This window comes from Singulisphaera sp. GP187 (assembly GCF_900129635.1).
In the GTDB taxonomy this organism is placed as follows: Bacteria; Planctomycetota; Planctomycetia; order Isosphaerales; family Isosphaeraceae; genus Singulisphaera.
In genome coordinates this window covers 4,748,746-4,806,416 of sequence record NZ_FSRB01000001.1, presented here as the reverse complement: position 1 = coordinate 4,806,416, position 57,671 = coordinate 4,748,746, and the positions used below count along the sequence as shown (strand labels likewise).

General features: G+C 65.7%; 43 protein-coding genes (2 of these 43 only partly in view). 15 read left to right on the top strand and 28 right to left on the bottom strand.

Annotation, left to right across the window (positions count from 1 at the left end):
• The 3 genes from BUS42_RS46535 to BUS42_RS18510 form a co-directional block, all read left to right on the top strand.
• Positions 1 to 1,297: the 3' portion of a sigma-70 family RNA polymerase sigma factor gene (locus BUS42_RS46535; RefSeq protein ID WP_143206366.1), read on the top strand. The gene continues 152 nt to the left of window position 1, outside the view; 1,297 of the gene's 1,449 nt are visible here — the last part of the coding sequence; its start codon lies beyond the left edge, outside the window; the stop codon is at positions 1,295 to 1,297.
• A complete protein-coding gene (locus BUS42_RS18515; RefSeq protein ID WP_410001688.1) occupies positions 1,221 to 2,399 on the top strand; it encodes an IS4 family transposase in 1,179 nt (392 codons plus the stop codon). The genes BUS42_RS46535 and BUS42_RS18515 overlap by 77 nt, the downstream gene beginning before the upstream one ends.
• A gap of 458 nt (positions 2,400 to 2,857) precedes the next feature.
• Positions 2,858 to 4,777, top strand: a complete 1,920-nt coding sequence (locus tag BUS42_RS18510) for a carboxypeptidase-like regulatory domain-containing protein (RefSeq protein ID WP_143206365.1) — start codon at positions 2,858 to 2,860, stop codon at positions 4,775 to 4,777.
• A 228-nt stretch (positions 4,778 to 5,005) separates the two neighbouring features.
• Here the strand turns inward: BUS42_RS18510 and BUS42_RS42815 are convergent, their stop codons facing one another.
• Both BUS42_RS42815 and BUS42_RS44400 read right to left on the bottom strand, forming a co-directional pair.
• Positions 5,006 to 5,251: a hypothetical protein gene (locus BUS42_RS42815; protein ID WP_074308619.1), complete on the bottom strand. Its 246-nt coding sequence runs from the start codon at positions 5,249 to 5,251 to the stop codon at positions 5,006 to 5,008.
• On the bottom strand, positions 5,214 to 5,408 hold the full coding sequence (locus BUS42_RS44400; protein ID WP_216821049.1) for a hypothetical protein: 195 nt from the start codon (positions 5,406 to 5,408) through the stop codon (positions 5,214 to 5,216). Before BUS42_RS44400 ends, BUS42_RS42815 begins: the two co-directional genes overlap by 38 nt.
• Before the next feature lie 148 nt (positions 5,409 to 5,556).
• Between BUS42_RS44400 and BUS42_RS44395 the strand changes: the two genes are divergently transcribed.
• On the top strand, positions 5,557 to 5,799 hold the full coding sequence (locus BUS42_RS44395; RefSeq protein ID WP_216821080.1) for a hypothetical protein: 243 nt from the start codon (positions 5,557 to 5,559) through the stop codon (positions 5,797 to 5,799).
• Positions 5,800 to 5,836: 37 nt separating this feature from the next.
• Here BUS42_RS44395 and BUS42_RS18495 read toward each other — a convergent pair whose 3' ends face one another.
• Together BUS42_RS18495 and BUS42_RS18490 are read right to left on the bottom strand one after the other, a co-directional pair.
• Complete coding sequence (locus BUS42_RS18495) at positions 5,837 to 6,403, bottom strand: hypothetical protein (protein ID WP_254053601.1); 567 nt, start codon at positions 6,401 to 6,403, stop codon at positions 5,837 to 5,839.
• A gap of 194 nt (positions 6,404 to 6,597) precedes the next feature.
• Entirely contained in the window at positions 6,598 to 7,032 is a 435-nt protein-coding gene (locus BUS42_RS18490) for a hypothetical protein (RefSeq protein WP_074308618.1), read from the bottom strand.
• A 296-nt stretch (positions 7,033 to 7,328) separates the two neighbouring features.
• On the opposite strand from BUS42_RS18490, the gene BUS42_RS43695 reads away from it, so the two are divergent.
• On the top strand, positions 7,329 to 7,499 hold the full coding sequence (locus BUS42_RS43695; RefSeq protein WP_159452251.1) for a hypothetical protein: 171 nt from the start codon (positions 7,329 to 7,331) through the stop codon (positions 7,497 to 7,499).
• Positions 7,492 to 8,580 (top strand): AI-2E family transporter, encoded by a 1,089-nt coding sequence (locus tag BUS42_RS18485; protein WP_074308616.1) that lies wholly within the window; start codon positions 7,492 to 7,494, stop codon positions 8,578 to 8,580. The genes BUS42_RS43695 and BUS42_RS18485 overlap by 8 nt, the downstream gene beginning before the upstream one ends.
• Positions 8,581 to 8,620: 40 nt before the next feature.
• Here the strand turns inward: BUS42_RS18485 and BUS42_RS18480 are convergent, their stop codons facing one another.
• Entirely contained in the window at positions 8,621 to 9,454 is an 834-nt protein-coding gene (locus tag BUS42_RS18480) for a sigma-70 family RNA polymerase sigma factor (RefSeq protein ID WP_074308614.1), read from the bottom strand.
• Positions 9,455 to 10,156: 702 nt separating this feature from the next.
• On the opposite strand from BUS42_RS18480, the gene BUS42_RS18475 reads away from it, so the two are divergent.
• Both BUS42_RS18475 and BUS42_RS18470 read left to right on the top strand, forming a co-directional pair.
• Positions 10,157 to 14,761 (top strand): PAS domain S-box protein, encoded by a 4,605-nt coding sequence (locus BUS42_RS18475; protein WP_254053760.1) that lies wholly within the window; start codon positions 10,157 to 10,159, stop codon positions 14,759 to 14,761.
• Positions 14,762 to 14,840: 79 nt separating this feature from the next.
• Positions 14,841 to 16,070, top strand: a complete 1,230-nt coding sequence (locus BUS42_RS18470) for a sensor histidine kinase (protein ID WP_074308610.1) — start codon at positions 14,841 to 14,843, stop codon at positions 16,068 to 16,070.
• Between the two features lie 221 nt (positions 16,071 to 16,291).
• Here the strand turns inward: BUS42_RS18470 and BUS42_RS18465 are convergent, their stop codons facing one another.
• From BUS42_RS18465 to BUS42_RS18450, 5 genes are all read right to left on the bottom strand, one after another.
• Positions 16,292 to 19,171, bottom strand: a complete 2,880-nt coding sequence (locus tag BUS42_RS18465) for a thioredoxin family protein (RefSeq protein ID WP_143206364.1) — start codon at positions 19,169 to 19,171, stop codon at positions 16,292 to 16,294.
• 195 nt (positions 19,172 to 19,366) lie between these two features.
• Positions 19,367 to 19,957: an RNA polymerase sigma factor gene (locus BUS42_RS18460; protein WP_074308606.1), complete on the bottom strand. Its 591-nt coding sequence runs from the start codon at positions 19,955 to 19,957 to the stop codon at positions 19,367 to 19,369.
• Positions 19,958 to 20,617: 660 nt separating this feature from the next.
• Positions 20,618 to 21,436 (bottom strand): threonine ammonia-lyase, encoded by an 819-nt coding sequence (locus tag BUS42_RS18455; RefSeq protein ID WP_254053600.1) that lies wholly within the window; start codon positions 21,434 to 21,436, stop codon positions 20,618 to 20,620.
• Positions 21,433 to 21,624, bottom strand: coding sequence for a hypothetical protein (locus BUS42_RS45190; protein ID WP_254053599.1), 192 nt, complete (start codon positions 21,622 to 21,624; stop codon positions 21,433 to 21,435). Before BUS42_RS45190 ends, BUS42_RS18455 begins: the two co-directional genes overlap by 4 nt.
• 214 nt (positions 21,625 to 21,838) lie before the next feature.
• Positions 21,839 to 23,440 (bottom strand): lipopolysaccharide biosynthesis protein, encoded by a 1,602-nt coding sequence (locus tag BUS42_RS18450; RefSeq protein ID WP_074308604.1) that lies wholly within the window; start codon positions 23,438 to 23,440, stop codon positions 21,839 to 21,841.
• Between the two features lie 260 nt (positions 23,441 to 23,700).
• Here BUS42_RS18450 and guaB point away from each other — a divergent pair, with 260 nt between their 5' ends.
• The 7 genes from guaB (at position 23,701) to BUS42_RS42810 (ending at position 36,494) form a co-directional block, all read left to right on the top strand.
• Positions 23,701 to 25,209, top strand: a complete 1,509-nt coding sequence (gene guaB / locus BUS42_RS18445) for an IMP dehydrogenase (RefSeq protein ID WP_074308602.1) — start codon at positions 23,701 to 23,703, stop codon at positions 25,207 to 25,209.
• Between the two features lie 328 nt (positions 25,210 to 25,537).
• Positions 25,538 to 27,337 (top strand): hypothetical protein, encoded by a 1,800-nt coding sequence (locus BUS42_RS18440; RefSeq protein ID WP_074308600.1) that lies wholly within the window; start codon positions 25,538 to 25,540, stop codon positions 27,335 to 27,337.
• A 196-nt stretch (positions 27,338 to 27,533) separates the two neighbouring features.
• A complete protein-coding gene (locus BUS42_RS18435; RefSeq protein WP_074308598.1) occupies positions 27,534 to 32,192 on the top strand; it encodes a DUF4175 family protein in 4,659 nt (1,552 codons plus the stop codon).
• On the top strand, positions 32,189 to 33,274 hold the full coding sequence (locus tag BUS42_RS18430) for a prenyltransferase/squalene oxidase repeat-containing protein (RefSeq protein ID WP_074308596.1): 1,086 nt from the start codon (positions 32,189 to 32,191) through the stop codon (positions 33,272 to 33,274). Before BUS42_RS18435 ends, BUS42_RS18430 begins: the two co-directional genes overlap by 4 nt.
• Positions 33,275 to 33,583: 309 nt before the next feature.
• On the top strand, positions 33,584 to 33,943 hold the full coding sequence (locus BUS42_RS18425; RefSeq protein ID WP_074308594.1) for a hypothetical protein: 360 nt from the start codon (positions 33,584 to 33,586) through the stop codon (positions 33,941 to 33,943).
• A gap of 1,161 nt (positions 33,944 to 35,104) precedes the next feature.
• Positions 35,105 to 36,085 (top strand): DUF1559 domain-containing protein, encoded by a 981-nt coding sequence (locus tag BUS42_RS18420; RefSeq protein ID WP_074308592.1) that lies wholly within the window; start codon positions 35,105 to 35,107, stop codon positions 36,083 to 36,085.
• Positions 36,086 to 36,305: 220 nt separating this feature from the next.
• On the top strand, positions 36,306 to 36,494 hold the full coding sequence (locus BUS42_RS42810) for a hypothetical protein (protein ID WP_143206363.1): 189 nt from the start codon (positions 36,306 to 36,308) through the stop codon (positions 36,492 to 36,494).
• A 113-nt stretch (positions 36,495 to 36,607) separates the two neighbouring features.
• Here BUS42_RS42810 and BUS42_RS18415 read toward each other — a convergent pair whose 3' ends face one another.
• From BUS42_RS18415 to BUS42_RS18330, 18 genes are all read right to left on the bottom strand, one after another.
• Positions 36,608 to 38,020 (bottom strand): inorganic phosphate transporter, encoded by a 1,413-nt coding sequence (locus BUS42_RS18415; RefSeq protein ID WP_074308589.1) that lies wholly within the window; start codon positions 38,018 to 38,020, stop codon positions 36,608 to 36,610.
• Between the two features lie 341 nt (positions 38,021 to 38,361).
• The gene (locus BUS42_RS18410) at positions 38,362 to 39,873 is read right to left on the bottom strand and encodes a S1C family serine protease (protein WP_074308587.1); all 1,512 of its coding nucleotides are present in this window, start codon (positions 39,871 to 39,873) and stop codon (positions 38,362 to 38,364) included.
• A gap of 274 nt (positions 39,874 to 40,147) precedes the next feature.
• Positions 40,148 to 40,459 carry a hypothetical protein gene (locus BUS42_RS18405; protein ID WP_074308585.1) on the bottom strand — a complete coding sequence of 104 codons (312 nt, stop codon included), beginning with the start codon at positions 40,457 to 40,459 and terminating at the stop codon, positions 40,148 to 40,150.
• A 571-nt stretch (positions 40,460 to 41,030) separates the two neighbouring features.
• Positions 41,031 to 41,528, bottom strand: coding sequence for a carboxypeptidase-like regulatory domain-containing protein (locus BUS42_RS18400; protein WP_074308583.1), 498 nt, complete (start codon positions 41,526 to 41,528; stop codon positions 41,031 to 41,033).
• 8 nt (positions 41,529 to 41,536) lie between these two features.
• The gene (locus tag BUS42_RS18395; RefSeq protein ID WP_074308581.1) at positions 41,537 to 42,529 is read right to left on the bottom strand and encodes a DUF1559 domain-containing protein; all 993 of its coding nucleotides are present in this window, start codon (positions 42,527 to 42,529) and stop codon (positions 41,537 to 41,539) included.
• A gap of 377 nt (positions 42,530 to 42,906) precedes the next feature.
• The gene (locus BUS42_RS18390; protein ID WP_074308579.1) at positions 42,907 to 43,677 is read right to left on the bottom strand and encodes a vWA domain-containing protein; all 771 of its coding nucleotides are present in this window, start codon (positions 43,675 to 43,677) and stop codon (positions 42,907 to 42,909) included.
• Between the two features lie 162 nt (positions 43,678 to 43,839).
• Entirely contained in the window at positions 43,840 to 44,364 is a 525-nt protein-coding gene (locus tag BUS42_RS18385; RefSeq protein ID WP_074308577.1) for a carboxypeptidase-like regulatory domain-containing protein, read from the bottom strand.
• 8 nt (positions 44,365 to 44,372) lie between these two features.
• Positions 44,373 to 45,365 carry a DUF1559 domain-containing protein gene (locus tag BUS42_RS18380; protein ID WP_074308575.1) on the bottom strand — a complete coding sequence of 331 codons (993 nt, stop codon included), beginning with the start codon at positions 45,363 to 45,365 and terminating at the stop codon, positions 44,373 to 44,375.
• A gap of 531 nt (positions 45,366 to 45,896) precedes the next feature.
• Entirely contained in the window at positions 45,897 to 48,335 is a 2,439-nt protein-coding gene (locus tag BUS42_RS18375) for a vWA domain-containing protein (protein WP_074308574.1), read from the bottom strand.
• Positions 48,325 to 50,514: a VWA domain-containing protein gene (locus BUS42_RS18370; RefSeq protein ID WP_074308572.1), complete on the bottom strand. Its 2,190-nt coding sequence runs from the start codon at positions 50,512 to 50,514 to the stop codon at positions 48,325 to 48,327. The genes BUS42_RS18375 and BUS42_RS18370 overlap by 11 nt, the downstream gene beginning before the upstream one ends.
• Positions 50,511 to 51,440 (bottom strand): DUF58 domain-containing protein, encoded by a 930-nt coding sequence (locus BUS42_RS18365; RefSeq protein WP_074308570.1) that lies wholly within the window; start codon positions 51,438 to 51,440, stop codon positions 50,511 to 50,513. Before BUS42_RS18365 ends, BUS42_RS18370 begins: the two co-directional genes overlap by 4 nt.
• 164 nt (positions 51,441 to 51,604) lie before the next feature.
• Positions 51,605 to 52,657: an AAA family ATPase gene (locus BUS42_RS18360; protein WP_074308569.1), complete on the bottom strand. Its 1,053-nt coding sequence runs from the start codon at positions 52,655 to 52,657 to the stop codon at positions 51,605 to 51,607.
• Positions 52,654 to 53,253, bottom strand: coding sequence for a Uma2 family endonuclease (locus tag BUS42_RS18355; protein WP_074308567.1), 600 nt, complete (start codon positions 53,251 to 53,253; stop codon positions 52,654 to 52,656). Before BUS42_RS18355 ends, BUS42_RS18360 begins: the two co-directional genes overlap by 4 nt.
• A 58-nt stretch (positions 53,254 to 53,311) precedes the next feature.
• Entirely contained in the window at positions 53,312 to 53,878 is a 567-nt protein-coding gene (locus BUS42_RS18350) for a Uma2 family endonuclease (protein WP_074308565.1), read from the bottom strand.
• 224 nt (positions 53,879 to 54,102) lie between these two features.
• Positions 54,103 to 55,593, bottom strand: a complete 1,491-nt coding sequence (locus tag BUS42_RS18345) for a metallophosphoesterase (protein WP_074308562.1) — start codon at positions 55,591 to 55,593, stop codon at positions 54,103 to 54,105.
• Between the two features lie 237 nt (positions 55,594 to 55,830).
• Positions 55,831 to 57,027, bottom strand: a complete 1,197-nt coding sequence (locus BUS42_RS18340; protein WP_074308560.1) for an ExbD/TolR family protein — start codon at positions 57,025 to 57,027, stop codon at positions 55,831 to 55,833.
• A gap of 96 nt (positions 57,028 to 57,123) precedes the next feature.
• Positions 57,124 to 57,555: an ExbD/TolR family protein gene (locus tag BUS42_RS18335; protein ID WP_074308558.1), complete on the bottom strand. Its 432-nt coding sequence runs from the start codon at positions 57,553 to 57,555 to the stop codon at positions 57,124 to 57,126.
• A gap of 101 nt (positions 57,556 to 57,656) precedes the next feature.
• Positions 57,657 to 57,671: the final stretch of a MotA/TolQ/ExbB proton channel family protein gene (locus tag BUS42_RS18330; RefSeq protein ID WP_074308556.1), read on the bottom strand. The gene runs 678 nt beyond the window's last position; only the last 15 of its 693 coding nucleotides appear in the window; its start codon lies off the right edge, out of view — the gene reads right to left on this strand; its stop codon occupies positions 57,657 to 57,659.

The following is a 57,671-nucleotide window of genomic DNA, read 5'->3' as shown; positions in this document are numbered from 1 at the left end:
GCGTCACGGCCCCATGGTCCTTCGCGTTTGCCGCAACATCCTGAAGGATCCACACGACGTCGAGGACGCATTCCAGGCGACCTTCATGATCCTGATCCGAAAAGCCGGATCGATCCGGAAACGCGGATCTTGCGCGAGCTGGCTCCACGGCGTGGCGCGGCGAGCGGCGGCCGGGATCCGGACCGCGGTAGCCCGGCGGAGAGAACACGAGCGGAAGTGCGCCCTGAACGCGGCGGCTCTCCTGATCTCCCAGACCCCCGAATTTCCGGACGAATTACCGGGGCTGATCGACGAGGAGCTCGGTCGGTTGCAAGATCATCACCGCTCGCCGCTCGTAATCTGCTACCTCGAGGGCCACACCTGCGAAGAGGCGGCGTGCCAACTCGGATGGCCGGTCGGGACTGTGAAGAGTCGACTCGCTCGAGGCCGCGAGCGACTGCGACGGCAACTGATCCGGCGGGGAGTCGCGCCAGGTCTGGTCCTGCAGGCCGGGACCGACGTTCTCTCCTCGGCCAGGACGATCGTTCCCGTATCGCTCGAGGCCAGGGTCCTCGAAGAGAGCGTTCGGATCGCGGCACCTGGAGCGGTCACCGCCGCGCTCCCAGCGACGATCGCAGCCCTGGTCCAGGCCGAGATGAGGCGCGGGGCCATAACGCGAGCGATCCGAGCCGCCATGCTCCTCGTTGGGGTCGGCATGGCGTTGACCGCGGCGGCTTCGCGGACGGCAACGACGGACGACGTCCCGGCTCCCCAGGCGAAGGACGTCCCGGCTCCCCAGGCCCAGCCCGAGCGGCCCAGGGCCACGCTGTCGCCGATTCATGCCCGCGTCGTTGACGTTCAGGGGAAACCCGTCGAGGGGGTGGAGGTCCTGGTTTTCCAATTGAACCAGCCGGTCGTCAGGGTGAAGACCGACCATGACGGCCGGATTGTGCTCGCCCAGCCACGAGCCAACGAGTGGTTCTCCTTGATGGCACGCGGGAGAGATGCCGTCGCCGGGGTGACCCACTATGCACCCATTCCAATAGTGTTCGGCACGAAATTTGCGACATCTCCACCCAGGCCAATCTTGCCCTCAAGGGCCGAAAACGGGGATTTCGCAAGGACTTTCGGCACAGAATTTGCGCCTTCTCCACTCAAGTGCATCTTGCCGTCATTTTGGCAGGGCCTTGGGAATGGCAAAACGCTCAGCAAAACCTCTGAAACCCCGAGATATCCAGGGGTTGAAGTACGTCGAGCGGTTACTGCCGCTGCTCGACCAACTCCACGATGTCGGCTGCCAACGCGACAGGTCCGGTAATCGCAGCCTGCATTACGATCAGTATTGCATGCTCGTCTTACTCTTCCTCTTCAACCCAGTCCTCCGTTCCTTGCGCTCCTTGCAACAGGCGAGCACACTCAACAACGTGCAGCGCAAGCTCGGCTGCGCCCGGGCCTCGTTGGGGTCGCTCTCCGAGGCCGTCGAGGTCTTCGAACCCGAGCGGCTGCGCGGCATCATCGAGTCCCTCGCCGCCGAAGTGAAGCCCGTCCGCGACGTGCGCGGCGGCCACCTCGCCCATGCCCTGACGGCCGTCGATGGCAGCGTGGTCAAGACGCTCAAGACCATCGCCGAGGCCGCCTTCATGAACGACAAGAACGGCGGCTCTCACAGCGGCTGGCGACTCCACACCCACTTCGCCATCGACCGCCACGTCCCCACCCGGATCGAGGTCAGCGCCGCTGCCAACAGTGGCCATAACGACGAGAAGAACCGACTCCGCGCCGCCTTGCAGTCCGACCACTGCTACGTCCTGGACCGTTGGTATGCCCAGTTCACCCTCTGGAACGACATCGTGGCCGCGGGGAGCAGCTATGTTTGCCGCATCCGCGACAACAGCAACCTCAATGCGGTCATCGAAGAGCGCCCGGTCTCGGCGACAGCCGCGGCTGCCGACGTCCTCCGCGACTTCATCGTGGACCTCGGCGCCGCCAAGAAGCCCGACGAGCGGCCGGCCCATCGGGTGCGGGTGATTCTGGTGAAAACGACGCCCCACACCAAGCGTGGGGGCCGCAAAGGGGGCACGGCCGGTCCTCCCAGCGACGGCGTGCTGCGGATCGCCACGAACCTCCTGGATGTTCCCGCCGAGGTGATCGCTGACATCTACCGACACAGGTGGACAATTGAACTCTTCTTTAGATTTTTCAAGCACGTGCTCGGCTGTCGCCACCTGCTGAGTACGCATCCCAAGGGGATCGAGATCCAGGCGTACTGCGCGATCATCGCGTGTCTGCTGATCAGCCTGTGGACGGGCCGCAAGCCGACGCTCCGGTCTTACGAGATGATCTGTCTGTACTTCGCAGGCTGGGCGAGCCTTGAGGAACTCTTGGACCATATTAGTAAATTAAAATCTGAAGAGACGTAGTGCCCGCGGCTCGACTCCCAAGTCCGCGGTGTTCGCTGCTGCGCGGTGGTTTGTAGTTCACCCGAGTCGTCGGCTCGCCCCAGGTCACCGAGAACGTCCCGCACGCCTCTGCGGGGCGGCCGTGTCGGCCAGGCTTCCTCGCTTCAGGAAGACAGGGAGCTCACGCTCCCCGCTCGCCTGGGAGGCGAGCATGCGCTGGCCTGGTGGCTGGTTTCGCTTGTGCGAAAGGCAAGTGGGGAGCGTGAGCTCCCTGTCCCTCCCCCAGCAAAGCCGAAAGCTCGTGCCCACTGGGGCCGCAGGTCCCCCGCCCGCCCCACAGGGTCGTGTGAAACGCTCTGAGGGGGAGTTCCCCGGGTTGCCGGCTTGCCGTTGCTCGGATCGCCCCCCCCACAGCAAACGGAGTGCCGAACACTATTGCACCCATTCCTCTCAAGGAAGGATCCGCCCGGGATCCGGTGGTGCTCACCCTCACGCCCCTGGCCCACAAGGTCGCGGGCTCGGTCGTCGACCCGCAGGGAAGGCCCATCGCCGGAGTTCGCGTGATGGGTCGCGGGCTGAATTACGAGGAGTCCAACTTTTTCCTCCGGAGCCGGCACCTCGAAGAGGAAGGCGATCCGCTCGGATCGGGCGTGTCCGACTCGGAGGGCCGGTTCACACTCACCCTGCCTGCCGGGACGAACGTCACCCTGGCCTTCCGCCACCCCCGATGGGTGAGCCCTCGGATCGACGTCGCCGAGGACGAGAAAACGATCGACCCCGTCACGCTGCAGCCGGCTGGAAGCATCAGCGGCCGGGTCCGCGACCTGGCCACGGGAGCACCGGTGGCCGGGGCACGAGTCGGCGCCCAGTTTCTTGACTCGCCTTCCCTGACGAACGGAGTAGTCGGAGACGCCGTCAGCGACGCTCAGGGCAAGTTCACCCTCGACAGCCTCGAAGCGGGCGTCTACAACGTGTGCCTCGACGACATCTCGGGGCGGCCCCGAGCGACGGCCAATGCCGTGGCCGCGATCCGCGTTCGAAGCGGCGAGGAGTCTCCGGCCGAACTCAAGGTGTTCGACGGGATCCCCCTCCAGGGCGTGGTAGTCGACGCCACGACCACCCAACCTCTTCCCGACGTCCTGGTCTGCGGTCAAGGGCCGGCCCGTCCCCTCTCGGGAAACGCCATTCACGCGAGCTACAGCGACGAACGCGGCCAGTTCACGTTCTTCGTTCCTCCGGGGGAGAACTCCGTATACCTGCTCAGTCCGGACGTAGCCATGAGGGGCAGCCGGCTCGGGAGCACCACCGTGACTGTCCCCGAAAACGGGAAGGTGCCGCCGATCCGCCTCGTCGGCCCCGTCCCGAAACGTCCTCCCGTCGTCAGGCCTGGAAGGGGCGACATAAGCACCAAAACAAGCGAAGGCCGTTCCAGACGGATCCTCTCCTCTTCCTCGTCGCGTCGCATGGTTCCCGAGGGGAGGACGGTCATCGGGAAGGTGCTCGACGCGGAGGGCGGACCACTAGTCGGCGCCACCATTGCCGCCCGCGTCATCACGGAACACAGCTCCAGCACTGTCAGTACCGTGGTCAGCGACCGCGAGGGAACCTTCATCGCGAAGGGTCTCCCTCACGGCGAGGTCACCATGATCGCGACCCGACCCGGACGAGTGCGGCGCAACGACTCGCTTAGGCAGCTCGTCCCGGGCGACCGCAGCACCGTCGAGTTCACCTTCGGCCCCGTACCCGCCGACGCCGCTCCCCTCACGGGACGTCCGACGCCCGCGACCAACGAGCCCGTTCCTCCCTCCCGCAAGGACCGGCTGGTTTTTGTCAACCTTGACCCCAAAGCGAACGAGTTCCTGGCCGACGGGCCCGGAGGTCAGGGCGACGACCTGAATCGACTGACGCAGGGAATCCATGCATTCGACGGAGTCTTCTATCGCATCGGCGAGAGACTGATCCATCTCCGTGCTCAGGCCGCGCCGGGTCTGCCCGACTCGGTCTCTGCCATCGCGGTAGGCACGAGGGCCGACAGAGTCCAGATCCTCCACTCGGCGCGAGGGGACGTACCACTCGGCACCGAGGTCGGCCGTTACACCGTGCACTATGCCGATGGCACGTCCGAACGCATCCCGGCCGTCTACGGTCGGAATCTGGGCGGCTGGTATAGCTCCACGCTCCAACCGCCTGTCAATCCGACTCACGCGCGGGTCGCCTGGGCCGGTTCCAACGACCTGACCGACCGCCCCGGAAGCCTAATCAAGATTCACCTGTTCACATTCACCTGGAAGAATCCGCACCCGCAGCGCGTGATCACGGCGATCGACGTGACCTCGACGACAACCAAAAGCGAGCTTGTCCTCGCGGGGATCACCCTGGAGCGAGACACGTCCAGGTAAGCCTTCGTCCCGCCGCTGTTCGAGCCGAAAGAAATCACCCATCGTCGGTGGGTACTGAGCCGGCGACAGGATGGGGTTGTCCGAACGGCCAGCCATTTTGACGATAGGGCCAAGCGGACGCGTACTGGCGGGGGTGAAGGACGTGTACCGTGAGCGACCCCGCCCTAGGCGGCTGGTCGTCATACGCGACTCACCGTAGCGGCTCTTCCGACCGCCCCGGTTCGGGGCTCACTCGATTCGCACCCGCCCGTCGGCCAGACGGAATAGGGTCAGGATCTTGGCCGTGCCGTCGCGGAGGTATTCGTGCGGCTTCCGCACCGGCTCACCCTCGGGATACCAGGACTGCCCGGGATAGGGGATCGACTGGAACGGACCGGCCTGGTCGGCGCACCAGACCGACAGACCATCGCCTCGCCCAGCCGATAGGCGTTCTCGATCAACTTCTTTTGGGCGTCGGATCCGGATCGGTGACAACCGCCGCTCCGGCCTTGCGGCGACGCAACGCCGTCCCGGTCGGGCACCAGGATCGCGTGTGTTGATCGCTGTCGCCGGCCTCGTGGAGCACCCGCCAGAGGGTATAGGTCGAGATGGTGGGCAGGCCATCGGGGGCGGCGTGCAACGCCGTTCGCAAGGTGCTCAGCGACCAGGTGGGCGTGCCGTCGGCTGCGGAGGTCGGGATCCGCTTGAGCTCGTCGAGGATCCGCCCCGCCGTCGCCTGTTCATAGACGGGCGACCGGCCGCCGCCGTGCCGGGACGTCAGCGCCGCCAGGCCCTCGGCCTTGAAGCGGGCGACGAGCGGAGCGACGACCGACGGAGTGGGCTGCGGTCTGGTAGTCGTCGCCGCGTGCGACGGCCAGGAGGAGCTTGGCGCGGGTGACCTCGACGGCTGGGGCGGCCTGGGACCGACTCAGTTGGGCGAGGAGTTACTGCTCCTCGGGGGGCATCTCGCGGAGCGGGTCGCTCTTGCGGCGGGACAGGGCGGCGTCCCCGGGGCGTTTGAGACTGCTGATTGCAGTGATTGAAGGGGGTATTGTGGCCATAGGCAAGCCAAATGACCCACTAAAGATGAGTGGGGTTGGTGCCAACGGGGAGCGGTGGCGAGGCAGGGGGGGGCGGGAGGAGCTTGGGGCGTGTGTGGCGGGCGTTGAGGATCGGCCCGGTCTGATTCGCAAGGTCGTTCCAGAGGCCGGCGAGCTCGTCACGGGCGGTCTCGGGGTGAGTGCGAGCGCGGGCGACTCGGGCGGCGATATCGTCGCGGAGCACTTCCATTTGTAGCCGATCGAGGAGGTTGGCGGCGGTCAAGGTGACGAGAGCGTCGTGGGTCTCGGCCACGGCCTCGCGCCAGACCTTGGGGGCGACTCCGGGCGGAACGACGCGGGCCAGGGGATCGATTGCGGTGGCGACTTGCGTTGCGCCAAACGCCGCGCGGTCGCGATAGCCGGCCCGCCAGACCCGAAAGACGACCTGGAGCGTGACCCAGAAGACGATCAGGATCACGACCGCCACGATCACGAACCGACGCCCCGAGTGGGTCGGGGCTTCTTCAGGGCCCAGGCCCGGGGCGAATTCGTCGATCCTGAGCCGGGGAGCCGGCCCGCCGCCCACGTGGTTGTCGCGCTCTGTCACGAACGGTGCCTCTCCGCTGAGTGTCCAATCGTCGGCGTGCCCGCCAGGCCTACCACCCCTTTCTCAGTGTATTTCTTTGCGGGTCGGGGGGGAAGACGTGGCGCTTGTTGGTGTCAGCGGGATGGCCCTCCGCACGCAATGGGCACGTTGTTGGACAAACAAGGCCCGGGTCGGCTGAAGCACGCACGCCCGACCTACGGTTGATCGTCGACCAGGGTAAAGTCGAAGAGGATGAGTTCTTCGATCGGATCTTGCCAGAGCTCGAGGCTTAACAGGCCTGCCTTGACCGGCACGATGCTGGTCTCGAAATAGGCCTTGCGATCCTTGAGACGCGCCAACGCGCGAAATTTCAGTTCTTTCGTAAACGGATTCTTTGTCGTAAGGATAAGCATGTCACCTTGTTTGCGGAAGTCAAGACTGAGGGTGGGGGGCTTGTTCGCCACTTTTTCCACGGTTTTCGGGCGAGTGAGCTCATTTCCCTTGAGCTCGAACTGGACGGCGATCGTCTTGCCGACCGCGACGGTCACTTTGTCCTGAAGCGTCGACGGGTCGACCACGGGGTTGGGCGCGGCGACCGCGGTGGTCACGGCGGCACAGAGGAATACGGGTAAGGAGCGGTGGAGCTTCATGGCCGGCTCGGACCTCCTGCAGACGAGTGGAGCGATCGGGCGATCGCATCAATGAGGCGGAACAAACGGATCGTGAGATGGGACAGTAGCGGCAATGGTAGCAGCACGTATTGGCGTCTTCAATGCGTGGCCTGATGGAGTTGTCGCCGTGGGGAACTCCAAACGCTCGTGAGCCGCGGCCGGAAGCGCTTCGCGAGCGGTTTTGCCGAGAACGGCGGTGGCGACGGATTCCTCGTCCGGCGCGGGCGTGCTCCCCCCTCGGGTTGGAGGGCATGGCACGGAGGATTCGTGTGAAAATGAGCGTCTCGCCGGCCCGGCGCAAAATGTGCATGAGGGGAGCCGGCCCGGTTCGCGCCGAGGCCAACGCCGATCAAGTGGTGACGCGTGTTTCCATCGGGCATCCTGCGACCGCCCTGTACGAGCTTCCCCCCTCTCTCACCGGACCCGAGGACGAATGGGATGAGTGAACGACCCGCTGACCTCGAGCCCAATGCGTCCCCGCTCGGTTCAGCCCAGACCAATGAGGTTATCAGGCTGTTGGCCCTGGTTGGTTTGACCGCCGGTCTGTTTGCGCTGTGCGTTTGGCTGTCCGTTCCGCTTTTGCCCGCGATCACCTGGGGGGTGGCCCTGGCGATCCTCGCCTGGCCGATGCATCAAGGGATCCGCCGCAAGGTGGCCCGGCCGGGGCTCGCCGCCGCCCTGAGCACGTTTGCCGTGGTGGTCGTGCTGCTGGTGCCGGGCTTGTTCGTGACCTACCAGCTCGCCCGCGAGGCGACTTCCGCGGCCCGACGGGTGAGCGGCGATGAAGCGGCGGCCCAGATACGGGCGAAGGTGGGCTCGATTCCAGGAGGAAAGGCGGTGGTGAAGTGGTTCGACCGGGCAGGCATCGACGCCGAGAAGGAGGTCCGGCAGATCATCCGGTCGTCGACCCAGGGCGCGTCGGACTTCGTCCAGGGGTCGGCGTCGGCGGCCCTCCAGTTTCTGGTGGCCGTGTTCATCCTCTACCACCTGTTTCATGACCGCGCGGAGTTTCTGAGCGGACTGCAAGCGATGCTGCCGCTGTCGGAGCCGGAGAGTGACTTTCTCCTGAAACGGGCCGCTGACTCGGTCCACGCGAACCTTTACGCCACCGTGCTCACCAGCCTGATCGACACGGCCGGTTTCGGCTTCGCGTTCTGGATGGTCGGGCTCCCCGCCCCGTTTCTTTGGGCCGTGGTCGTGTTTGTCTTGAGCCTGCTGCCGGTGGTCGGTTCAGGCATGGTTTGGGTTCCCGCCGCGGCCTACCTGGCTCTGTCGGGTCATTGGGGCGGGTTTGTCGTTCTGGTCGGATGGGGGCTGTTCACTTCCATCGCCATCGACAACCTGCTCTATGCGCGGTTGGCCGGGGGGCGGATGCGGATGCACGCGGTGCCGGCTCTGATCGCGTTCCTGGGCGGTCTGGCGGTGTTCGGGGTGTCCGGGGTGGTCCTCGGCCCGGCCGCGTTCGCCGTCACGTCGGCACTGATGGAGGTCTGGAAACAACGGATGGGGGGTGGGTCGGCCGCCTGAGCCGTCGCGGTGGCCCGTTGTGTGGCCCAACCCGTGGCGCTCAGGCCGACTCGATCAACTGCTTCATGGCCTGCTTCTCGAGCTGCCGGATCCGCTCGCGGGTCACACCCAGGTTGTCGCCGATCTCGCGGAGCGTCATCGGGGCGTGGGAGTCGAGCCCAAACCGCATCCGGATCACCTTGGCTTTGCGCGCTTCGAGTTGCTCGAGCTTTTCGAAGACCCGAGTGAACTCGTCATTCTCCTGGAGTTGGTCGATGACGCTCGGGTTCCGATCGTCCACCAGTTGAGCGCACGAGAGCGTTTCGTCGTCGTTGTCGTCCGCCGACTCGGTGTAGTGCATCAGCCGGGTGATTCGGAGCGCCTGGTTGACGAGATCAATCTGCTTCCGGGAGAGTTGAAGCGTCTTGCCGACCTCGTCGGGGGTGGGATCACGCCCCAATTCTTCGGTCAGTTGAACGAGAGCCCGTCGCCACTTGGCGAGTTGGGTGACCATGTACGCGGGCAGCCGGACCGGCTTGCTCTGATTGATGACGGCATTGCGCATCGACTGCTTGATCCAGTAGCTCGCGTACGTACTGAAGCGGACGTTCAGCGCGCGGTCGAATCCTTCGACCGCGCGCATCAGGCCCAGATTCCCTTCCGCGATCAGGTCCTCCATCGCGAGACCTCTCCCGAGGTAGGCTCGGGCAAGGTTGACCACCAAACGGAGATTGGCTCGGATCAGGTGGTCGCGCGCGACGACGTCACCGTCTTCGATTTGCTCGGCCAACTCGCGTTCCCCCTCGGCCGAAAGCAGCGGCGTCTCGTTGATTTCCTTGAAATAGAGTTGAAGATCCGAGCCGCCTCGGTGGGTCACTCGCGTCTTGGTTTTCATCGGTGCCGCGTCTTGAAAGAGGTGGTTGTGCAGAGCAAGCCGAGAATCGTGTTGGGTCGAAGAACAAAGAAGGGGCGTGGATTGCGAGCGGGTCTCATCCTGAGTGCGGGACGACCCGACGAATCCACGGGATTCTTCGACAGGACGGTGCTGTCTCTTACGAATCATTTTTTCTGGAAACCAACTCGCTGTCACTCAGGGGTATCCCATGGCTCCGATCAGGATTTTCCTGAGTGGGGGGAGCGCTCTGACATGTCGATCTCCAGGCCCGGCTGTTCGTTTGCAAGACGGGCGGCATCCCCTTGGTTCGTTGACCGGGGACGGGGGACCCCAATCGAACCGAACTCATTGAGGAATCTCGTCGACGAAGTGACAAGCGGTACTGGACATTTAGATAGAATCGCTCCAAAATGACCTAGGGACGCTGCAGTCAACCAGGCCTCGGCCTCGCGAATTGTGAATGTTTTCTTCGCATTTACATTTACGGTTCGAGACGGAGTAGGATTGAGTAGGGGATGGGGAGGATGGAAGTCTTCCACGCGGTCTCCTTGATGACGCTTATCCTGAGGGGCGCCGGGCCTTGGGGGTGAGTCGTTCCGTTGAAGTCTCAGGGCTGTCGGTTTTCCGCACTCTCGCAGGTGAGACGACGTTGTCGTTGAACGAGGCGGATCTCCGCGCTCCTTCCGAGATTCGGCTATGAGCATGTCTTTGCGACCGCACCCTCTGGCCGGCTACTGGGTCGTGGCCCGCGTGATTGGCGCCACGGTGATTGTGATCAGCGGCCTGGTGCTGGTGGGATGGTTGTTCGACGTGGGCCACTTGAAGAGCATCATCCCGGGGGCGATCGCCATGAACCCCGGGGGGTCGGCGTTGGCGTTCCTGCTTGCGGGGGTGTCGTTGTACGCGCAGGCGTGGGAGGGGGCGTCGGCGCGTCGCCGGTGGTTGGGGATTGGCTGCGCGGTGGGCGTGCTGCTGATTGGTCTGGTGCGGGTGGAGGGTTACCTTGGGGACTGGGGCGTCGGTATGGGGATCGACCAATTCCTGTTCCGCGCGAAGCTGGACCTGGAGGCGTTGCGAACCGGCCATGTGAATCGGATGGCGCCGAATACGGCCGTGGGGTTCGTGTTCATTGGGTTGGCGTTGGCATTGCTCGACGTGAAGCTGTTCCGCCGCGGCATTCGCCCCGCTCCGGTCCTTGCGCTGACGGGGGGCCTGATCGCGCTGCTGACCCTGATCGGATATGCGTTCCGTGTCACCTCGCTGATCGGGGTGCAAGAGCATATACCGATGGCGCTGAACACTGCGATCGCGTTTGCGCTCCTGAGTGCCGGCATTCTCTGTGCGCGTCCGGATCAGGGGATGATGGCGGTCATCAGCAGCCGAGGTGCGGGGGGCGCCATGGCGCGGCGCCTGCTGCCGGCGGCGATCCTGATCCCGGCGGTGGTGGGGTGGTTGCGCTGGTTCGGCCAGCGTGAGGGCGCGGTCGACCAGGTGTTGGGGTTATCGATGTTTGTCCTGGCGAACATCCTGCTCTTCACCGCGCTGATCTGGTGGAACGCGGCGTCGCTCGACCGCATGGACCGCGAGCGCCGGCGGGCGGAGCGGCGCCTGCTGGTGCAGCACACGGCAACGCGGGTCCTGGCGGAGTCACCGTGTCTCGAAGCGGCCGTACCCGGGATCCTCCAGTCGATCTGCGAAGGCCTGAACTGGACGGTGGGGGTGCTCTGGTGGGTGGACGCGGAGGAAAAGATGCTCCACTGCAGCAACCTCTGGTCGTCCCCATCGTCAGGGGTGGATGGGTTCGCGGCCCTGAGCCGGCGGATCGCGTTCCCCCCCGGCGTCGGGCTGCCCGGTCGCGTCTGGTCGAGCGGCCAACCGGCCTGGATCCCGGATATCGTCGAGGATCGCAACTTCCCGCGGGCAGGCGTGGCCGTCCGCGAAGGTCTGCACAGCGCCTTCGGCTTTCCGATCGCCGACGGCGGCGACATCCTCGGGGTCGTGGAGGTCTTCAGCGGTGAGATTCTGAAGCCCGACCCCGAACTGCTTCTGATGCTGTCCGCCATCGGGAGCCAGATCGGCCAGTTCATGAAGCGCAAGCAGGCCGAAGAAGTGGTGCTTCATGAACGGTTCCTACTTCACTCACTGATGGATAATGTCCCGGACTCGATCTACTTCAAGGACGTTGAGGGCCGGTTCGTCCGGATCAATCAGGCGATGGCCAACCAGTTCGGCCTGAACGAGCCGGCCGACGCGGTGGGTAAGACGGACTTCGACTTCTTCGACGAGGAGCATGCCCGCCAGGCCCGGGAAGACGAACAGGCGATCATGCAGGCCGGGAAGCCCGTCGTCGGCAAGGAAGAAAAGGAGACATGGGGAAGCAGCGGGCGGCATGCCTGGGCCTCCACGACCAAGATGCCGTTTCGGGACAAGGAAGGGCGCGTGATCGGCACGTTCGGCATCTCGCGCGACATCACCGCGTGGAAGCGGGCCGAGGAGGCCCTCCGCCAGGGGGAGGAGCGGTTTCGGTCCCTGGTCATGGCGACCGTCGCCATCGTCTGGAACACCCCGGCGTCCGGCGAGTTCGAGACCGAGCAGGCCGGCTGGAGCGCGTACACCGGCCAGACGTTCGACCAGCTCAAAGGTTGGGGTTGGCTCGACGCCGTCCACCCCGACGACCGGGCGAACACCACCCAGGTCTGGTTGACCGCCATCGCCTCGCGCTGTCTCTACCAGGTCGAACATCGGCTACGGCGGTACGATGGTGAGTATCGGCACATGCTGGTTCGTGCCGTGCCGGTTCTCGCCAAGGAAGGGAGGGTCCGGGAGTGGATCGGGGTACACACCGACGTCGACACGGAGAAACGGGCCGAGGCCGCATTGCGGGAAGCGGAGGAACGGGTCCGTCTCCTCCTTGAGTCATCGGGTGAGGGGATCTATGGAATCGATATGAACGGACATTGCACGGTGATCAATCGGGCGGCGGCGGCGATGCTTGGCTACCCGGTCGAGGACGTGCTGGGCCAGAACCTCCATGCCCTGATTCACCACTCCTACCCCGACGGTTCACCGTACCCCGAAAAGGACTGTCTGATTTATCGGTCGTTTCGCATCGGCGAAGCGTGCCGGGTGGACGATGAGGTCCTCTGGCGCCGGGATGGAACCGCCTTCCCGGTCGAGTACTCCGCATACCCCCTGCGCGGGGGTGACGGGGAGATCGAAGGAGCCGTCGTCAACTTCACGGACATTACCGAGCGGAAAGAGGGGGAGCGTGAGCTGGTGCGGGCCAAGGAGGCCGCCCAGGCCGCGACCCAGGCGAAGAGCGAATTCCTCGCGAACATGAGCCACGAGATTCGGACGCCGCTGAACGGGATCGTCGGCATGACCGAGCTTGCGCTTGATACGGAGCTCACTTCCGATCAGCAAGAGTACCTCGCGATGGTGAAGTTGTCGGCGGACCACCTGCTGACGGTGATCAACGACATCCTCGACTTCTCGAAGATCGAGGCCGGTAAGCTCGACCTGGACATCATCGACTTCCACCTCCGCGACGCCCTTGACGACACCCTGGCCACGCTCGCGATGCGTGCCCACAAGAAAGGACTGGAACTGGCCGACCACGTGGCGGCCGACGTGCCGGAGGTCCTGGTGGGCGACCCGCACCGGCTCTGCCAGGTGGTCGTCAACCTGATCGGCAACGCCATCAAGTTCACCGAGCGGGGAGAGGCGGTGCTCCGGGTGGAAGTGCAGTCGCGGACCGAGCAGGGGGTGTCCATCCACTTCACGGTCAGCGACACGGGGATCGGGATCCCCCCCGAGCAGCAGCAAAAGCTGTTCAAGGCGTTCTCTCAGGCCGACACGTCCACTACCCGCAAGTACGGCGGCACGGGGCTGGGCCTGGCGATCTCGGCCCGGCTCGTCCAGTTGATGGGCGGGGAGATCTGGCTGGAGAGCCAGGCCGGCCAGGGGAGCACGTTCCACTTCACGCTCCCGTTCGGCCTGGCCCGCGGTCCGGTGGCGCGGTCGACCCCGGCGGAGCCCGAGCAGGTGCACGGCCTGCCCGTGCTGATCGTGGACGATAATGCCACGAACCGGCGGATCCTTGAGGAAATGCTCACCAACTGGGGCATGAAGCCGACCGCCGTCGCGGGGGGGCGGGAAGCGATCGTCGCCCTGGCCCAAGCGCGGGAGACGGGTGTGCCATTCGCCTTGGTGCTTCTGGATGCCTTGATGCCGGGGATGGACGGCTTTTCGCTCGCCGAGCGGATCAAGCAGGACGCGGAGCTGATGGGGTCGACCCTGATGATGCTGTCGTCGGCCAACCGGCGTGAGGATGCGGCCCGCTGCCAGGAGCTGGGGGTGGCCACCTACCTGATGAAACCGATCCGCGAGTCTTCGCTCTTGGATGCGATTATGACCACGCTCGGCGCCGCCACGAGCGACGGGCCGCACGAGGTCCCGGCGGCCGCCAGTTCCACTGCCACTGCCACCGCCACGTCTGATGGCAGTCGGCGGACCTGGAAGCGGCGGCTCCGGCTCCTGCTGGCCGAGGACAACGTGGTCAACCAGCGGCTGGCCATGGCGCTGCTGAATAAACAGGGGCATCAAGTCGTGGTCGTGAGCAACGGCCGCGACGCGCTCGCCGCGCTGAACGGCCCGCGGTTCGACGCGGTGCTGATGGACGTGCAGATGCCCGAGATGGACGGGTTCGAGGCGACCGCCGCGATCCGGGCACGCGAGGCGGGGACCAACGTTCATACAACAATCATCGCCATGACCGCCCATGCCCTCAAGGGGGATCGGGAACGCTGCCTCGAGGCGGGCATGGATGCTTATGTGGCCAAGCCACTCCGGTTGGAGGATCTCTTGGCGGTGCTGGAAGGGCTTACACCGCTGTCCTGCGAGGCCGGAGCCGCGACGTCCGGGACCGGGACCGGGATCGAGACCGGGTCTGAGGCCGGGACCGGGGCCTTCGACCTGGCCGCGGCCCTGGAACGGGTGGACGGGGACGTCGAGCTGATGAAAGAGCTGGCGGGCCTGTTTCTCGACGAAGCTCCGCGGCGGATGGCGGAGATCCGGCAGGCGGTCACCCAGAGGGATGCGGTGAAGCTCCAACGCGCGGCGCACACGCTCAAAGGGTCGGTGGGCAACTTCGGGGCTCGCGAGGTCTTCGAGGCGACCCGGCGGCTGGAGTGCATTGGGGTTGAGCAGGACTGGAGTCACGTCGAAGAGGCCTGGGCGGTGCTTGACGAGGCGATCGACCGTCTCAACTCGGCCTTCGCCGGGCTCTGTCGGGAGAGGGTGTCGTAGTCGAAGCGGCGGGGCAGGGGGGTGGGCCGGCGTCTGCCCTGATTCTCTTCCGTTCGCCCGCCGCGGAATGTGGTGGTCTATGAAGATATTAATTGCGGACGATGACTCGGTCTCGAGACGGTTGCTGCAGAGTTATCTGGAGAAGTGGGGGTATGAAGTCACGGTGGCCCGGGACGGTGCCGAGGCGTGGCGCCTGTTCGAAGCCGGGCATTTCCCCATGGTCATCACCGACTGGATGATGCCCGAGCTCGACGGGCCGGGACTGCTCCGCCGGATCCGCTCGTCCTTGCGCCCCGGCTATATCTACGCCATCCTTCTGACCGCGAAAACTCAGAAGCAGGACCTGGTCGAAGGGATGGAAGCCGGCGCGGACGATTTCCTGACCAAGCCGTTTGACCGCGACGAGCTCCGGGTCCGGGTGCGTGCCGGCGAGCGGATCATTCATCTGGAGCAAAACCTGCGCGAGACCAAGGTGGTGCTGATCGAGACCGAGAAGCTCGCCAGCCTGGGACGCTTGGCCGCGGGGGTGGCCCACGAGATCAACAACCCGCTCGCGATCGTCGTCAACAACCTGGCCGTGCTGCAACGGGACGTGCTCGACACGATGCGCGTTCTGAACAAGTACCGGGAAGGAGCCGCCAGCCTCGCCCGGGTGGAGCCGGAGCTCGCCGCTCAGGTGGTCCGCCTCGAGGAAGAGATCGACCTGCCGTATCTCCACGAGAGTCTCCCCCAACTGTTTGAAAGCTCGGAGGAGGGACTGCGCAGGGTCCGTGCCATCGTGCAGAACTTGCGCGACTTCGCCAGGCTGGGCGAGGCCGAATTCAAAGAAGTGGACTTCAATGCCGCCTTGCGGTGTACCTTGGAAGCACTCCGCCATGAGTTCCACAAGAAGGCGGTTCGGATCGAGACATGCTTTCAGGACCTCCCCCAGGTCGCCTGCCACGCCGGCAAGATCAATCAAGTGTTTCTGAACATTCTCCTCAATGCGGTTCAGGCCTCCGAGCAAGAGGGGCTCATCGAGGTTCGGACCCGACCCGACGGCGAGGCCGCCGTGATCGTGGAGATTGAAGACCACGGCGGCGGGATCCGACCCGAGCACTTGCCTCGGATCTTCGAGCCCTTCTTCACGACCAAGCAGATCGGCGCGGGTACGGGGCTGGGCCTGCCGATGAGCTACGGGGTCGTGCGCGACCAGGGCGGAACGATCGAGGTCGAGAGCGCCGTCGGCCGAGGCAGCCTCTTTCGAATCCGGCTTCCACTTCAGCCCCACGATCCTGACGTCGGCTCGGAACTGATCGCCACGCGATGATGGGAATTGGATTCCCAGGCGATCGCGGAGCTTTTTGTACGGCCGAGAAGTGACGTGTATCGCTTGCAGCCCGGAGGGGCGACCGTTCTCCCTGAGACAATCCCAGCGGCGTTCGCCGTTGCTGACGCGTCGGGTTGGTTCGTGGAGGCCCTCCGGCCAAGCCCGGAGGAGCAGGACCGAGCCGCCCTCGACACGCAGGCTTGCCGGATGCACCACCCCACTCACGGTTGCGGCGAGAGCGACTTCATCAGCGAGTCCAGCTCGTCGGACGTGAGTTTCCGGGTCGACCGATCGAGCATCTGGCGGAGGTGGCGGACGCCCTCCACCGAGTCCGGAAAGCCGATGTTGCCCAGCGGGCTTTCGCTCGTTGCCAGGAGACTCCCGTCGGGTTCGGTGATGGCGAACCAGGGGACGCCGTCTCCGGGCTTCACGGGGAACTTGGCGATGACCTCCTCGACATGGTCGTCGACGCCCTCCATCAGCTTGACGATCACGTAGTCCTTCTCCAGAGTCGTGTGGTGATCGGCCATCCAGCGGGCCAGGCGGAAGCAGGGCCCGCAACGCGGCCCGCCCTGAACGACCCACACGCGTCGGCCGCTCTCTTTCGCCGCGGTGCGGGCCTCGGCCAGCAAGGCCCGGGCATTGCGGACGGGTGGCCGGTGCCGCTCGAGGAAGTCCTTGCCGAAGCCGAAGGCGGCGTCCCTCTCGCCCGCCGCCACGCGACTGGCCGCGATCGTCGCCTGATCGCCGTTCAATGCGACGAGCACGACCTCGCCGGGGCCGGGCCTGGGCCAGCCGCGATCGGCGACGACGGCCGCCTCGGCCTTGAGCCGGCCGGCGTCCAGGCGCAACGTCAGGTAGCTATATACGGCCTTGACCCGGTCCTCGCCCAGCAATCGATCCGCCAGCGTGACCACGTCCTGGGAATCGTCGCCCTGGAGCAAGACCAGCGCGTGCATTCCGCTCGGCCCGGCGTCACGGCAGAGCTTTTCGACACGCTCGGCCAGGGGGATCGGCGGGTGCGCGATTGGGGACGGGGCGTCCCGCCGATGCGGCGTGACGCGGTCGTTCTCCCGGACTTCGTCAGGTCGGAACAGGCGATCGCGGTCGAAAAGGAAATATTTCGCGCCATCCCCCTCATTCCGGATCGTTAACTCGAGCGGCACACCGGCGGGGACGACCGCGAACCGGAACCGCCCCGCCTTGTCGGTCCGTTGGGGGGCGACCGCCTCGTAGGGGGATGTCTTCACGACCAGTTTCAACGTGCGGTCCGCGAGGGGCTGCCCCTGCTCGTCCAGGAGGGTCCCGCCGTAGGAGGCCGTCGTCTCCATGATCACATCGACGGGCGCGTCCTCGAGGCCGATCCGCGCAAACCCGCCCCGCTGCTTCGCGCGATCGAGGAAATAGAGCGAGAGGGACCCGGCGTCGAAGGCGACCTCGAACGTGCCATCGGGGCGGGCCCTGGGATCGAACTGGAGCGGGAGGTAGGGCGACTGCGGCGTCCAGGCGCGGGCCACGAGCGTGGGGGAGGGCTCGTATCGGGCCCCGTCGCGCATCAGCCTGAACTTGACCAGGCGCTCGCCCTGCCACGGGCGATGGAACTCGACCTCGGCCGGCTCGCCCGAGGTCACCTTGACCTCCCGCTCCTCGCTCCAGCGGCCCGAGCTCAGACGCAATTGTTGTTCGCCCCGGCCCACGCCCGCCCGTACCAGGCCCTCGGCGTCGGTCGTCATCCAGGCCCGGGCGCCAGAGTCTCCCGTCCGCTTCTTGCCCTGGGCGTCGGTCCATGTGACTTTCCCGCGGCTCGTCAGATGCACCCAGGCATCGGCGACCGGATCGCGCCGGGGCCCGCGCGTCACGCGGACCGTCAGGGGCGTCGCGGGATAGACATTCAAGGTGATCTCGGAGGGCTCCCACCCATCCCTGCCGACGATCACGCCCGACCAGGGGTCGCTGGCCCACTTGAGATCGGAGACGCCGAGCACGAAGGCGTGATCCGAGGGGACCCGGAGCGTGAACGTACCGTCGCGCCGCGCGCGGGCGCTCGGGCTGACGCCCTGGTTCGCCGGGCCGAAGCCGAATCCGGTGATCAGGATGCCCTCGGCGCTGGCCCCCTCGGGCATGACGAGATGCCCCTCGACGCTCCTCTCGGGCCGGGCGTGGATCGTGGTGATGCCCTCGGCGATCCGGGTCAGGTCGGTCTCGTCGATCTTCCAGTCGGAGCCGAGGACTTTGATATCCACGTATTCCAACCTTTCCCTGGGCACCCAGGGGAGGGTCGCCGTGCCGTCGGCATCCGTGCGTACCCGGCCCACCGGGAGCGCTCCCATGAGGATCCAGTTCGAATTCTCGGTCTTCACGCTGATGGTGAGGACCAGGCCGGCGATCGGCTTGCCGCCCGGGTCGACCGCACGAACGCGGTGCGGCCGGGGTGGGAGGAGCGACAGGCGGGTCGTGCCGCGTGGGAGGCCGTTCTCCGTATCCTGCAAGCCGTTCACGCCCGACTCCGGGTGCCAGGCGACCAGCTCCTGGAGGTTCCCTCGGGCGGGGAGTTGGAGCCGGGCGAGGCCATTGCGACCGGTGACGCCGTAGACCTTGTAACCGAGCCCCATGGCCACGACGTGGGCCCCGGCCACCGGCCGGCCGGCCGCCTCGACGGCGACGATCTGGGTGAGCGCAGGCGTGAGTTTCAGTTCGATCGGGGCGGCGAAGGCGGTACGAACGGCGAGGGACGGCACCGCCAGAGTCGTCTGATGATCTCCGTCCTCCGAGCGGACGTGCAGCAGGCCGCCGTTGTCGAAGCCACCCCGGAGCTGGAACCGGCCGGAGGCGTCCGTCCGGGCGACGGCCGCTTCATCGCGTTCGGCGACCGATTTCACAATGGCCCCCGCCGCCGGCGCGCCATCTGGCATGAGGACCGTGCCATTCACGGTCACCAGGTCGGGGGGAGAGGGCGAGACGGCCGTCGGCCCCGGCTCAGCCGCCACATCGGTCGGGACCGGGCCGTCGTTTTGATAGGCGACGACGGTCGCACCGGCCGCGAGCACGCCGGCCGCGAACAGGGCGGCCACGCAAGTCGTCTTCCACCGATTCAGGACCATGGTCCTCAGAGCCCCTTCTGCCAGAGTGATGACCGCGACGGGGATCGTCCCCGTCGCCAATACCCGAGCCGCAACTGACGCCGATGCGATCCGGGCTGTGGAGTCTGCGAGCGCGGCTGGCACCGCCGGTGCCGGCCCGTCGGAGAGCCGAGCCAATGCGGGGGCGGCCGAGGGGGCCAGGCCGCGTCGCGACAGTCAGGCACGAAGCCGTTCCCGGCCGCGGGCCAGCCGGCTCTGGACCGTCCCGAGCGGCCAGCCCAGGTGCTGCGCCGCCTGCTGCTGGGTCAGGCCCTCCAGGCAGCAGAGCACGACCGCCGCGCGATAGGACCCGGGAAGCCGGGCAAGCTCTTCGTGGACCACCGTCTCGAGGTCATCCGGGGTCGGTTCGGCCGCGGCTTGAGGCCTCACCTGACCCGCCCTGATCTCGTGCGAGCGACGTCGCGCGGCGGCCGACCGGGCGGTGCTGGCGATGTGGTAGGCCACGCCGTGGAGCCAGGGGGCCAGCGAATCCCGTTGCCGGATCGATCCCGCCTTGCGGGCCAGGACGAGGAAGGTGGCCTGGAAGGCATCCTCGGCGTCGTGCCCGTCGCGGAGCACGCCCCGGCAGACGCGCAGGACCATCGGCCCGTGCCGCCCCACCAAGGCGGCGAACGCCAGCTCGGCGGCCTCGCCGTCGCGCATCGCGAATCGCTCCAGGAGCTGCCCGTCAGCCAGCCCACCGACCGTCCCCGCGTCGAACCGCGCGAGAATCGATCGGAGGGCGGACCTGCCTCGATCGCTGGCCACAGGTCCTCGCCTCCAAATGCCGTACCGTGTCCTCTCCAAGTGAGTAGTCTAACGACCGGGGCCGAGTATTCCGCTTTTCTCGAAATCGAGGAACGCCCGCCCCACGGCCGGGCCCGGTGACGCCGTGGCCCGACCGTTGTTCCGGGCCTTGCCGAGCGACGACGGCCGCTTCCATGCCAGGATCAAACGCGGGCGGGCGCCGAGCGGATTCGTACGGGCTTCGATGGCTCGACGAAGGCCGCCGGAGTCGACATCGCGATGCGTGCGGCCATGTCGACGGGCTGCCAGGTTTTTAGATCGTTACTGCGATTATGAGAAATTGTATTGTGATTTGATTTGATTTGTTTGTGATTGAGTGGGCTTGCGCCCTTGGCTATGAATGGTTGATATTTAAATGTATAAATAAACATGTGTTCGATTGATGCTTTGTTTTTTGAGACTGTCGCAAGGATACCGGAATCTCGTTCCCACGCTCTGCGTGGGAATGCCGTCCGCGACGCTCCGCGTCGTCTTCCCCGGCGGGTGCGGCCGCAGAGCGTGGGAACGAGTTTCTCCCGCGAATTTCGGCCTCCGGGGCAGACAGGCGGCCCGGTTTCCTTGCGACAGACTCCTTTTTTTTGATTTTATGGGCGAGCGAATTCGGAGGAACCAAGGGATCGATCAGGCCGCGGTGATCCAGGTCCGAAACGTGTCGTCATCAACATTTCGTCCGCTGATCACGACGACGAGATCGCCGTCGCCGCTGAGGTCGACCTGCTTGCCGAGCAGGGCCGCGATGGTAATCGCTCCGGAGGGTTCGGTGCGGAGGCCATGCCGCTCGTAGACCCAACGCATGGCTTGTTGCGTGGCCGGGTCCGGGATGGCCACGGCCTGGTTCACGAGCTGCTTGAGGATCGGCCAGTTGTGTTCTCCGACATCATACGAGAGGAGCCCGTCGCAGATGCTGGTCGGCCGCTCGATCCGCTGTCGTGATCCGGCGGCGAGCGATTGGCGGAAGTCATCGGCGCCGGCGGGTTCGGCTCCAATGATCCGGGCGTGCGGGAACCCGTCGGCGATCGCGATCGCCTGGCCGGCCATCAGGCCTCCGCCGCTGACCGGACAGAAGAAGTGGGAGACGCTGCGTCCCTCGCGCTTGAGGTCGCGGACGATCTCCAGAGCCCCCACGCCGTTGCCGGCGATCACATGGGGATCGTCATACGGAGAGGCCTGAATAGCGCCTTCCCCCTCGGCGATCTCTCGGGTTAACCGGTCGCGTTCGCCGGTCAGGTGATCGCGGGCGATGTCGTAGGTGCGGACCTCCGCGCCGAAGGATCGCGTGAGCTGGAACTTCACCTGGGGGGCGGTTTCCGGCATGACGACGATCACGCGTTTGGCGAACCGCATTCCCGCGAACGCGATTCCCGAGGCAAAGTTGCCTGACGAATGGGCCGCGACAGGGCGATCGCCGATCCGTTCGAGGTTGTTGGCGAGCCAGTTCAACGCCCCAGGAGCTTGAAGGAGCCGGACGGAGTCGAGCCGAAGTCCTTGAGCCAGACTCGGCGATCAGGCGCCAGGCCGAGCTCGCGCTCGAGGGCATAGGATCGGATTAACGGGGCCGGTGAGACATGCTCACGAATGACATGCTCCGCGGCGTGGACATCATCAATCGCGACGATTCGGACGGGCATGACAGGCTCCCGAGGGGGCACGGGCCGGTGGGGCCGGCGGCGGGTCGATCGTTTTTGTTTTTGTCGGGTGAGTAAGGCTTGTCCATCCACCCACTTCACTTTCGCTCGCTCCGGAGCGAGGGAGCTTCCTTCGGTTTCGTTCTGCCCGAAGACAGGGAACTGACGCTCCCCGCTCGCCTTGATGGGCGAGCGTCAACTGCCTGACCCAAGGCGGTTACGCCGGGGCCTGCTTGCGGAATCTCCGGAAGATGATCTCGAGGTCTTCGCGTCCCTTGGGAACGACCAGGTAGCCGGCGATGTAGGCCAGCGAGCCGATGGTCAGGTGGGCCAGCAGCGGGGGCGACTGGGCCAGGGGCGTTCTTCCCTGGAGCACGATCGGAAACCAGGTTCGGCAAATCCAGGTCACGGCGATCAGGGAGGCCGCTCCGGCCAGCGGCGGGGCCAGGGTCCGGGTCAGGTAGGTCTTCCAGCGGATGTCCAGGACCCGGAAGATGTAGATGCCCGGGATCAGGAAGTTCGAGAAGACGGTCGTCAGCACGGTCCCCCAGATCACTCCGGCAACCCCGAGCTGGCGGGTCAAGAAGTAGCTGATCGGCAGGTTGAACAGTGAACCGGCCAGTGCGGCGATCGCGATCACTGCGATTTTATTCATGCCGATCGCCATCTGGGCGTGGACGGCCAGCAAGAGCGGGAGCGTCGCGATCAGGAAAAGGCGCATCAGCGGGGCCACCTGAGCGCCGTCGTAGCCGAGATCGTCGCTCACCCAGAGCGTCAAGAAGGGGCCGGCGTAGACCCAGGCCAGGAGAGCGACCGGGAGGAGGATGCCTAGGTGCAGCCGGGGAGCGTCGTACTTGATTCGGTCGAGCCCGCGATCATCACGCGCCGCCGCCAGGCTGGCGACCGCCGGCATCACGAGGGAAGCGAGCATCCAGCCGACCTGGCGGATCTGGCTGAACGGCTTACTGACGACACCGTAGACCGAGACCCCTAGCGCCGGCTGATCGGGCAGGGCCAAGCCCAACATCGTGGTGTCGATCTTATCGGCCAGTACCACGCTCAGTTGAATCAGGAACATGTAGAAACTGATGTGTAAAAGTGCTTTGTAGTCGTCGCGTCGGGCCCCCCGGAAATGGGGGATGTGTCCGAGCTCATGGACCATGACCCAGATCGCGGGGCCCATGGCCAGCCCGATCGAAACCAGTGTTTGCGTCACGATGACCAAGAAGAAGTCGACCCCGGCGTTCAGGCCGAACCAGAGGATCGCGAACCGAAGGATGACGATCGCGACCTCGTATCGAGGAATGAAGTCATATCGCCGCGCGGCTTGCAGCACGCTCGTGATGACCATCGAGAGCCCGTAGCAAGGGGCCGTGAGCGCCTGGAGCCAGAGCAGCTTGACGATCAGGCGATACGAATTCCCCTGGAACCGCTCGGCCAGGTAGGGCCAGTAGGCCAGGCTGAGCAGGACGGCGGCCTGAACCACGGCCATGGCCGCGTAGAACGACATCCCGCAGGCGATCGAGCGGTTGACCCCGTCGCGATCGCCCTTGGTCCAGCGCGACGAGATCTGCTGCTGGAGCGCCGAGCTGATCCCGAACTCCAGCAGGAACTGGAGGAACCCGAACCCCCAGGCGAAATTGTAGGCCCCCCACTGGTCGGGGCCGATGACCTGGAGCGTCAGCCGCGTGCTCCAAAGGACGAAGATCGCCTGAAGCGGAGTCCGCAGCGCCAGCCAGAAGGTCCCGCTCAGCAGCCGGCCGAGAACGGGAGGGAGCGGTGGCGAATTGGGGGGGGGCGTGGCGAAAGTTGTGGTCACGCGTTCCGTCCTGGTTGCAGCGTTTGTTCGATCCCTGATCCGCGACTCATCATAGCCACCCCTCCAAGGTAGCCAAAGGCCAAATGGTGACCGCGTGCCAAGGGGGGAAACCGAGGCCGACTGTACAGATCATCCGCCGGTTGACCTTGCCAGAGATCGTCATGGCGGTTGTAATGGGTAAGGAAAGGCACCCTGAACCCGATCCGACGCCGCAACCGGTCGGGCCAGATACTCATTACCGGGCTCGGAGGCTTTTCCCGATGCAAGAGCGCATCGCCTATCAAGGCATCACCTTCGACGACGTTTTGCTTGAACCTGGCTACTCTGAACTGCTCCCTCGACAAGTCGATACCAAGACTCAGTTGACCGCCAAGATCGCCCTGAACATCCCCATTCTGTCAGCCCCGATGGATTCGGTGACCGAAGCCGAGTTGTCGATCGCGCTGGCCCAGGAGGGGGGGCTCGGCGTCATCCACAAGAACATGTCGATTGAAGAACAGACCCGCGAGGTCGACAAGGTGAAGCGCTCGGAGAATGGGATCATCGTTGATCCGATCACGCTTCCCCCGAACGCCACGGTGGGTCAGGCTCGCGAGATCATGCAGGGGCACAACATCTCGGGTGTGCCGATCACCGTCAACGGCCAACTGCGGGGCATCCTCACCCGCCGCGACCTCCGGTTCCTGGAGTCGAACGAGCTGCGGATCGAGGAGGTGATGACCAAGGAGAACCTCGTCACCGCCCCCGCCGATACCAGCCTGGAAGAGGCCGATCGGATTTTGACGAAAAATAAGGTGGAGAAACTTCTGCTGGTTGACGATGAATACCGGCTGAAGGGAATGATCACGATCAAGGATATCGACAAGCTTCATCGCTACCCCCATGCATGCAAGGACCAGCGGGGCCGGCTCTGTGTGGGCGCCGCGGTGGGGGTGAACGACTTCGAGCGGATCAACTCGTTGCTCGAGGCCGACGTCGACGTCTTGATCGTGGATTCCGCGCATGGTCATAGCCTCAACGTGATCGAGACCGTGAGACGGATCAAACGGGACTTTACGATCGAGGTGATCGCCGGGAATGTGGCCACCGCCGAGGGAACGCGGGACTTGATCGAGGCGGGAGCCGACGCCGTGAAGGTGGGCATCGGGCCGGGTTCGATCTGCACCACGCGGGTTGTCTCGGGGGTTGGCGTGCCGCAGATCACCGCCGTCTACCAGGCAGCCAAGGCCGCGGCCGGACGGGTGCCGATCATTGCCGACGGCGGGATCCGCTACTCCGGCGATATCACCAAGGCCCTTGCCGCCGGAGCGCACAGTGTCATGATTGGCGGGCTCTTCGCGGGACTGGCCGAAAGCCCCGGCGACACGATCATCTACCGCGGCCGGAGCTTTAAGACCTATCGCGGGATGGGATCGATCGGCGCCATGGCCAAAGGCTCCCACGAACGCTACCGCCAAGAGGCGTCCTCGCGGTCGTCCGACGGCAAGAGCGGGTCGCCCCAGAAACTCGTCCCCGAAGGGGTCGAGGGACGCGTTCCGTACAAGGGGCCACTGGCCGACTATGTCTTTCAGCTCATCGGCGGCCTGCGGGCGGGGATGGGGTATTGCGGAACCCGAACCATCGAGGAACTGCGGACCAAGTCCCGATTCATTCAGGTCACCGGCGCCTCGGTCTTGGAGGGGCACCCCCATGACATCGTCATTACCCAAGAAGCGCCCAATTACTCCAGCTTCAGCAACGAAAACGAGTCGGGTCGCGGGTCGGTCTGATCGGATCGATTTGCTCTCGACATTCTGCGAATTTTTCACATCTTGATTCGGCTTGCTTGAGTTCAACTCTCAAACGCGTCGGGCGGGAGTAACCCGCCCGACGAAGACTCAGGTGAACGGAGTTCACCCGGCCGATTTTTTCCATTCGCCGTCCCGATCGAGGAAGGTTGGGCTTCTGGCTGTCTGATTGAAGGACAAAGTCCTTCGGCTCAGTGACAGTGGATTCTGACTCTCTTTATTTTTCGGTCGCGAACGGTAAATGGTAGCGTCTCGGGCTGTCGGCTCTTGGGAGCCGAGCGGCCCGTCTCAGCCAGCAAGGAGGCGTGGCTTGCGTCGCAAAACCTCGGCATTGACGGCGGCGGTCCTTGGGACTGCCTTGTCGGCCACAACGCTTATGGCCCAGCAGACTCCGCCCGACAGCGGACTGGGGACGTCCACCGCCTCCATACCCGGCATGACGACGTCGCGCGGGGCGCGTTACCTGCTTCGTAACGGGTGGGACTACCTGAAATATCAGGAGTATGAACGCGCCTTGAACTTCTTCCGCGAGGCGGAACAGCGCAAGGCGGAGTTGAACCCCTCCGAGCGTCAGGCGCTGATTCAGGGCATCGACAACGCTCGTCGCGGAATGCGCGAGGCGGGCGACGGCTCCGCCAGCCGTTCCTATGCCGGGCGCGGGCCGATCCGACGTCCAGGGGCGTTCGCCTTGGCCAAGTCGACGAAGCCGGTCGCCCCGGCTGCGGCCGCGGAAACGATCCAGCTCACCAGCGGCACCAGCCCCGCCGTGAAGCCGACTTCCGCGACCCTCACCGGCCTGCCGCCGCTCGCGGTCGCTTCGTCCGAGGCCAGCCTGCCGCCGCTGCCCCGCGGCACGGCGACCGCTGACCCCTTGACCGCGTCGCCGGCTCAAGACACGGCGATGACCCTGGCCCGGGGAGGGACGACCTCACCCCTCGCCGAGCCGGCTCCGGCGCGGATTCCGGCCGCCGCCCCCTCGGCGAATGAGCTGGCCCCCTTGGATCTCAACCCGACGCCACTGCCGCCGCTGTCGAACAACGCGTCCGAGCCGCCCGCCGCCGAGCCGCCGGCTCCCACACCGACACCGGTGCCGGAAACCCCTTCGATGCCGGCCCCGCTGGTTTCGGAAGCCCCGGCCCCGTTGGCGACGGAAGCCCCGGCCCCGTTGGCGTCCGAGCCGCCTGCCCCGTTGGCGACGGAAGCCCCGGCTCCGGCTCCGGTTCCGGTTCCCGAGACAACGGCTCCGGCCGAACTACCCGGGACGGCTCCCGATCTGCCGGAATCATTGCCCGAGCCTCCGGCTCCCCGAGTTGCGGCTCGTCCCGAGGCGACCGAGCCTCCGTCGTCGCGGCCCGCTCCCGCTGTGAGCGAGGAATCGCCCCCGCCGTTGGCTGCGGAAAGCATGGGGCGAGGCGCTGACCAGGTCCAGCCCCGGAGCGTGTCGCCCGATAGTTTCATTCCCGAACGGTCCGCCAATGTCCCTTCGACCCTGAGCCCGGAACTGCAGCGGGAAGTCGAGCGGATCGCGCAAAAGCAGGAGGATGACCTCCGCGCCAAAGCGGCCCCCGACCGGATCATTCCCGGCAGCACGCCGAACATCGGCGATGCGCGATCGTTGACGACGTCTTCGGGACTCCCCGCGCCCCGGCTCGAAATCTCTCGGGCTCCCAGCCCGACTGAGGCCCGGCCGATCCGTGCGATCCCGGTCCCCGATGAGTTTGTTCCGCTGGCCAAGCGCGAGTGGGAACCGAATCGTAAGTACTGGTCGGCGTCCGCCGTCTGCCACATGCCGCTCTACTTCCAGGATGCCGCTCTCGAGCGCTACGGGCAGAGCGTCGAGCAGGCCGTCGGCCCGGCCGGGCGCTTCCTCTCGTACCCGGTGGACGACCCGAAGCAGTCGATCCAGCGCAATCAGATCTTCCAGCCGATCGCCTCGATCGGGCTCTTCGCCGCTCAGATCGCTCTCCTGCCCTACAACCTCATCATGGACCCGCCCTGGGAGCCTGAGTACGACCTGGGCTACTACCGCCCCGGTGATCGGATTCCGTCCGACACCTACTACCTTCCTCTGACCGGCGTCGGCCCCCCCTTGCACGGCAAGCGGTATTGATCCCCAAACGGTCACGTGAATGAAACCCGAAACACCCCCGGATCGATCGCTCCGGGGGTGTTTCGCTGCGCGGTCATGACCGAAAAAAGGGAGCGGTTGCCCATTGCGGGGCCTGGCCGTACCCTGGATTCATCAAGGCCTCGTCGGCGCGTCGCCGTCCCCCGCCAGATGACCCTTACCGAAGGGGTTCCCCGCGATGGCTCAGGTCAGGCCCCCAACGCGATCGACGCCGCCTCACTTACCTGACCCGATCCGCCGCCTCCTCGGTCAACTCGACCGTCGGCTCCGCGCTGGGGCGGTGTTCCGGGGACTCGGAATCACCGCCTTCGTCGCCGCCCTCGGCGCGGCCCTTGGGATGACGGCCGACTTCATGCTGGTCTTGCCGCTGGCGGTCCGTTGGGGAATCTGGGGCGGCTGGCTGGTCGCGGTCGGATTCCTGTTCGTTTCACGCGTCGTCGGTCCTCTGGTCCGCAAGGCGGATCACCTGGAATTGGCCGCGATCGCCGAGCGTGCCGAGCCGAGTCTCGGCGAGCGGCTGAGCGCGGTGGTCGGCTTGCTCGGTCGTTCCGGTCGCCTGAACGGTTCACCTGAGTTGGTCGCCGCCCTCGCCGGCTCAGCTTCGGCCTACGCCGGGGTGATGGATCCTTCGCGTCTGGTCGCGCTCCGTGGTTCGACAAGGCGGCTGGCCCTGGGGGGGCTGATGTTGGCCTTGGTGGTTGCGCCTGGCCTGATCTGGCCCGACCCGTTTGCCGCCCTGGCCCGGCGGTTCGTCGCCCCTTGGGCCGACCTCGATCGGGTGGGCCGTTATGTGCTGACCGTTGCGCCGGGCGACGGCTCGGCCGCGCTCGGGGCTGACTTGGTGGTCTCGGCCCAAGTTCACCCGCGCTACGGTCAAGACCCGGCGTCCGCCAGCGCCTGGCTCGAGTGGACCGACGAGGGCAAGGGCAAGCGGACCCCGCGCCGGGTCGCGATGCCGGAGACGCTCGGCTCACGTTCGCCCGTGGGGACTCGTGCGTTCTCGGTGACGCTGCCGAGGCTGGCCGGCTCGTTACGCTACCGGATCGTCAGTGGATCGGCCGTCAGCCGAACGTTTCGGATCAAGGCGATCGAGCCGCCGGCGGTCGTGGCGGTCGAGGCGCGGGTCGAGCCGCCCGCGTACACTGGCTTGCCGCCCGCCCTGGCACGCGATCCGGGGCGGATCGAGGCCTGGGAAGGGAGCCGGATCCTCTTGGGCATTTCGGCCAGCCGGCCGGTCCGTGCGGTCGAAGTCGGCTGGCCGAAGCGGCTGAAGCCGGTCGCGGCGGTGCTCGGACCCGACCGGAAGCGGGCCTTGGCGACGCTGATCGCCGAGGAGTCCGGACCGTACACGCTCGCGCTCCGGGACGAGGAGGACTTGGCCGGTTCGGTCGAACCGTTGCGCCGACTGGTCGTTCGGGCCGACGCCCCTCCGGTGGTCGCCGTCCCGGCAGGACCGGCTCCGATGACGGAGGCCAGCGCGGGGGATACGTTGCGCCTGGCCGTCGCGGCCCGTGACGACGTCGCGGTGGCCTCGGTCGAGCTTCATTATGCAATCCAGCGCGGGGGAGCCGAGCCGACCGCCGTGGCCGAAGGGGGAGGGCCTGGCTGTGTCGCCGCGGCCGTGAAGGGCCTGGGAACGCGGTCGGCTCGCGGCGAGGCGTCCCTGAGCTTCGGGCCGCTCGGGCTGAGGCCCGGGGATACCCTGTCGTATCGCGTTCGAGTGGCCGATAACCGTCCCGCCCCGCGCGGTCCGAACGTCGTCTGGTTGCCGGCCGGGACCTTGGCGATCGTCGCGCAGGTCGAGTCGTTGCAGGCGAGGCAGGCCCGGGCTGAACGCGAGGCGTTTCAGGCGAAGATCGATGCGTTGAAGGCGGCGAACGCCGAGAACCGCAAGGAGACCGAGCAACTCCGCTACGCCGCCGACGCTGTTCTGCGCGGCAATGGCCAGTGGGATCGCGATCGCCAGCAGGCCCTCACCCGGCGCGAGGCTGAGGCCAGGGGCGTGAGCGACCGGCTCCAGCTTCTGGCCCGCGAGCTTGCCGCCGACTCGCGGTTCGGTCTCCTCGCCCGCCCGACCCGGCAGGTTGCCGAGGTTGAGGCCGAGGCCAGCCGCGCGATGCTCGAACAGGCCGGGGGGCAGGCCGACCCCACGCGCCGTCTGAACGACCTCCGCCAGGCCGACTCCCGGCTCGCCGCCGTCTCGACTCGGCTCGACGACCTCCAGCGTCAGTTTGACGCTTTGGCCCGCGGCGAGGCCGAGTTGCGGCAGCTCCGCGACCTGGCCAGCCGCGAGGCGGCCCTCGCCGATCAGGCGGCCGACAAGGCCGCCGACCGCAGCCAGCTCGACCGGCTCCAGACCGAGCAGGCCGCCGTCGAGAAGGACCTCGAGACGCTTCTCAAGAACTCGCCCGCCCTCCGCGCCGACGTCCTCGCGGCCCAGGCCGCCGAAGCCGAGACGCTCGCCCGCCGCGCCCGTGACCTTGCCGCTCGCCAGCGTGACGAGGCCCGTCGCGCCACCGATCTCTCGGCCCAGGGCAAGGAGCTGAAGGCGCTGGCCGAGGCCCAGCGCGCGCTTGAGGACGACGCCCGCCGCCTGGCACTCGAGGTGGACCCCGCGCTCGCGGAGAGCGGTCGAGGGCGCTTGAATACCGATCCGGTCCACCAGGCCGCCGAGCCGATCGAACGCGGCGACCTCGATCAGGCCCGCCAGCGGCTCGAGCATGCGGAGAGCGAGCTCCGCCGGCTCGCCCGCGACCTTGAGGACATCCCGGGCGATTCGCAGGCCCTGGCCCAGCGCCTGGCCCGCCGTCAGGACGCGCTCGGCAGTCAAGTCGCCGAAGCGATTCGCGAGCACAAACCGGCCCAGGGCGAGCCGACGGCCGAGGAGAAGAACGCGCTCGCGAACCGCCTCGCCCCGTTGCTGGTGCGACAGGCGGAGATCGCCCGCCTGGCCGAGACGATCCAAGGCCCCGCGGACGCAGCCCCCGGCTCTGAGGCCGCGAAGCGATTCCCCGTGGATGCGGCGCTCGCGGCATTCCAGAGCACGGCCAGGGCCGTCGAGGCGCTCAAGACCCTGGCACCGCGCGACATCGAGGAGCGTCAGAATGCGGCACGACGCGACCTCAGACGCCTGGCCGACCTCTTGCCCGACGCCTCGCGCCGCCAGGAGCCGGCCCGCCGCCAGGTCGACGAGGCCCGTCGCCGGAGCGAAGGGGTGGCCCGTGACCTCGAACGCCACCTCCGCGAGACGGCCCCTCATCCCGGCCGCCCTCACGACCCGAACCGGGCCGCCGAAGACCTGGCCAACCGCCTGACCGCGCTCGCCCCGATCCAGGCCAAGGTCGCCGACGCGCTGGCCAAGGGGACACTCGAATCCGAACCTCGTCACGAACCCCAACGTGACCGCGCGGCCCGGAGTGCACGAGCCCTGGCCGAGGCCCTCAAGCAAGTCGCCGACCCGAAGGACGCTTCGTCCCCCTTGGCGGCACGAGAGGCCTTGCGAGCGGCTTTACCCGCAGCTCAGCTCGAGGCGCGCACGGCCCTCGATCGGCTTCAGCAAAAGATCCAGGGACGTGTCCCCGCCGACGACCTGGCCGCCGAGCTGGCCGACGACCAGCGTGCCCTCCAGGAGCGGACCAACCCGCCGGTCGACCGCGCCGTTGAGGCCGCCGACCAGCGGCGGATTGCGACGGCGCTCCGGGCCTTGCCCGCCCCCGACGCCCCGCTCGCACAGGCCGAGGCCGTCCGCCAGGCGGAGCAGGCCGCCCTGGCTCTGGCTGACCCCGACCCGAGCCACAGTCCACGCGAGGCCGTTGCCGGGGCGGTTGAAGCCGTCCGGGCCCTGGCCGACCGGCTCGGCGGTCGACAGGCGATGAGTGCGCCAGGCCTCCCCGCGCAGCCGGAAGTTGCCGCGGCCCCGGTCGATCGGGAGCTCGAGATCGGCGCGAAGCAGGCCGAGGCGGCGAGCCAACTGGCGCGCCGGGAACGCTTGCTCCGCGAGCGGCTGCAAACGATCCTGGGCGAGCGGGCCGAGCCGCAGCAGGTGTTGAGCCAGGAGGCCGCCGCTCTCGGTCGCGAACTGACGGGGCTTGGTGAGCGGGCCCGTCCACTCAGCCCTCGCGCTCATGGCCCGGCGCACGAGGCTGCCCAGCTCCTCGGCGAGCAGGCCCCGCGTGCCATGGACCAAGGGGTCGATCAACTCGCCAAGGGCCAGTCCGCCGCCGCCCGCGACTCCCAGCGTCGGGCCGCCGAGATCGTGGAGCGCGGCGCCCAGCAGGCCGAAGACCTCGCCGCCTCGCTCCGCGCCGACCGCCCGGCCGAGGCCCCGCCCACCCCCGGCCAAGCCGGTCCGCACGGCCCCCTCGACGCGGCTCGCGAGGCGATGCGCCAGGCCGCCCGCCAGCTCGACCAGGCCCGTAACCCTGCCCCAGAGGGTCGGCAAGCCGCCCAGGCCGCTCAGCAGACCTTGAACCAGGCCGCCCAGGACCTGAACGCCGCCGCCAACCAGGCCGCTTCGCGTCAAGGTCAAGGCCAAGGTCAGGGAGAAGAACCGGGTCCGGCTGAATCCGCGCTCGCGGGTCAGGGCGAGCCGGGGCCGGGGGGGCCTCAAGGTCGGAACCGCGACCCCAAAGGGGCGGTCGCCGCGCCTGGGAGTCTCGACCTGAGCGAGCTCAAGGCCTTGATCCAGAGCAAGACCGGCCGCGCCTGGGGCGAGCTCCCCGGCCACCTCCGCACCGAGATCCTCCAGATGTCCCAGAGCCGCTATCGCGACGACTACGCCCGGCTCATCCAGCTCTACTTCCAGGAGATCGCCACCGGCGATGCGCCACGGCCATGATCGGGTTCTCGTTCCGCACTGCCGCCGTTTCCATGGCCTTGATTGTTTTCGTCCTCACGCTCGGTTACCCGACCGCGCTCGCCGCGCAGGACGTGCCCGGCGGGGGCACGACCCCACGGCCCGCCTCGCCTGCGGCCGACGCGGCCGTGCACCGCGCCTTGGATTATTTGCAGTCGGCGCAGAAGCCGGATGGCTCGTGGGAGTCGGGCGGGTTCGGCCGGGCCACCTCGGTCACTTCACTCGCGGTGATGGCGTTCCTCTCCGCCGGTCACGTCCCGGGCGCGCCCGGCCCGTATCGCGAGTCGGTCGAGAAGGGGATCGTCTACGTCCTCGACCACCAGCGTTCCAACGGCCTACTAGTCTCGAACACGAGCCACGGCCCGATGTACTGCCATGGCATCAGCACGTTAATGCTTGCCGAAGTCGTTGGTATGACCGCCGACGCCCCCATGGCCGACCGGGCCCGCGAGGCCCTCGGCCGTGCCGTCAAGCTGATCCTGCTGGCGCAGAACCTGGCCAAGAACCCGGAGAACAGCGGCGGCTGGCGCTATCAGCCAACCAGCCGGGACAGCGACCTGAGCGTGAGCGGTTGGCAGGTCATGGCCCTTCGCGCCGCCAAGTCCGCCGGCTGCGCCGTCCCCTCCGAAAACATCGACCGAGCGATCGACTACCTCAAACGGTGCGCCAGCCGCGAAGGGGGCTTCGGCTACCAACCCGGTGGCGGCCCGAACAACCCGAGGACCGGCACCGGCATCCTCGCCCTGGAAATCTGCGGCGAGCACCAAACCCCCGAAGCCGTCGCAGGTGCCGAGTACCTGCTCGGCCACCCCCCGCGTTGGTCCGGCTCCTACTTCTTCTACGAAGTCTATTACTGTTCGCAAGCGATGTTCCAGATGGGTGACAAGTACTTCCTCGCCTACTACCCCAAGCTCGTCGCGATCCTCCTGGAACATCAAGACCGCGACGGCAGTTGGCTCTCCGCCGACGGCAACGACCGCTCCGGCGGCCGGAACTACTGCACGGCGATGGCGGTGCTCGCCCTGGCGGTAGAGTATCGGTATTTGCCGATTTATCAGAGATAGGTAAATCACGCCGAGACGCGGAGGAAGGAGAACTGATAATGATCGACAGTTGCGATAATGACGATTGTGGGGGGGGTCGGCTGGCAACCTCTCCCACCCCTCCGCGTCTCCGCGTGAATCAGGGGCAAGACGGGGGGCTGTCGAAATGAGCACGGCCCCCACTCGCTTCGAGGCGAAGCCAAGGGGGAGGTTGCGTGCGATCGGCATCCCGGCCTGGAGCCGGCCCCTGGTGGGATGACTTGCGCCGCTGTAGCATTGCGCTTGCGGGTCTACCGACTCGCGTCGCCTCCTCAAAAGGAGTCTCAAGCCATGCAGGACCAACCGTCGAAGGGCGAGGAGTCATCCGACCTTCCGGTCGCGAAGGATATTGAGGAACTCGCACGCCGGCTGCGCGAGGCGGAGCATCTGGAGCCGGAAGTCAGGACGGAGGCGGCCGACCTCCTGGGGGATCTGACCGCGGCGCTGCACCCGCCTGAGCCTCAGACGGAAGCTCTCGCCCAGAGCACCGCCCAGTTGGTCCGCGCGGTGAGCGACCAGCACGAACCCGGTCTGATCGAAGCGGCCAAGGAACGGCTCGAGCAAGCGGTCATCAAAGCGGAGACGAAGGCGCCGGTGGCGACCGACATCGTCCTTCGGCTGATCGACGTGCTGTCCGGTATTGGCATCTGAGTCGGTACGGTGTCCACTTCCCACGTAACGCATTGCCGAACCCGCTTTTCCTCTCTTCGGTGTGAACGGCCTTGACGTCATCGTTGCTCCGACGAGTCCCGCAGAGGCCGATCTTGCGGACCCGCTTCGATTGCGGCCTCGTCGGAGGTCTTGCCCGCGATGATGACCCATGACGGATGGTCCGCAAGTGCGGGCCTGACTCTTGCGGACTTCCGCAACACCAAATCCGCGTGAAACAACGAGAGAATCGAAGATAGCAATGGAGAGCGGGTACGGCACGCAATTGATAACGTAGTTGTGTGTGTGGAACTTGTGCTTGATAGTGAGTTTGAAGATTCGTGGTCTAAATAGCCTGGTGCCAGGGGGCGGAGCCCCAAGAGCTTCTCAGAAAAAAACCGTCGCCGAGCGGACGGCCTGAGCCCACGGAACGCCTGTTGTCCGGGGGTTGGGCACCATGATCTGAGCCACTCGAAGCGGAACCGCTCTCGCGGTTGCTCCCAGCACGGCTTGTGCGGTGCGGAGACGGTGATCGCACCGCTTGGTGGCGCGGTGGGGGAAGGGGCCATGGATTTGAGACGACTCCCGCCATCCCCACGTGTGTCTTGCTGCATGGCTACGTGATGTGATGATCACTGCGAGACATTCACTCGTATCCTGGTTTTGGGAATATTTGCGACTCCTGATTTTTTCCTTGACGGAAACCCGCCTGTTGTACGATGCTTCAAAGAGAAGTTGTCATGCCTTATATAGCTCGTTGAATGAATGAATTCGGTTTCGGTGGCTAACGAATTCCTTGGGAATTTGACCGCTGATTCCGCCGATTCGTCGGCTGTACGATCTGGTGCGATTAGGCGGTATGGCCTTTGGCGGTCTGAGAGGGTGACCCGGCGGGGGGATCGGTGTGAGTGGGTTTGAGGGGCTTGAGTCGCACCCGTCGACATGTGAGGCTGCGGGTTGCCCATCGAGCTTCGGTGACGGATTCCCGACCGGAAGGATCACCGACGGAGAGGAGGACAAACCCTGCGATTGCAAGACACCCCGATGGGAAGCATCGCTCGGATAAGGGGGCATTCGTTGCGACCCGGCCGTCGAACGCTTCACTGGACATTCGCTGCAAGTCGCACTTTTACGAATCGGTCTTCGTAACTGAGGAGCAATCTCATGTCCACTCGGCGGCGTGCATTCACCTTGATCGAATTGCTGGTCGTCATTGCGATTATCGCGGTCCTGATCGCGTTGCTATTGCCAGCCGTGCAAGCGGCGCGGGAAGCGGCACGGCGTGCCCAATGCATTAATAATTTCAAGCAGATGGGCATCGCGATGCATAACTATCATGATACCGCGGGGGCCTTTCCGATCGGCCGAATGGGGAGTGGGTACACTTATTCGACCGTGTCGCCGAACGATAATCGGCGGACTTGGGGCTTCATGATCTTGCCCTTCTTCGAACAAGGGGCGCTCTACAACGCGATCAACTTTAGCCTCCCCTTCTATGAGTGGGAGCAGACCACCGCCCTGATGACGACCCTTTCGATCTGGCAATGCCCGAGCGATCCCGGGGCGGGGACCATCCAGGAACCGACACTGCGGTACCGGCGGCGGAAGGCCAACATGGCCGCGAATTGGGGCAACTCGCACTACTGGCAGAACGAGGCGGGGCGAGGCACCGCCGGCCCGAACCCTTGGACCACCAATGTGCCCGCCGGTCCGGTGACCTTCAGTAGCGCTCCGTTCAAGGGGAACATGTCGACGTCGCTCCGGGAGATGCTCGACGGCACGAGCAACACGATTCTGGTGGGTGAAGTCATCATCGGTGTCAACGAAAACCTGAACTACGATCATCGCGGTGACATCTTTAATGATGACTACAATTGCGCGATGTTCATGGCGTACACGACGCCCAACTCCAAGATTCCCGACCAACTCGCCTACTGCGCCCCGCCCACCGTGATTCCAGGGAACCCGCCGTGCAATACAAACGAGCCCAAGTTCAACGCCGCGCGAAGTCGGCATTCGGGTGGGGTCAATCTCGTCTTTGGCGACGGGAGCGCCCGGTTCGTCAAGGACAGTGTCAATCTTAACGTTTGGCGTGCCTTGAGCACCCCGAGCGGCAGCGAAGTGCTGAGTTCCGACTCCTATTGAGTCGTCTGAGACGCTCGCCGATCACGAATTCGGTCGTTGCGAGTCGCGGGCCATCGCGATTGCCATCGCCCTCGGGAGCAAGGCCTGGAGTCCCTCGGAGGAAGCAGATTCCTTCGAGGGACTTTGGCCGTCTTTCTGTCGCACCGGCGGTTCGCATTGGCTACGATCTCATGTCAGATCAGGAAACTGAGTAAGCTCTCGACCCCCCAGGGAACATGTCATGATTACGCCGTCTCGAATTCGCTCGTCGCTTGCCCTGTTCTTGCTAGCTGGCTCCGCGCTCCTCGGTTGCAATAGCGAACCGGCCCCGGCTCCGGCCGCGCCGGCAGCCTCCCCGGCTGCCGTCGATACCGGCCCGCCCAGCGGCGCGGCCGCCGACGCAGCGCGGGCGAAGTCTCCTCAGAAATAAGGCCGAGGTCGTCCCGCCGTAATTTCTGGGTGGCCGCGGTGGCAGGTGACCGCGGCCACTCACTTCGGATCGAGGGTTGGCAGAACGAGGAAGTCTACCGCCACCGGTTTGGCTTAGACGACCGCCAGGCGGAACACGAGATAGAGGCCTCCCGCGAGCAGCATGGACACCGGCAGGGTCAGGAGCCAGGCCAGGGCGATGTTGCGGACGGTTCTGCCTTGCAGGCCCGACCCGCTTGCGGCCATCGTGCCGGCGACGCCCGAGGAGAGGACGTGGGTCGTGCTGACGGGGAGGCCACCGAGGTCGGCCAGGCCGATCGTGCTCATTGCCACGAGCTCCGCGCTGGCACCTTGAGCGTAGGTGAGATGGCTCTTGCCGATCTTCTCGCCGACGGTGAGGACGATCCGCTTCCAACCCACCGTGGTGCCAACCCCAAGCGCGGTGGCCACGGCCATGAGGACCCACGTCGGCGAATACTCGATTAAGAGCTTCATCTCCGCCCGGCACTGCTCGACCGCCTTCCATTCCTGGGTCGAGATCCCCGAGTGTTTCGCTCGCTTCAAGGTGGCAAGCCCCTTGCTCAGTTTCAGCAGGTCGGCCCGGACGCGCCAGCGATCCCCCTCCGGGATCGATCGGAGGGTGGGATACCGTTCGAGGGTCGCGCGGAGGTCGGTCAGCCGATCGAGCAAGGCGGAGACCCCCGGGATCGATTCGCGCTGCCGGAGCAGGCTCTCGAGCTGTGCGGCGGCCGCGACCGTCTGTTGGACTTGCGACGCGCTGGTTTCGGGGTTGAGGGCGTAGTGCGCGGGGACGACGCCGATCAGGATGAGCATAATCAGCCCGATCCCCTTCTGGCCGTCGTTGGAACCGTGGGCGAAGCTGACCCCGGTGCAGGTGGAAACCAGGACGGCGCGGATCCAGAACGGCGGTGGCCGGTCTTCGGGGGGAGCCGCGTACAATTCCGGGCTCCGGATCGTCGCTTTCAAGAGGAGGTAGAGGCCCGCCGACAGGGAGAAGCCGATCAAAGGAGAGAGCAAGAGCGAGAGCCCGACCTCGCCCGCCTTGTCCCAGTTGACCCCCTCACCGAAGACGTGGCCGGGCAACAGGGAGTTGGCCAGGCCCACCCCCACGATCGCCCCGATCAGGGTGTGCGAGCTCGACGTCGGCAGCCCCAGGAACCAGGTTCCGAGGTTCCAGAGGATCGCCGCGATCAAGAGTGCAAGTACCATCGCCAGGCCCGCGCCCGACCCGGCTCGGATCAGCAGGTCGACCGGCAGGAGGTTGACAATACTGAAGGCGACCGCCGTCCCGCCCAGGTAGACGCCGCAGAAGTTGCAGAACCCCGACCAGAGGACCGCCGGCCAGGGCCTCAGCGACTTGGTGTAGATCACCGTGGCGACGGCGTTGGCCGTGTCGTGGAATCCGTTGACGAACTCAAACCCCAAGGCGATCGCCAAGGCCACGATGAGCAAGGCCAGCGAGCCACCACTGAGGGAACCGGAACCGTTGAATAAAGCGAAAATCATGCCCGGTCCGATCCGCGACCTCGAGAGGAGGTGAGAAAAGTCAGATCCGCATTTTACAGCCCCGACGGGGCGACCGTTTCTACCCAGAAACCCAAGTCCCGGGAAACGACGGATGCACAAATGGTATTTTATCGCGCCCACGGGAGGACGATCGAAATCGCCAAGGCTTTCCGCGGACGGTCGCTGGACGCCACGGGGTCCCAGTTGGAACCTGTGGCGCCTGGCAGAAAGTTTTTGTCACTGTGGACGTGCTGAGTGAGATTCGTCGAGGAACCGTGTTGGCTCTCCGGGGGAAAGCTTCTCAGGAGTCGGTTTGCGATCGGTTGTCCGTTCTTCCCGGCTCATTTTTTCTCGGACCAGACGGCCTTCAAGTTGTCGGACGCCTGCTGCCGCAGCCCGTTGTCGTTGAGGATGTCCTCGGTGGCGCGGAGGGCCTCCTCGCGGTTGAAGACGATCGTTTCGGAGGCGCGGTCGTCGAAGCTGATCGTGATGTACTTGTCGGTGGCGTCGCGGATGAGCTCGACGAGGTGGCGGATGTTGCGGACGCGGGTGCCGTTGACCTCCTTGATCACTTTCATGAATGGGTTTGAATACCCCTTGCTGGTCGGGTGCGGAAACATCGGCGCGGCGACCACGACGAGTTCTTCGCCCTCGAAGTTGGGTCGGTCGCCCCGTCGCGTGGCCATCGGGCTGCCGATGGCGCTGAAGAGCGCGGCGGTCCGATCGCCGAGTCCGGCGAGAATCTCCGACGAGACGGGCGAGAAGACCAAGGGGCCGAAGACGAAGTACTGGGGGTAGTGGCCGCGGAGCGACTCGATCAGCATCTCGTGCTTCGGGCTGACGGGCAGTTCGATGGTCGTCGGCTTGCCGTCTCGGATCACCGTCAGGGGGACCTTGCCGTCCTTGGCGAGCTTCTGGATCAGATACTGGAACCGGAGCCGGAGGTTGTCGCGGACCTTGACCATGCCCACGTTGTCGACCTCCTGGTCGCCGATCTTGGTGATCAGGTCCCACTCTTTGAGCGGGTACGACGCTTCGTCGTTGTCGGGCTTGTGGACGACCATGCCCGTGGTCTTCTTGTCGACCTTGAGCATGCTCCGGAGGGCCTCGTTCTCCAAGGTTTGCAGCACGTCGTGCATCGCCGGCTTGCCGTCGTACTTGCCGTCGGCGACATCCTTGAGGAACAGGTCGATCTCTTCGCTCGGGATGATGTAGCCGATGTTGTCCGACTGGTTGAGCCGGCTAAAGATCAGGCCGATGAGCTTGTTGTCGACCAGGGCCGGTCCCCCGCTGTTGCCCGGGTTGATCGCCGCGTCGACCTGAATGCGGACCCCCGCAGCTTGCTCGTTGTAGGGGGCGAACTCGATCCGCGAAACGATCCCCTTGGTCACCGACAGGCTGGTCCCCCCCTGGGGATAGCCGTAGACCAGGACCGAGTCTTTGACCTCGGGAAGCGCATCGATCCGGGTCAAGGGGGGGCGCTTGTCGAAGAACGACTCGTCTTCGAGCTTGAGCACCGCGAGGTCCATGCCGGTGCTGATCGCCTCGACCGTGGCGGCCAACTTGTCGCTCGACTGGTGCGACTCGACGAACAACTGGCTGGCATAGAGGACGACATGCGCGTTGGTCAGGATCCGTTTGCCGTCAATGATCACGCCGGTGCCGCTGACGTCGCGCGGGCTCTGCTTGGTCCACGGCTTGACGATATCGGGAGGCCGCATCGTCGCCGAGACCTTCACGACCGACTCGCGGATCGCACTCTCCTCGGCGTCGCCCTCGCGGGCCAAGCAGGGGGCTGAGAGCAGTAACATCGTTCCGACGAGTAAGGCCCGGGCAGTCCGTTTGTCGTGCATCGCTTGGGGCTCTTCTTTGTTTTTTGCGGATTCCGTGTCTGGGTTGCGACCGCGCAGCGGGCGAAGCGCCGTTCGTCGGAGACGATTCGGGGCCAACGACCCGACACTCTCAAAGTGTGCGATCGATCGGCCCACATCTTACAACGGGTCGAACCTCTCGCGTAAGAGAGTCGCCGAGAACCCCGGCGCGGCGAAAAGCCGCGCCGCGGGGCACCGTTGAGGATGGCACCACGACGAGGGAAGCCCCCGATAAGACCCTTTTTCAGACAGGCTTTCAGCGTCGCCGGAAGCCGCGGTTGAAGTTGCGGTTGAAGCTGAAGTTGTAACCGCCGCGGTTGAAGCCGTAGCCGTAACCACGGAATCCGCCTCTACCGCCATAAAAGCGGGATCGTCCGTAAGAGCCGAAACCGAAGTTGTTGTTGATCCTCGGATAGTAAACGGGCGCGAACTGGTTGAACTGACTTCGGGTCATGGAATAAGGGCCGTAGGGGACCCCGACCTGCGCCTGCGCTTCACGGGTGCCAACCCCGACCAACCCGCCAATCGCGAGCACGATGACTGCTCCCGTCCGCAACGCCGTTCTCATCGGATGCTCACTCCCGTATCGAGTGCAACCTTAGCTTAGGGGGGGACCTTCCCCCTCCCGTTAACCGCGACGATGTGCGGCTGCGCACTTCGCCTACCTGTTGCAGATTAACCAGGCGCGATCGTGTCAACAAGAGAGTCGGCCTCACTTGGAATCGCCCCCGATGATGCGTCGACAGAGGTGTCTGGCTTCCTTCCCCCCCTCACGCTTTCCGGTTTTCTCGATGTCGGGAGACACAGGGGCTACAGCGGTTTACCGTCGGAAGGCGCACGGGTCATGGCGACCGAGCCGCGCTCATGGGTCGCCGAGGTCGCGGACCCCGAACTTTTGGCGTTCGCCCTCGGGGCCGAGACCTCAGCGACAAGGATGCGAGCGCAACGGGGGCCGAAACTCCAGTCACCAGGATGTGAGTGACTCGAGGGTAAACCGCTGTAAGGCAGCCCGGGGCAACGCCTCGGGAAAAAATAATAGGGTCTGATGAGAAAGAGAGGGTGGGGGGGGACGGGCTCGTCATACCCGTTGGGGACAGGGCGTCGCTGGGAGGGCGACGCCCTGTTTTGGGCGGGCCTCACTACTTCTTACCGCTCCGCAAAGTGAAGACCATCTTGTCCGTACCGCTGGGGGCGACCTTGACCGACAACTTCGAGTTCATCCGGTCGGCGTAGCGTAGAGGCAGACTCTCGCGGTAGGGGGTTTCGATGGGCGGAAGGTTCTTGTCGGGAGGGATGTCGAAGTGCATATCCTGGGGAAGCACCAGCTTGGAAATGATGACTCGGTACTCACCAGGGGGCAAGCCCTCTTCGCCGAAGGGGGTGGTGACCACAAAGTGGCCCGCCTCGTCGGAGGAGGCGGCCCCCCCCTGACCATGGGTATCCCCGTTGGGGACGAACTCCAGAGCGGCCTCGGCCAGCGGTTTGTCGTCCAGTTTCACCGTGCCGGCTACCGGAGCCAGCGATGTGCTTGACTTCTGTCCCTTGGCACAGCCGGCCACTCCCAGAAACACCAAGGCAATCGCCCACGTCGCCGCCCAGGGTCTCCGGGTGGCGAGACCGCTTGTGAGATTCTTCATGATTACCCTCAGTAGCTATCCGATGAAACCACGCCGCCATCGGCCATGAGCGAGAGCTTGGTCAGGACGACGATATCGGTGGTCTCCTTCAGGAAGACCACGCTCCCGTCACCGCGGAGCGCATTGGCCCCGCCGGGGTGCAGGCTGCCTCCCCAGGCCCACGAGCCGAGTCGGCCCACCAACCGGGTGGTCGGATACCCGGGGTATTGCCACCTGTTGATTCCCAGGCTCGGGTCCACACCGGTCTCGACCCAGCCGCGGAACGCCCATGCCGACGCGTCGCCGTTATAGACGTCGAACGTCTTCTCCATCATCGCGATGGTGTTCGACGTGCCGTCTCGGACCGCCGCGATGGTGGTGTTGCTGTTCTCGCCGAACATCATTCGGCCTTGGGCCGTGGCGCTGGTCCACTGGTTGCAGGTGTAAGTGGCAACGTTCGCGAAGTCGTAGCTGGTTTTGTACCCGCGATAGGCACCGCCGTTGACCGGTGAGTAGTAGGGGGGATTGGAACTGACCTTCGTCAGCTTGTCCCCAGTGTCGGTCGGGCAGATCAACATGCCAATTATCGTCATTGCCACCGTGGTGTTGGCCAAGGCCGACCCCAGCACGTTCCCCTGGGTATTCGTGCCGGTGCTGGTGCCTTGGATGAGGTCGGACATCGGCAGTGAGAAGTTGATGGCGTTGTAGAGCGACTTCTGTTCCATGAAGGGCAAGAGCGTCGCCATGCCGTTCAGGTTCATGACGTTCTCCCCTTTGTGGTTCGCGACCGGCGTGCCGTTTTGGCACCAGCCGTAGTTCGCCCCAGCGAAGGTGAACGCGGAATTGGTGCTCTCGTAGTTGTGCAGCGCGAGACCCAGTTGCTTCAAGTTGTTGACGCACTGGGACCGGCGGCTCGCCTCGCGGGCCGCCTGGACCGCGGGCAGCAGCAGGGCAATCAGGACCGCGATAATCGCGATCACCACCAGTAATTCGATGAGCGTAAAGCCACGAGAAGCGCGCATTGCGAACGACCTCCTAATGAGTGAGGAACAGCAAGGAAGCCAGCAAGACACCTTCGAGCCCACTTGGTAGTTCCCTCTCCAGCGAGGGAGAAGCGGAAGTGCGAGTTGCAAAAAAGCACGTGCGCAAATTCAAAAAACATCGAAAAGCCAAAATGAAAAATGATTGCGAAGTTTTGGAACACTGACCTGCCATCGAGGCTCTAGTGTATTCGACGCTTGTATTGAAGCGAGCGGCAAATGGTCTGTGTCTCTAATAATAAACATTTAGGGAAACAGTGATATCATGGTCTTATCCAATTGGCGTTGGCGAATTGCTTGCTTGGGAACGTGCGAATGTCGGGGAGGAGGGGGGGGCGCGCCTCGATGCGTCGTAGGGCTTACTCATGCCTTTGTTCAGGTTCGTTCAAAATTCGGCCTGACTCTCGGCCCGGTTTGATTCGGCAGCCAAATCGAGGCCCCTCTGAATGGTCACCACCCCTTCGACCACGCGGGTCGAAACGCGATGGGTCGTGATTCGGACGCGCCCGGCAAGCAACGCCTTGGAGAATTCCCTTGGCCGTGTTGGTTTTTGTTGACGTCGATCCTGGGAGGGCAAGCCGACCCGCTTTCTCATGACCCACTGGCAGGTGACGATGGCGAAGAAGCGAAGCAGGGGCGCGCGGTGGTCTCAGACCGGGGGTTCCCTTGTGCACCCCCTCGGGAGCCCGGACCGAGGCCACGGCCGCATCGCGCGGCGCGACCGTCGAGCCGATCAGGATCGGGTAGACCGGAATGCCGCGGGCCGCCAGGCGATCGATCGTCGCAGCCGAGTCCCCCGGCGCGTTCTGGCGCCCGTCGGTCAGCAGGACGATCGCGCGCACCGGGGCGTCGCTCTCGCGGATCGCCCCGGCGAGGACGGGTTGCCAGCCGGTCGTCGAGGTTGCGGGGTCATCGGGGTTGCCTGGTTGCTTGAGCGTCTCGGCCAGAGTCGCCGGCGCGGATTCGCGGGCGAAGGCGACCGCCTCGACCTCGTGGACGCGGTCGATCGCCGCCGCCCTTGGCGGCCAGGAGCCGCCGGGCGATCTCCCGGCGCGAGAGGTTTTCGGCCCTTCGACTTCAAGAATCCGGGCCGGTGCTGGAGGAAGACCAACCGGGATGTGCAGGATCATTCAGGAATAAAAACGGATGAACATGCAAAATTGTCTAAATTGCGAGTTTGATGTGGTGGGGAGGCCGGGCTCGTCATACCCGTTGGGGACAGGGCGTCGCTGGGAGGGCGACGCCTTTGTTTCAAGCAGGCCCTGCTGCTGCGATCATTGTGATTGCTGTTGCTACTTCTTGCTGCTGCTGTTGCCTCGGCTCCTCAGGGTGAGGCTCACCTTGTCCGAGCCGCTGGGGGCGACTTTGATCGTCAGCGTCGAGTTCAGCCGGTCCGAATACTTCGGCGGCAGGCTCTCCTGGTAGGGGTTGTCGGCGGGGGGGAGGTTTTTGTCGGGGGGGACGTCGAAGTGAAGGTCGGGGGGGAGCACCAATTTGGAAACGATGACCTTGTAGTCGCCCGCGGTCAGACCTTCTTCGCCGAAGGGGGTGGTGACCTTGAATTGCCCCTCGTCATTGGTGGTGGCGGCCCCCCCTTGACCTTGGGTGTCCCCGGTTGGGATAAATTCGACCACTGCCTCGGCCAGAGGTTTCTCGTCCAAGGTCACCTTGCCGGCTACTGGGGCCAGCGCGACGACCGAGGTTTGTTTTTCTCCACAGCCAACCACGCCCACGCCCACTCCCAGACACCACAGGGCGAGTGCGGGCGCTGTCGCTCGGAGGGGCCGAGCGGCGCGATCGTTCGTCACGTCTTTCATGATTTTCCTCAGTAGCTATCCGATGAAACCACGCCGCCATCGGCCATGAGCGAGAGCTTGGTCAGGACGACGATATCGGTGGTCTCCTTCAGGAAGACCACGCTCCCGTCACCGCGGAGCGCATTGGCCCCGCCGGGGTGCAGGCTGCCTCCCCAGGCCCACGAGCCGAGTCGGCCCACCAACCGGGTGGTCGGATACCCGGGGTATTGCCACCTGTTGATTCCCAGGCTCGGGTCCACACCGGTCTCGACCCAGCCGCGGAACGCCCATGCCGACGCGTCGCCGTTATAGACGTCGAACGTCTTCTCCATCATCGCGATGGTATTCGACGTGCCGTCCTGGACCGATGCGATGGTGGCGTTGCTGTTCTCGCCGAACATCATTCGGCCTTGGGCCGTGGCGCTGGTCCACTGGTTGCAGGTGTAATTGGCAAAGTTCGCGAAGTCGTAGCTGGTCTTGTACCCGCGGTAGGTCCCGCCGTTGGCCGGTGAGTAGTACGGGGGATTGGAACTGGCCTTCGTCAGCTTGTCCCCAGCGTCGGTCGGGCAGATCAGCATGCCAATCATCGTGATCGCCACCGTGGTGTTGGCCAAGGCTGAGCCCAGCACATTCCCCTGGGTCGTGGTGCCGCTACTGGTGCCTTGGGTGAGGTCGGACATCGGCAGTGAGAAGTTGATGGCGTTGGAGAGCGACTTCTGTTCCATGAACGGCAAGAGCGTCGCCATGCCGTTCAGGTTCATGACGTTCTCCCCTTTGTGGTTCGCGACCGGCGTGCCGTTTTGGCACCAGCCGTAGTTCGCCCCGGCGAAGGTGAACGCGGAATTGGTGCTCTCGTAGTTGTGCAGCGCGAGACCCAGTTGCTTCAAGTTGTTGACGCACTGGGACCGGCGGGCTGCCTCGCGTGCCGCCTGGACCGCGGGCAACAACAGGGCGATCAGGACGGCGATGATCGCAATCACCACAAGCAATTCAATGAGTGTGAAGCCTCGACGAGCGCGCATGAGTACAAGTTCCCGCGGATGAGGAAAGAGATGAAGATAACCCTGGTTTTCGAAAGGCTTGGCGTTACCGTCCCTCGCGATTGAGGAAAGGGAAGTCACAAGCTAGGGTTGGCGGCACCCTCTCTCGGGAGAAGAAAGGGAAGGTGCGAATGGAGCGGGGCGAGAGAGACTTCGAAAACGCAATTCAGTGGGGTGGGTAAGATCAAATGATAACGAGACAGGAGAGATTGGTCTCGTCGATGACACCGGAGTATATTCGACACGCTCGCGGATGCAAAACAAAAATATCTCGCGAGTCAAACATTTTATGGGGACGCGGTGACATCCTGATCTGAACGATTCACAAACAAAAGAATTGGTTGGCAATTGATATGGTGTAATTTTGTGGGATCGGTTGTCCCGATGATCGTTGTCCATCACCTTGATCACCAACCGGTTGCGACGATTTTGGAGGATGATCGCCGCGAGTTGTCATCATTCCCCACGGTGGGATTGGCCCTGCCCGTCGGGCCGTCGTGATCGCGATCGATCTCAGGGCAAGCCGACCCGCTTCCTCACGACCCACTCGCAAGTGACGATGGCAAAGAAGAGGAGCAGGGCCGCGGGGTGGTCCCAGAGTGGGGTTTCTTCGGTGCGGACGGTCGGGCGGGTGCGGGAGCGGAGCAGGGGGGGGAGGCTGTCGGCCTCGAAATCGGCGAGGACGCGGCCGCCGGTGGCGACGGCGAGGCGGGTGGCCGGTGCGCGGTCGACGGCCAACTCCACGCGCTCGGAGGTGGCGTGGGTGACGACTTCGAGGAGGGCTTGAGCACTCGTGCCGCCGTCGTTCAGGTGCAGGGCCTCGGTGAGTTGGGGGACGTCGAGGCGGATGACGTACCGGCCGAGTGGGAGCGTGGGGGCGTCGCCTTCGTAGGCGCGGGGCTGGCCGGGGACCGGGCGAAGGGGGACCACGGCGACGGCGTCGCCCGTGGCCTGCGGGTTCGCGGTCGTTCCGGCCTTGAAGACGCGGGCCGCGATCAGGAGGTCGGGCCCCGCGCCGAGGATCCCTTCGGCAATTCGCGCCTGGAGGCGGACCGGTTCCCCGTCGGCGACTCGCGGTCGGACCGGGCCGAACCGGACGAAGGCGTTGCCGGCCGCCAGCTTGCCCGAGGCCGCCCAGCGCACGGTTTGGCCCCAGAACCGATGATGGTAGGCGTCGCCCACGCGGTAGCGCCACCGCCAGGTGCCGTCGGTGCCGATCCAGAGGACCTTGCCCAGGCCATACGCCTGCGCGGCGATGACCGCCGTCGCCTCGTCGCCGGCCAGGGCCAGGGTCGTTGCGCCTGGTTTTGGCTTGCCGGCCAGGGCCCAGGGGAGCCGGGGGAGGCCGGCCCAGAGGAGCCGGCTCTGCTCGGGGTCGGAGCCGAATTGGAGCATCGGCCAGGCGGCGGAATCGGCGCTCGCGGGGAGAGTCGGCAGGACGGCCGCGCCGGGAGGAAGGCTCGAGGAGCCGGGGCTGGACTGGCCCGGGTCGATCGCGACGGGCCGGGGGGCGAGCACCGGCAGGAGCTTGCGGGCGGTCTCGTGGCTCGCAAGGGAGGGCCAGAAACGCGGGCCAGGGCTGAGGATCAAGGTCCCCCCTCGCTCGGAAACGTACGACTCGAGGCGCGCCCAGGTGTCGGGCCTGAGGTCGGCCGGGTCGACGTCGCCGAGGACGATCGCGTCGAAGCCGCCGAGCGGGTCGGTCAGGTCGGGCGCAGAGCCGGGCTCGGGCCGGGGGGGGAGTGTGGTGCCGTAGGTGGTCTGGGTGGAGACGCCGGTGGCTTCGGGCTGGTGGAAGACGATCGCCTCGACCTTGACTTGGGGGTCGCGGGCCAGGGCGTTGCGGAGATAACGGAACTCCCAACGGGCTTCGCCATCCACGAGCAAGACGGCCGCCTTGTCGTCGGACACCTGGACCGAGACGGTCCGGCGATCGTTGTCGGGCCGGACGTCGCCCTCGAGTGGGCTGATCGCGATCGTCAGGGGGACGGTGCCCGACTCCGTCATCGGCACGCTGAAGCTGACGACCGGCCGGGCGACCGAAGCGGTCTCGTCGGGAGCGCGGACCTGTCGCCGCAACGGCGCCGCACCGGGGCGTTCGAGCGTGACGGCCACCTCGCGCCCGGCGTAGCCGTCGAGCTTCAGGGTCGCCTCAATGCTGGCGACGTCCCCCTTGTACACCCCCTCGGGAGCCCGGACCGAGGCCACGGCCGCATCGCGTGGCGCGATCGTCGAGCCGATCAGGATCGGGTAGATTGGAATGCCGCGGGCCGCCAGGCGATCGACCGTCGCGGTCGAGTCCCCCGGCGCGTTCTGGCGCCCGTCGGTCAGCAGGACGATTCCAAGCACCGGCGCGTCGCTCTCGCGGAGCGCCCCGGCCAGAACGGGTTGCCAGTCGGTCGTCGAGGTCGCGGGGTCGTCGGGCTTGCCCGGTTGTTTGAGCGTCTCGGCCAGGGCCGCCAGAGTCGCCGGCGCGGACTCGCGGGCGAAGGCGAACGCCTCGACCCCGTGGATGCGCTCGATCTGGTCGATCGCCGCCCCCTTCGCGGTCAGGAGCCGCCGGGCGATCTCTCGCCGCGAGAGGTTCTCGACCGACTCTCCCGGGCTCATCCGCAAGGTCTTGGCCAGGCGCTGGCGGTCCGTGCCTGGGCGGTCTGGATCGGCCGTCGTCATGCTCTCCGAAACGTCGACGGCGACGATCACCCGCCCCTTGGTCGTCTCGCGATAGGACCGCGACGCGATCGGCTCGAAGAGGGCGAGGACCAGGACGGCCGCCGCGGTGAGTCGCAAGCCGAGCAAGCCCAGCCCCGTTCGTCGCGAGACGAGCCGTCGCTCCTCGCGGTAGAGCACCAGCAGCAAGACCAGGGCGATTCCCCCGGCGGCGACCCAGAGCCAGCCCAGGCTCGCCCCCGCCAGCAGGAGCCGCCGGCTCCCGAACAGATTAAGCGTCATCGTGGCCGACCCCCTGGCTGCGGACGAGGCGGCGGGTCAGGTAGACTTCGAGGCAGAGGCCGGCGAGCGCCGCGAGGATCAGGCCGCGCCAGGCTTCGTGGCGACCTCCGCGCTCGGCTGCGAGCAGGCGGGACGCGAGCCGCGCCGGGTCGGCCTCGAAGACGAGCGGCCAGCCTTGGGCGAGCGTCGCCGCTTCGGCCGGCTCGAGGGGAGTCGAGTCCGACTCGCGTCCATCGGCGAGCACCGAGGCATAGGCGAAGCCGCCGGGCGGATCGGGCAGGGTCAGGCGATAGACCCCTGCCTCGTTGGTGTCATCGAAGCGGACCCGGACGGAATCGAGGGCGCGGACGACCGGCAGGCTGACGCTGGTTCCCGCCGGCGTCTGGAGTGTCAGGGCCGTCAAATCAGCCGCCGGGGGTGGGTCGAGATCGACCACCCAGGGCTCGCCCGGGTGAAGCGTTCGCGGTTCCCGGCCGCCGGCCAGGTGGAAGACCCACTCGTGGACCAAGGGAACGAAGTCGGGGTTGACCGGCAGAGTCCCCGCCTCGGCGTCGAGGGGCGCTGCGAGCAAGATCACCCGGGCCTTGCCTTGGGAACGCTCGACGACCCAGGGGTCGCCGGTGTCGAGCCGGGCGGACACCGAGGCCCCGGGCGCCGGGGTCAATACGCGATAGGCGAAGAGGTCGGCCTCGGCCAGGGCGGGGGTCTCCCCCGGGGCGAACGGACCCATCACCGGGCCGGCAAACGTCCGGGGGGCGGGGTGGGCCAGCGTGGTCCGCGAACCAGGCTCCCCCTTGAGCGCTCCTAACTGCGCGGGGATCCAAGGTTGAGTATTAAAAGCGTCAATATTTGTACGGTCGCCAGGGGCGACGAGCAGGCCTCCGCCCGAGTCGAGGAAGCGGTCGATGGCGGCCGCTTGCTCCGGGGCGAGGCGCTCGACGTTGGCCAGGATGGCCACGCGCTGCCCTTTCAGTGACTCAGGTGTCAATGCGTCGAGAGTGACCGACTGAGTCCGGACCAAGGGGGCGTCGTCGCCGGTCGGTGCCAGGGCCGCGCGGAGGAAGTCGGTTTCGCCGTCGAGTGGCTCGAGGCCGGGTTCGCCATCGACGAGCAGGACGGGGAGGGCCGAGGCGACCTCAATCGGGATGGCCGACTCGTCGTCGGCGGCCAGGGCGTCGTCACCGCCGACGAGTCGGACGGCGAGCAAGTGGGCGCCGGGGGTTGGCAGTGTGGTGCGGAACGAGAGCCGGGTCTTGCCACCGGCCGGGACCGGCCCGGCGGCTTGCGCCTGGCCAGGGACGGGTCGGCCGTCGACGAGCAGCTCCGCGGTGCGGGTCAACGGCCCTGGGCCGGCGTTGGAGAGCGTGGCCGAGACCACGACCGGCAAGCCCGGCGTGACCAGGGTCCGGGAGACCGAGAGCGGGCCAACCGAGCCGTTGGGAACCTCGGGCGCGGCACCCGCGCCGAAGGCGATCGACCAGACGCGGGGGGGGATTGGGAGCCGCCTTTGGAGGTCGCGAACGAGGGCCCAGCGCCCCGATTCGCCGGGCCGCCAGGCGAACCGCTGGCCGTCGGTCAAGACGATCACGTCGCGCCCCGGGTTGCCGGTTCGCTCGAGGATCCGGAACGCCTCGGCCAGGGCGGTCGGCAGGTCGCTGGCGCCTCGCCCCGGTTTGAGGCTCGCCAGCGCGGCGTCGACTTTGGCCCGGTCGAAACTGGGCGGGTCGACCAGTCCGCGGACGCGGTCGCCGGCGACCAGGACGGCCACCGAGTCCCCCGGCCGTAGCCGGGTCAAGAGGGCGCGGGCCCACTGGACGGCCAGGTCGTGCGGGGTCGAGCCTCCGAGCGTGCGGCCCATGCTCGCCGAGCCATCGATGACGAGGACGACGTCGCGCGGGGGGGCCGACGCGGCGAACCCGCCGCCCACGGCCGGCGCACCCGACCAGAAGGGGCGTGCCAGGGCCAGGGCCACGAGCGCCAGCAGGGCCATCCGGGCGAGCATCAGCAGCAGTTCGGTCAGCCGGAGCTTCTGGCGGTCACGCGGGCCGAGGTCGAGGAACTGCATTGCCCCCCAGTCCACCACCGGCTCGCGGCGGCGGTTCAGGAGGTGGATGACCACCGGGACCGCCGCGCCGAGCAGGCCCAGGAGCATCGCGGCGTTGAGGACTCCTCCGCTCACGTGCGACCGCCTCCTCGCCGCGACCGCGACGACAAGTAGTCGAGCAGCGTCGATTCGACGGACTGGGCGGTCGGCGCCTCGTGATAGTCGGCATTCATCCCGCGGATCCGTTCCTTCAAGGTCGTCCGGAAGGCGTTGAACCGCTCCAGGTAGGTCGCGCGGAGCGAGGCCGGGTCGACGCGCTGGCTGTGGTCGAGCCGTTCGAGGTTGCGGAACCGCGCCGGGCGGCGGAACGGAAACTCCTGCTCCTCGGGAGCGAGCGTGTGGAAGAAGAGGACCTCGTGGTGGCGATGCCGCAAGTGCCGGAGCGCCTCGGTCAGCGGGTCGATGGCGTCGAACCCGTCGGAGAGGATCACGATCAGGCCGCGGCGGCGGATCCGCTCGGCGAGGGCGTTGAGGATGCCGCTCAGCGGGGTTTCGCCGCCGGTGTTCGTCTTCTCGAGCACGTTACAGACGACCGAGAAATGGCCGGGAGCCGACCGCGCCGGGATCATCGCCCGGACTGTGCTGTCGAACGTGACCAGTCCCACGGCGTCGCGCTGACTGATCATCAAGTAGGCGAGTGCTGCGGCGAGCCGTCGCGCGTGCTCGAACTTCGAGACCGTTCGCCCGGCGTAGGCCATGCTCCCTGACGAGTCGACGACGAGGTAGGCCTTGAGGTTCGTCTCCTCCTCATACTCCTTGACGTAGTAGCGGTCACTCTTGCCGAAGGCCCGCCAGTCGATATGCCGGATCTCGTCCCCGGGCCCATATTGACGGTGCTCGGCGAACTCGACCGAGAACCCTTTGAACGGGCTCCGGTGCAACCCCGACATGACCCCCTCGACCACCAACCGAGCGATCAACTCGAGCCGGCCGAAGCGTGCCAGGGCGGTGGGGTCGATCCCCGCGAGTTCGGCATCCGGGTCTTGTGGGCTGGCGGGCATCGGCAATGGAAGGTTCTCTGTCAAAGGGGAATCGGGCAGATTTTAACCACGAATAACACGAATGACGCGAATGAATACGGGATTAAAAAAAAATTTGAATTCATTTTAGTTGAGATTGCATGTTTTTCGTATCTGATTATTTATGTCATTCGTGTTATTCGTGGTTAAAATCTTGGATTTTTTGCGGACGCGCCTTCTGTGGGAGCGGCGACGTCTTGCAAGAGCTGCTCGATCACCTTGTCGGAGTCGATCCCGTCGGCCTCGGCGTGGAACGTCGTGACGATCCGATGGCGGAGGACGGGCTTGGCCACGTGGCGGATGTCGGCGATCCCGGCGTGGAGTCGCCCCTGGAGCACGGCCCGGGCCTTGGCGGCGAGGATCAACGACTGGCCGGCTCGCGGCCCCGCGCCCCACGAAACGCACTTGCGGACCATGGACGACGCTTCGGGCTCATTCGGCCGGCTCGCCCGAACCAGGTCGCGGGCGTAGATGAAGACATGCTCAGGAACAGGGACCCGCCGCACCAGGTGTTGCAAGGCGACGATCTGTTCGGCCGAGAGCGTGACCTTCGTCTCCGGGGTCTCGTCTCCGGTGGTGCGTCGGAGGATTTCGAGCTCTTCGGCGGCGGTCGGGTAGGGGACCAACACGTTGAGCATGAACCGGTCGAGCTGCGCCTCGGGGAGCGGGTAGGTTCCCTCTTGCTCGATCGGGTTCTGCGTGGCCAGGACGAAGAAGGGGTCGGGAAGCGGATAGCTTGACCCTCCCGCGGTGACGTGTCGCTCCTGCATCGCCTCGAGGAGTGCGGCCTGCGTCTTGGGCGGGGTGCGGTTGATTTCGTCGGCGAGCACGATGTTGGCGAAGATCGGGCCGGCGATGAACGTGAATCGGCGCCGGCCGGTCTCGGGGTCATCCTGGAGGATGTCGGTCCCGGTGATGTCCGACGGCATCATGTCGGGGGTGAACTGGATCCGCCGGAACGACAGACTCAAGATTCGCGCGACCGTGCTGACGAGCAAGGTCTTGGCCAGCCCCGGCACTCCCACGAGCAAGACGTGGCCGCGGGCGAAGAACCCGGTCAGCAACTCGTCGATCACGTGGTCTTGGCCGATGATCACCTTGCCGATCTCGGCCCGGAGCCGGCGATAGTCCTCCCCCAACGCAGCGACGGCCGCAACCTCATCGCGGGACGGCTCGGGTCGGTCGGTCGTCATCGTCATGGGCGCGTGGTGCTCCGCTCGGGTGTCGGTTCATCGGCCTGCACCTTGAAGAGCATGGCCAAGGGCAGGTGGAATCCAGGCAAGAGCGGGGCGCCGTCGAGGGTGTCGCCGACCTGAAGGATCTTGACCTGGTTTGGCGACTCGTAGAGGTAGACGGTTCGCGCGTTGGGGTAGACGACCCAGACGTACTGGACTCCCGCCCGGAAGTATTCATCAACCTTGGCAATGATTTCGTTGCCTGTATTTGTGGGGCTGTTCACCTCAATCGCGAGGTCGGGGACGACGTCCCAGGCGGCCGTCTGGGGGGCGCTGCGATTGTAGGGCCAGCGGGCGTCCGAGACGAATGCCACATCGGGACGACGTTGGAGATTTCGGACGCGATCGATCAGGAAGAGGACCTCGCCGACGACCTTGCCTAGCTTATGAGTCTCGGCGAAGGTGAGGAGATAAGCCACAAGCCGCGAGGCAAGCTCCCCTTCATATGCGCCCATCGTGGCTTTCTCCACAACCTGCCCGTCGACCACTTCATAGAGGGTATCGTCAGCGATCGAAGGTGCCGGCACAACATCGGATCGCGGTGAGGTTACAGTCGCCATGGGGTTCCCTCCTCTTTGCTCTTTGCGAAAAATGAGGAATATGCCGTGGATTCGGGTGTCACTCGGCCTGCTCCTCGAAGAGCGCGGCCAGGGGCAGGTGGAATCCGGGCAAGAGCGGGGCGCCGTCGAGGGTGTCGCCGACCTGAAGGATCTTGACCTGGTTTGGCGACTCGTAGAGGTAGACGGTTCGCGCGTTGGGGTAGACGACCCAGACGTACTGGACTCCCGCCCGGAAGTATTCATCAACCTTGGCAATGATTTCGTTGCCTGTATTTGTGGGGCTGTTCACCTCAATCGCGAGGTCGGGGATGACGTCCCAGGCGGCCGTCCGGGGGGCGCTGCGATTGTAGGGCCAGCGGGCGTCCGAGACGAATGCCACATCGGGTCGACGCTGGAGGTTCCGGCCGCGATCGATCAGGAAAAGGGCTTCACACACGACCCTGCCCAGTTTGTGCGTCCTGGCGAAGGTGATGAGGTAACCCACGAGCAGCGAGGCGAGTTCCGCTTCATACGCGCCCATCGTGGCTTTCTCCACAACCTGCCCGTCGACCACTTCATAGAGGGTATCGTCAGCGACCGGAAGTGTCGGCGCAACATCAGGCGTCTGTGGAGTTACGGTCGCCATGAGGGCTCCTCCGTTGCGGGAAACCGAGGATCATTCCACGTGCATTGTACCAGCACGGCCGAGCAGGCGATATTCGGCCTGTTTTGCATTGCGAACGGACACCGCACTCCGGCTGACTTTGGCAGTTGATTGTGCGTTTTATTGGATTTAAATATTTTGAGTTGTTTGCGTGATTGTGCTCTCTCGGCGATGTTTCTCTAGGGAGGTTCCCTGATCGGCTTGTGTTATCGCGTCACAATGAACCGGTCGACTTCGTTGCCGTCGGCGGTGATTTGCCGCACGGTCAGCATTGTGGCGTCGACGTCGACGACCGTCAACGAATGGGTGTTCGACACGAACCGGGCGGTGAACTCCTGGAGGGAGGAATGGTCGCCCTGCTGGTGGGAGTCGTAGAGCCGCGCGCCGCCGGCGCCTGTGACGAGGTAGATGACGCCGTCGGGGCGGGTCCGGGTCTTGCCGTCGAAGGTGGTGTCGAGCGTCCAACGGCCGTCGACGCGTCCCAGTTTCTCGATCGGTCGGCCGTCAGCGCCTCGGTTCGGAGCGAAGCGAAGCGGGTACGAACGTTGGTAATTGTGGATATGGCCACTGAAAACGATGTCGACCCGATACTTTTCCAAAAGGTCCGCCAGGACGCGCGTCTGCTGCTCGTCGCCGTGAGAGATGGACGAGTGGAACGGGGGCTGGTGGAAGGCGACGAACCGCCAGGGGGCGTCTTGCGCCGCGGCGAGGTCGGCCTCGAGCCAGGCGCGAAGCGTGGGGTCGTTCCAGTCGGTGTAGAGGTTGGTATCGAGGACTGTCCAGTGGGCGTCACCGTAGTCGAACGCATAGTTCGCCATCTTCGGATAGGCGGGTCCGGCGAGGTCGAGGAAGGCGCGGCGGCGCGGCTCGGTGCCTTGGGGGATCGGGGTGTTGAGGGCGCCCACCGTGGCGAGCGGCCCGTTCAGGGGCAACGACCAGACCAGGAAGTAGGCGAGTGCGTCTGGGTAGGTGTCGATGTTGCGTTCGAGCAGGTCATGGTTGCCGGGGGCAACCAGCATCGGCGTCGAGCGCAAGAGAGGCGCACCCGTCGAGGCCCCGAGGAGGTCGTTGTTGTAGATCGGGAAGAACTTGTCGAGGTATTCGGAGAGCCGCCCTTTGGAATAGACCAGGTCGCCCGTCACCAATACGAAATCAGGGCGGGCCAGGGCGGTGCGGTAGGCGATCGCCATCTGTTCATAGGTGTTCGCGCCGCCGTCGCCGAAGGCGACGAACCGGTGCGGTTGCCCGGCCCCTTTGCGGGCGCGGGCTTTGGCCTCGAACAAGGGGGTGCCGTTGCACTTCACCCGGTAAGCGAACTCCGCTCCCGGGGCCAGCGCCGCGATCGTCGTCTGGTAGAACCGCCGCGGGCCGGGACTCAGCCGGGCATCGCGGCGCCAGGTGGAATTCCCCGCCTTTCTCCAGGCGCCGCCGGGAGCATCCCTGGCCTCGACCGCCCAATCCGCGTCATGATCCTCGGCCTGCCAGAGAATCGTCAGGCTCTCGGTCGTCCCCGTCCGAGGCGCATCGCCCAGTTGCACGTAGGGGGCGACCAGAAAACCTCCCCCCGCAGTCCGCGGGCGATAGAGCGGCCCGTCGATTCCGAACAGAAGGCGCCAGGTTCCGACCCCACCCCCCACCAGGCAAGCAAGGACGATGATTGCGAGCCACCGGCGTCTACGTCTCTGGCGGGCATCCATTGAGGACCTCAAGCGGGGAATCGCACTCGACCGAACGGGCCTTGGGGCTTCGGAGGGCGGTCGACGTTGCGGTCGATCGCACGAGATGTCCTAACAAACGTGGCGCTGTTCAACAATGCACAACGCTCGCGATCGCACGCGGGGCGTGGGCTCCCTGTCCCTCCTCGGTCCATGCCGATCCCTTGGTATTCCCTGGGACCGCGGGCGTCCTGCCCGCTCTTGAGAGGCGCGCCCGTTTCAGCCGCGAACGGCCTTCTTTGCGACGGGGGGCGGGTTCGCGGCCGGCTCGGCCCCCGAGGGACGCGCGATGGCGATGCCCAGGCCGATCTCATTGGCGGCGTCGTAGGCGAGTACCGCGTTCCGGTGCGGGGTTGCGAAGTCGGCCGAGAGGAGCATGGCTTTGCGGCCCGTTTTCTCCCGGGCGTCGCGGAGCCGTTCGATCAGGCCCGCCATGTCGGCCCGGACCGGCTCGCGATCGACCTTCATTAAACCGGCCGGGTCGATCTCGACTAAAATGTAATCATCCTTCAGGTCATCGAGGGAGCGTGAGTGCCCTTGAGCGGCCGCCGCGGCGGGGCTGTCGGGGTTGGGCTTGGGGACCTCGAGGCTCTTGTAGAGCACGGTCGTCGCCGTCACCAGGAAGAACAGGACGAGCTGGAAGGCGACGTCGACCATCGCCGCGAGATCCAACTCCTCGACGGTCTCGGCCGACCCACGCGCCAGGGTGAATTCGGCGATCGCGTCGTCTTCCTCCTGGGGGTCCTCCTCCTCATCCTCTTCATCCGCGTTCCAGGCTGGCCCACCACCGACCGGCAAGGCGAGCTGGCTCTGGTCGTCATCGTCGAGGATCTCGAGGTCGTCGTCGGCGAGCTTTTCCCCTCCGCCGGCCGCTGGCTCCTCAACGTCAATGGCGACCGGAAAGGCGACCTGGCTGTCGTCGTCGAACTCCTCGAAGTCCGGGACGTCGAATTCGTCCTCGTCCCCGATGGGGTCACGGACTCGGTCGCCAGCCTCAGCTCCGACGACCGGCAAGGCGACGCGACTGTCGTCGTCGAACTCCTCGAAGTCATCGAACTCGGGAAAGTGGAATTGATTCGCGTCCGCGTCCGCGACGGGGTCAGCGATTCGGTCGTCGTGCTCGTCCTCCTCAAGGTCGAGGTCGGGAGCGAACTCGGTCGGGAACGGCCCGGGATCGGCTTGGGCGGATGGCGCAGGGGCAGGCGGCGGAGGGGGCGTTTCGACCTCGGGTGTACGATCAGGGACGACCAAGTTGGGGAAATCGGCCAGCCTGACCCAGGCCACGGTGGTGCCGGCGGGGCGGATCAGGTCGTCGTCGCGGAGCTCGCCTTGCGCCAGCGCCTGGCGGACAGCCTCGATCGTGAGCGAACGCTCGACTTCCAACCGATCGCCGTGGAAGACATCCCAGGTCGCCAATTTCGCTCTCTCCCTCTCGAATTAAATCAAATCAAATCAAATCAAATCAATTTTATGTTATTCGGTTTCAATGAATTCAATTCTAGTCGTTGTCATTCAGCGTTCGGCTTCTTGGACGCCGATGTGGAGCGTGATGCCCTCCACTTCGCTGACGGCACCGGCCACTTTGAGGACCTCGCCGTGGGGGACGCCGCCGTCGGCTTGGAGGACGACTTTGCGGCGTCCCTCCTTGATTCCGTCGGCCACGGCCTTCCGGGCTTGGTCCATGGTGGCGGGCGTCCCTTCGCCGTTCCCCAGGAGGAGCTTCGCCTCGGCGCCGGGGGCTTCCGGTTTCAGGAGCGTCAGGAAGGTCGCGGTCGACTCTTCGACCCCCACGCCGTGCCGCGCGACGGGGACTTCCACCTTCTCCCCTCCGGTCATCTGCACGGAGAAGAGCATGAACGTCATGAGTTGGAAGACGACGTCGACCATCGGCGTCATGTCGATGTGCTCGTCGCGTTCTTCATTGGCTTGCCGGCGGAGAAGCATAGATATTAACCAGTGACCGAAGGCCGATCGGTTTCTCTGGGCAATTGAAGAGGGGGCGACGCGGGGCGAAATTCGTGGTTCGCCATTCGCGTGGGGGCTTCTCAGCGCGGCAGGAC

Excerpts from the sequence above, each read along its gene's own strand:
- guaB (WP_074308602.1), top strand. The coding sequence starts at position 23,701 with ATGCAAGAGCGCATCGCCTATCAAGGCATCACCTTCGACGACGTTTTG.
- BUS42_RS18345 (WP_074308562.1), bottom strand. The coding sequence starts at position 55,593 with ATGGATGCCCGCCAGAGACGTAGACGCCGGTGGCTCGCAATCATCGTC.
- BUS42_RS18390 (WP_074308579.1), bottom strand. The coding sequence starts at position 43,677 with ATGATCCTGCACATCCCGGTTGGTCTTCCTCCAGCACCGGCCCGGATT.
- BUS42_RS18395 (WP_074308581.1), bottom strand. The coding sequence starts at position 42,529 with ATGCGCGCTTCTCGTGGCTTTACGCTCATCGAATTACTGGTGGTGATC.
- BUS42_RS18415 (WP_074308589.1), bottom strand. The coding sequence starts at position 38,020 with ATGATTTTCGCTTTATTCAACGGTTCCGGTTCCCTCAGTGGTGGCTCG.
- BUS42_RS18355 (WP_074308567.1), bottom strand. The coding sequence starts at position 53,253 with ATGGCGACTGTAACCTCACCGCGATCCGATGTTGTGCCGGCACCTTCG.
- BUS42_RS18435 (WP_074308598.1), top strand. The coding sequence starts at position 27,534 with ATGGCTCAGGTCAGGCCCCCAACGCGATCGACGCCGCCTCACTTACCT.
- BUS42_RS18465 (WP_143206364.1), bottom strand. The coding sequence starts at position 19,171 with ATGGTCCTGAATCGGTGGAAGACGACTTGCGTGGCCGCCCTGTTCGCG.
- BUS42_RS18490 (WP_074308618.1), bottom strand. The coding sequence starts at position 7,032 with ATGAAGCTCCACCGCTCCTTACCCGTATTCCTCTGTGCCGCCGTGACC.
- BUS42_RS18420 (WP_074308592.1), top strand. The coding sequence starts at position 35,105 with ATGTCCACTCGGCGGCGTGCATTCACCTTGATCGAATTGCTGGTCGTC.
- BUS42_RS18375 (WP_074308574.1), bottom strand. The coding sequence starts at position 48,335 with ATGACGCTTAATCTGTTCGGGAGCCGGCGGCTCCTGCTGGCGGGGGCG.
- BUS42_RS18350 (WP_074308565.1), bottom strand. The coding sequence starts at position 53,878 with ATGGCGACCGTAACTCCACAGACGCCTGATGTTGCGCCGACACTTCCG.
- BUS42_RS18425 (WP_074308594.1), top strand. The coding sequence starts at position 33,584 with ATGCAGGACCAACCGTCGAAGGGCGAGGAGTCATCCGACCTTCCGGTC.
- BUS42_RS18430 (WP_074308596.1), top strand. The coding sequence starts at position 32,189 with ATGATCGGGTTCTCGTTCCGCACTGCCGCCGTTTCCATGGCCTTGATT.
- BUS42_RS43695 (WP_159452251.1), top strand. The coding sequence starts at position 7,329 with ATGAGCGTCTCGCCGGCCCGGCGCAAAATGTGCATGAGGGGAGCCGGC.
- BUS42_RS18335 (WP_074308558.1), bottom strand. The coding sequence starts at position 57,555 with ATGCTTCTCCGCCGGCAAGCCAATGAAGAACGCGACGAGCACATCGAC.
- BUS42_RS18410 (WP_074308587.1), bottom strand. The coding sequence starts at position 39,873 with ATGCACGACAAACGGACTGCCCGGGCCTTACTCGTCGGAACGATGTTA.
- BUS42_RS42810 (WP_143206363.1), top strand. The coding sequence starts at position 36,306 with ATGATTACGCCGTCTCGAATTCGCTCGTCGCTTGCCCTGTTCTTGCTA.
- BUS42_RS18380 (WP_074308575.1), bottom strand. The coding sequence starts at position 45,365 with ATGCGCGCTCGTCGAGGCTTCACACTCATTGAATTGCTTGTGGTGATT.
- BUS42_RS18385 (WP_074308577.1), bottom strand. The coding sequence starts at position 44,364 with ATGAAAGACGTGACGAACGATCGCGCCGCTCGGCCCCTCCGAGCGACA.
- BUS42_RS18405 (WP_074308585.1), bottom strand. The coding sequence starts at position 40,459 with ATGAGAACGGCGTTGCGGACGGGAGCAGTCATCGTGCTCGCGATTGGC.
- BUS42_RS18475 (WP_254053760.1), top strand. The coding sequence starts at position 10,157 with ATGTCTTTGCGACCGCACCCTCTGGCCGGCTACTGGGTCGTGGCCCGC.
- BUS42_RS45190 (WP_254053599.1), bottom strand. The coding sequence starts at position 21,624 with ATGCCCGTCCGAATCGTCGCGATTGATGATGTCCACGCCGCGGAGCAT.
- BUS42_RS18470 (WP_074308610.1), top strand. The coding sequence starts at position 14,841 with ATGAAGATATTAATTGCGGACGATGACTCGGTCTCGAGACGGTTGCTG.
- BUS42_RS18360 (WP_074308569.1), bottom strand. The coding sequence starts at position 52,657 with ATGACGATGACGACCGACCGACCCGAGCCGTCCCGCGATGAGGTTGCG.
- BUS42_RS18365 (WP_074308570.1), bottom strand. The coding sequence starts at position 51,440 with ATGCCCGCCAGCCCACAAGACCCGGATGCCGAACTCGCGGGGATCGAC.
- BUS42_RS18400 (WP_074308583.1), bottom strand. The coding sequence starts at position 41,528 with ATGAAGAATCTCACAAGCGGTCTCGCCACCCGGAGACCCTGGGCGGCG.
- BUS42_RS18485 (WP_074308616.1), top strand. The coding sequence starts at position 7,492 with ATGAGTGAACGACCCGCTGACCTCGAGCCCAATGCGTCCCCGCTCGGT.
- BUS42_RS18480 (WP_074308614.1), bottom strand. The coding sequence starts at position 9,454 with ATGAAAACCAAGACGCGAGTGACCCACCGAGGCGGCTCGGATCTTCAA.